47 protein-coding genes and 1 pseudogene (2 of these 48 cut by a window edge) are annotated in these 57,671 nt (G+C 62.8%); 23 read left to right on the plus strand and 25 right to left on the minus strand.

What is annotated here, in order from left to right; genetic code table 11:
* The 6 genes in view from NCR34_RS19885 to NCR34_RS19910 are tightly spaced (at most 38 nt apart) and all read right to left on the minus strand, a layout consistent with a single transcriptional unit that may run on beyond the window.
* Positions 1-1,043, minus strand: the 5' portion of a protein-coding gene (locus NCR34_RS19885; protein ID WP_248324316.1) for an LLM class flavin-dependent oxidoreductase. The gene continues 316 nt to the left of window position 1, outside the view; 1,043 of the gene's 1,359 nt are visible here — the first part of the coding sequence; it begins with the start codon at positions 1,041-1,043; its stop codon lies beyond the left edge, outside the window.
* 38 nt (positions 1,044-1,081) lie between these two features.
* The gene (locus tag NCR34_RS19890; protein ID WP_248324317.1) at positions 1,082-2,305 is read right to left on the minus strand and encodes an acyl-CoA dehydrogenase family protein; all 1,224 of its coding nucleotides are present in this window, start codon (positions 2,303-2,305) and stop codon (positions 1,082-1,084) included.
* 33 nt (positions 2,306-2,338) lie between these two features.
* Positions 2,339-4,036 (minus strand): ABC transporter ATP-binding protein, encoded by a 1,698-nt coding sequence (locus NCR34_RS19895; RefSeq protein ID WP_248324318.1) that lies wholly within the window; start codon positions 4,034-4,036, stop codon positions 2,339-2,341.
* Positions 4,033-4,989: an ABC transporter permease gene (locus NCR34_RS19900; protein ID WP_250501010.1), complete on the minus strand. Its 957-nt coding sequence runs from the start codon at positions 4,987-4,989 to the stop codon at positions 4,033-4,035. The genes NCR34_RS19895 and NCR34_RS19900 overlap by 4 nt, the downstream gene beginning before the upstream one ends.
* A gap of 24 nt (positions 4,990-5,013) precedes the next feature.
* Positions 5,014-6,003, minus strand: coding sequence for an ABC transporter permease (locus tag NCR34_RS19905; RefSeq protein WP_248324320.1), 990 nt, complete (start codon positions 6,001-6,003; stop codon positions 5,014-5,016).
* 10 nt (positions 6,004-6,013) lie between these two features.
* Positions 6,014-7,621, minus strand: a complete 1,608-nt coding sequence (locus NCR34_RS19910) for an ABC transporter substrate-binding protein (protein ID WP_248324321.1) — start codon at positions 7,619-7,621, stop codon at positions 6,014-6,016.
* 325 nt (positions 7,622-7,946) lie between these two features.
* Here NCR34_RS19910 and NCR34_RS19915 point away from each other — a divergent pair, with 325 nt between their 5' ends.
* The 4 genes from NCR34_RS19915 to NCR34_RS19930 are packed head-to-tail and all read left to right on the plus strand — an operon-like array spanning position 7,947 to position 10,890.
* Positions 7,947-9,092 (plus strand): MGDG synthase family glycosyltransferase, encoded by a 1,146-nt coding sequence (locus NCR34_RS19915; protein ID WP_248324322.1) that lies wholly within the window; start codon positions 7,947-7,949, stop codon positions 9,090-9,092.
* Positions 9,089-9,598 (plus strand): hypothetical protein, encoded by a 510-nt coding sequence (locus tag NCR34_RS19920; RefSeq protein ID WP_248324323.1) that lies wholly within the window; start codon positions 9,089-9,091, stop codon positions 9,596-9,598. Before NCR34_RS19915 ends, NCR34_RS19920 begins: the two co-directional genes overlap by 4 nt.
* Positions 9,591-10,232 (plus strand): dual specificity protein phosphatase family protein, encoded by a 642-nt coding sequence (locus tag NCR34_RS19925; protein ID WP_248324324.1) that lies wholly within the window; start codon positions 9,591-9,593, stop codon positions 10,230-10,232. Before NCR34_RS19920 ends, NCR34_RS19925 begins: the two co-directional genes overlap by 8 nt.
* 1 nt (position 10,233) lies before the next feature.
* Complete coding sequence (locus tag NCR34_RS19930) at positions 10,234-10,890, plus strand: YdcF family protein (protein WP_250501011.1); 657 nt, start codon at positions 10,234-10,236, stop codon at positions 10,888-10,890.
* Between the two features lie 30 nt (positions 10,891-10,920).
* On the opposite strand, the gene prpR is transcribed toward NCR34_RS19930, so the two are convergent.
* Positions 10,921-12,867 carry a propionate catabolism operon regulatory protein PrpR gene (gene prpR, locus NCR34_RS19935; RefSeq protein ID WP_248324326.1) on the minus strand — a complete coding sequence of 649 codons (1,947 nt, stop codon included), beginning with the start codon at positions 12,865-12,867 and terminating at the stop codon, positions 10,921-10,923.
* Positions 12,868-13,072: 205 nt separating this feature from the next.
* Here prpR and prpB point away from each other — a divergent pair, with 205 nt between their 5' ends.
* From prpB to prpF, 4 genes are all read left to right on the plus strand, one after another.
* A complete protein-coding gene (gene prpB / locus NCR34_RS19940) occupies positions 13,073-13,951 on the plus strand; it encodes a methylisocitrate lyase (RefSeq protein WP_284506636.1) in 879 nt (292 codons plus the stop codon).
* Positions 13,952-13,975: 24 nt separating this feature from the next.
* Complete coding sequence (gene prpC / locus NCR34_RS19945; RefSeq protein ID WP_248324328.1) at positions 13,976-15,145, plus strand: bifunctional 2-methylcitrate synthase/citrate synthase; 1,170 nt, start codon at positions 13,976-13,978, stop codon at positions 15,143-15,145.
* 170 nt (positions 15,146-15,315) lie between these two features.
* Positions 15,316-17,913: a Fe/S-dependent 2-methylisocitrate dehydratase AcnD gene (gene acnD, locus NCR34_RS19950; protein WP_250501012.1), complete on the plus strand. Its 2,598-nt coding sequence runs from the start codon at positions 15,316-15,318 to the stop codon at positions 17,911-17,913.
* Positions 17,914-17,944: 31 nt separating this feature from the next.
* Entirely contained in the window at positions 17,945-19,147 is a 1,203-nt protein-coding gene (prpF, locus tag NCR34_RS19955) for a 2-methylaconitate cis-trans isomerase PrpF (RefSeq protein WP_248324330.1), read from the plus strand.
* An 84-nt stretch (positions 19,148-19,231) separates the two neighbouring features.
* On the opposite strand, the gene NCR34_RS19960 is transcribed toward prpF, so the two are convergent.
* Entirely contained in the window at positions 19,232-19,978 is a 747-nt protein-coding gene (locus NCR34_RS19960; RefSeq protein WP_248324331.1) for a glucose 1-dehydrogenase, read from the minus strand.
* A gap of 168 nt (positions 19,979-20,146) precedes the next feature.
* Positions 20,147-21,142, minus strand: coding sequence for a LysR family transcriptional regulator (locus tag NCR34_RS19965; protein WP_248324332.1), 996 nt, complete (start codon positions 21,140-21,142; stop codon positions 20,147-20,149).
* Between the two features lie 100 nt (positions 21,143-21,242).
* Here NCR34_RS19965 and NCR34_RS19970 point away from each other — a divergent pair, with 100 nt between their 5' ends.
* Both NCR34_RS19970 and NCR34_RS19975 read left to right on the plus strand, forming a co-directional pair.
* Positions 21,243-22,661, plus strand: a complete 1,419-nt coding sequence (locus tag NCR34_RS19970) for an MFS transporter (RefSeq protein WP_248324333.1) — start codon at positions 21,243-21,245, stop codon at positions 22,659-22,661.
* 33 nt (positions 22,662-22,694) lie between these two features.
* Positions 22,695-23,945, plus strand: a complete 1,251-nt coding sequence (locus NCR34_RS19975; protein WP_248324334.1) for a metal-dependent hydrolase family protein — start codon at positions 22,695-22,697, stop codon at positions 23,943-23,945.
* Positions 23,946-23,963: 18 nt separating this feature from the next.
* On the opposite strand, the gene NCR34_RS19980 is transcribed toward NCR34_RS19975, so the two are convergent.
* Together NCR34_RS19980 and NCR34_RS19985 are read right to left on the minus strand one after the other, a co-directional pair.
* The gene (locus NCR34_RS19980) at positions 23,964-24,515 is read right to left on the minus strand and encodes a hypothetical protein (protein ID WP_248324335.1); all 552 of its coding nucleotides are present in this window, start codon (positions 24,513-24,515) and stop codon (positions 23,964-23,966) included.
* Between the two features lie 134 nt (positions 24,516-24,649).
* The gene (locus NCR34_RS19985; protein ID WP_248324336.1) at positions 24,650-25,405 is read right to left on the minus strand and encodes a FadR/GntR family transcriptional regulator; all 756 of its coding nucleotides are present in this window, start codon (positions 25,403-25,405) and stop codon (positions 24,650-24,652) included.
* Between the two features lie 462 nt (positions 25,406-25,867).
* Here NCR34_RS19985 and NCR34_RS19990 point away from each other — a divergent pair, with 462 nt between their 5' ends.
* Positions 25,868-26,281: a hypothetical protein gene (locus tag NCR34_RS19990; RefSeq protein ID WP_248324337.1), complete on the plus strand. Its 414-nt coding sequence runs from the start codon at positions 25,868-25,870 to the stop codon at positions 26,279-26,281.
* A 22-nt stretch (positions 26,282-26,303) separates the two neighbouring features.
* Here NCR34_RS19990 and NCR34_RS28370 read toward each other — a convergent pair whose 3' ends face one another.
* Positions 26,304-26,846 (minus strand): hypothetical protein, encoded by a 543-nt coding sequence (locus NCR34_RS28370; protein ID WP_371747499.1) that lies wholly within the window; start codon positions 26,844-26,846, stop codon positions 26,304-26,306.
* Positions 26,847-27,082: 236 nt separating this feature from the next.
* Between NCR34_RS28370 and NCR34_RS20000 the strand changes: the two genes are divergently transcribed.
* From NCR34_RS20000 to NCR34_RS20020, 5 genes are read left to right on the plus strand one after another with little or no spacing between them, the layout of a single operon-like run.
* Positions 27,083-27,334: an acyl carrier protein gene (locus NCR34_RS20000; protein WP_206470911.1), complete on the plus strand. Its 252-nt coding sequence runs from the start codon at positions 27,083-27,085 to the stop codon at positions 27,332-27,334.
* A complete protein-coding gene (locus NCR34_RS20005) occupies positions 27,331-28,596 on the plus strand; it encodes an acyl-CoA dehydrogenase family protein (RefSeq protein WP_248324338.1) in 1,266 nt (421 codons plus the stop codon). Before NCR34_RS20000 ends, NCR34_RS20005 begins: the two co-directional genes overlap by 4 nt.
* A 2-nt stretch (positions 28,597-28,598) precedes the next feature.
* Complete coding sequence (locus tag NCR34_RS20010) at positions 28,599-29,672, plus strand: amino acid--[acyl-carrier-protein] ligase (protein ID WP_248324339.1); 1,074 nt, start codon at positions 28,599-28,601, stop codon at positions 29,670-29,672.
* Complete coding sequence (locus NCR34_RS20015; protein WP_248324340.1) at positions 29,669-30,661, plus strand: DUF1839 family protein; 993 nt, start codon at positions 29,669-29,671, stop codon at positions 30,659-30,661. Before NCR34_RS20010 ends, NCR34_RS20015 begins: the two co-directional genes overlap by 4 nt.
* 58 nt (positions 30,662-30,719) lie before the next feature.
* On the plus strand, positions 30,720-33,197 hold the full coding sequence (locus NCR34_RS20020) for a glycosyl hydrolase 2 galactose-binding domain-containing protein (RefSeq protein WP_248324341.1): 2,478 nt from the start codon (positions 30,720-30,722) through the stop codon (positions 33,195-33,197).
* Positions 33,198-33,204: 7 nt separating this feature from the next.
* Here the strand turns inward: NCR34_RS20020 and NCR34_RS20025 are convergent, their stop codons facing one another.
* Together NCR34_RS20025 and NCR34_RS20030 are read right to left on the minus strand one after the other, a co-directional pair.
* Complete coding sequence (locus NCR34_RS20025; protein WP_248324342.1) at positions 33,205-33,504, minus strand: hypothetical protein; 300 nt, start codon at positions 33,502-33,504, stop codon at positions 33,205-33,207.
* A gap of 85 nt (positions 33,505-33,589) precedes the next feature.
* Entirely contained in the window at positions 33,590-35,920 is a 2,331-nt protein-coding gene (locus NCR34_RS20030; protein ID WP_248324343.1) for a TonB-dependent receptor, read from the minus strand.
* A 249-nt stretch (positions 35,921-36,169) separates the two neighbouring features.
* Here NCR34_RS20030 and NCR34_RS20035 point away from each other — a divergent pair, with 249 nt between their 5' ends.
* Entirely contained in the window at positions 36,170-36,844 is a 675-nt protein-coding gene (locus NCR34_RS20035; protein WP_248324344.1) for a DUF2278 family protein, read from the plus strand.
* On the opposite strand, the gene NCR34_RS20040 is transcribed toward NCR34_RS20035, so the two are convergent.
* The 4 genes from NCR34_RS20040 to NCR34_RS20055 are packed head-to-tail and all read right to left on the minus strand — an operon-like array spanning position 36,841 to position 40,967.
* Positions 36,841-38,007 (minus strand): ABC transporter permease, encoded by a 1,167-nt coding sequence (locus NCR34_RS20040; protein WP_248324345.1) that lies wholly within the window; start codon positions 38,005-38,007, stop codon positions 36,841-36,843. The genes NCR34_RS20035 and NCR34_RS20040 overlap by 4 nt on opposite strands.
* Before the next feature lie 12 nt (positions 38,008-38,019).
* Positions 38,020-39,174 (minus strand): ABC transporter permease, encoded by a 1,155-nt coding sequence (locus tag NCR34_RS20045; RefSeq protein WP_248324346.1) that lies wholly within the window; start codon positions 39,172-39,174, stop codon positions 38,020-38,022.
* Positions 39,175-39,178: 4 nt separating this feature from the next.
* Positions 39,179-39,871 (minus strand): ABC transporter ATP-binding protein, encoded by a 693-nt coding sequence (locus NCR34_RS20050; RefSeq protein WP_248324347.1) that lies wholly within the window; start codon positions 39,869-39,871, stop codon positions 39,179-39,181.
* Between the two features lies 1 nt (position 39,872).
* Positions 39,873-40,967 carry an efflux RND transporter periplasmic adaptor subunit gene (locus tag NCR34_RS20055; protein ID WP_248324798.1) on the minus strand — a complete coding sequence of 365 codons (1,095 nt, stop codon included), beginning with the start codon at positions 40,965-40,967 and terminating at the stop codon, positions 39,873-39,875.
* A gap of 973 nt (positions 40,968-41,940) precedes the next feature.
* On the opposite strand from NCR34_RS20055, the gene NCR34_RS20060 reads away from it, so the two are divergent.
* The 4 genes from NCR34_RS20060 to NCR34_RS20075 all read left to right on the plus strand — a co-directional run bounded on the left by NCR34_RS20060 (position 41,941) and on the right by NCR34_RS20075 (position 46,420).
* Complete coding sequence (locus NCR34_RS20060; RefSeq protein ID WP_248324348.1) at positions 41,941-42,819, plus strand: hypothetical protein; 879 nt, start codon at positions 41,941-41,943, stop codon at positions 42,817-42,819.
* Between the two features lie 240 nt (positions 42,820-43,059).
* Positions 43,060-44,640, plus strand: a complete 1,581-nt coding sequence (locus NCR34_RS20065; protein WP_248324349.1) for a GGDEF domain-containing protein — start codon at positions 43,060-43,062, stop codon at positions 44,638-44,640.
* A gap of 59 nt (positions 44,641-44,699) precedes the next feature.
* A complete protein-coding gene (locus NCR34_RS20070; RefSeq protein WP_248324350.1) occupies positions 44,700-45,338 on the plus strand; it encodes a LysE family translocator in 639 nt (212 codons plus the stop codon).
* Between the two features lie 53 nt (positions 45,339-45,391).
* Positions 45,392-46,420 carry an FUSC family protein gene (locus NCR34_RS20075; RefSeq protein ID WP_248324351.1) on the plus strand — a complete coding sequence of 343 codons (1,029 nt, stop codon included), beginning with the start codon at positions 45,392-45,394 and terminating at the stop codon, positions 46,418-46,420.
* Here NCR34_RS20075 and NCR34_RS20080 read toward each other — a convergent pair.
* From NCR34_RS20080 to NCR34_RS20110, 7 genes and pseudogenes are all read right to left on the minus strand, one after another.
* A pseudogene (locus NCR34_RS20080) lies at positions 46,417-47,565 on the minus strand (DSD1 family PLP-dependent enzyme). The gene NCR34_RS20075 and the pseudogene NCR34_RS20080 sit on opposite strands and share 4 nt — an antisense overlap.
* A gap of 135 nt (positions 47,566-47,700) precedes the next feature.
* Positions 47,701-48,888 (minus strand): CaiB/BaiF CoA transferase family protein, encoded by a 1,188-nt coding sequence (locus NCR34_RS20085; protein ID WP_248324353.1) that lies wholly within the window; start codon positions 48,886-48,888, stop codon positions 47,701-47,703.
* A 79-nt stretch (positions 48,889-48,967) separates the two neighbouring features.
* Entirely contained in the window at positions 48,968-49,750 is a 783-nt protein-coding gene (locus NCR34_RS20090) for an enoyl-CoA hydratase/isomerase family protein (protein WP_248324800.1), read from the minus strand.
* 71 nt (positions 49,751-49,821) lie between these two features.
* Entirely contained in the window at positions 49,822-51,111 is a 1,290-nt protein-coding gene (locus NCR34_RS20095; protein ID WP_248324354.1) for an MFS transporter, read from the minus strand.
* Positions 51,112-51,363: 252 nt separating this feature from the next.
* Complete coding sequence (locus NCR34_RS20100) at positions 51,364-54,405, minus strand: FAD-binding and (Fe-S)-binding domain-containing protein (RefSeq protein WP_250501013.1); 3,042 nt, start codon at positions 54,403-54,405, stop codon at positions 51,364-51,366.
* Between the two features lie 73 nt (positions 54,406-54,478).
* Positions 54,479-55,228 (minus strand): 2-keto-4-pentenoate hydratase, encoded by a 750-nt coding sequence (locus tag NCR34_RS20105; protein WP_248324356.1) that lies wholly within the window; start codon positions 55,226-55,228, stop codon positions 54,479-54,481.
* Between the two features lie 38 nt (positions 55,229-55,266).
* Complete coding sequence (locus tag NCR34_RS20110) at positions 55,267-56,487, minus strand: pyridoxal-phosphate-dependent aminotransferase family protein (protein ID WP_248324357.1); 1,221 nt, start codon at positions 56,485-56,487, stop codon at positions 55,267-55,269.
* Positions 56,488-56,651: 164 nt separating this feature from the next.
* Between NCR34_RS20110 and NCR34_RS20115 the strand changes: the two genes are divergently transcribed.
* Both NCR34_RS20115 and NCR34_RS20120 read left to right on the plus strand, forming a co-directional pair.
* Positions 56,652-57,395, plus strand: coding sequence for a GntR family transcriptional regulator (locus NCR34_RS20115; protein ID WP_248324358.1), 744 nt, complete (start codon positions 56,652-56,654; stop codon positions 57,393-57,395).
* 267 nt (positions 57,396-57,662) lie between these two features.
* Positions 57,663-57,671, plus strand: partial view of a DNA-3-methyladenine glycosylase family protein gene (locus tag NCR34_RS20120; RefSeq protein ID WP_248324359.1) — the 5' portion only. Its footprint extends 915 nt past the window's final position; 9 of the gene's 924 nt are visible here — the first part of the coding sequence; its start codon is at positions 57,663-57,665; the stop codon falls past the right edge of the window.

Genomic DNA, 57,671 nt, shown 5'->3' on the forward strand with positions numbered 1-57,671 from the left:
TGCGTGCGCGCCTGCGCGAGCGTCGCGTTGAAGAACGTGTGATTGCCGTTGCCGTCGTTGGGCAGCGGCAGATCGGCGGGCAGGCGAGCATCGAGTTGCAGCGATTCGACGGGCACGCCGAGCGTTCCGGCAAGGCGGTTGAGGCTGTAGCGCCAAGGGATCAGATCGACGAGTTCATCGCGACGGCGCAGTGCCTCGCTTTCCGTCGCGCCGATGATTGTGGTCAGCCCGGCGAGCACCTTCACGGCGTTCGGGCCGCGTCCGTGGCGCGCCGCCCGCTCGTTGAGATCGGCTCGGTAAGCGCGCGATTCGTCGAAAGACTGCGAAGCCGAGAACACGGCCTCCGCGTGACGCGCGGCCAGTTCGCGTCCATCGCCCGATGCGCCCGCCTGCACCAGCACCGGATGCCCTTGCGCCGAACGCGGCAGGTTGAGCGCGCCCTGCACGCCGAAGAAGCGCCCGCGATGCTGCGCCGGATGCAGCTTGTCCAGATCGACGAAACGCCCGCTGGCCTTGTCCGCCACCAGCGCATCGTCTTCCCAGCTATTCCAGAGCGATTTCACGAGCGTCGCGAACTCATCGGCGCGGGCATAGCGTTCCGCGTGCTGCGGCACCGCGTCGAGACCGAAGTTGCGCGCGGACGGCAGATCGGCCGTCGTCACGATGTTCCAGCCGGCGCGCCCGCCGCTGATCAGATCGAGCGTCGCGAACCGGCGCGCGATGTTGTACGGCTCGTTATAGCTCGTCGACGCGGTCGCGATCAGTCCGATATGCGTGGTCGCGGCGGCCACGCTCGTGAGCAGCATCGTCGGTTCGAGCGCGGTGATCGGACGCATGTCGAGCTGATCGGAGATCGCCGCGTTGTCTGCCAGAAAGATCGCGTCGAGGCAGGCGCGCTCGGCGGTCTGCGCGAGCCGCACGTAATGATTCACGTCGATGAACGCGCGCGGATCGGCCTGTGCCACGCGCCACGCCGACGGCACGAAGCCCGAATGCAGCGCGTTGATGTTGAGATGCAACTGGCGCGGAAGAGATGCGCTCATGACTGGTCACTCCGTTTCGATGATGATGGCCGCGGCGCTCAGAACACGCGCCCTTCGGTCAGGTGCGTGGTCACGCCGTTCAGTTCGTAATCGCCGATCACCCGCGATTTATGCAGCAGCGGGTTGTGGCTGAAGATGGTGCGCAGATTGCGCCAGTGGCGGTCGAAGTTGTGCGCGCGCGACGTCGCCGACGCCCCGCCCGCTTCGAACATGCGCTCCGCCGCATGCAACGCGAGCTTGCTCACGACGAGCTGCGTGCGCGCGGTGACGAGCGCGCCTTCGAGCACGAGCGCATCGGCACGCGCGTCGCCGTCGCGCACCGCGCGCGACGAGCGGTCGAGCGCGCGGGCGTTCTCGCGCACGAGAGCATCGATTGCATGACTGTGCGACGACAGATCGCCCACGACCTGTTGAATGAACGCATCCTCGCGCGCGGTCGGCGCGGGACTATGCAGCGCGGGGCGTCCGTGTTGCACCACGTAGCGTTTGGCATCGGCGAGCACGTTGCGCACGATGCCCGCCGCGACCGCCACCAGATGCAGCTGCCGCAGCGCGCCCGTGTGGCGGCCGGCAAGCGTCGTCAGATTGCGCGGCGCGACTTCGTCGGCCTGCACGCGCAAGGAATCGAACACGAGACTGCCGCTTGCCGTCATGCGCTGACCCATGCCGTCCCAGTCGTCGAGCACGTGCAGACCTTCGCGCCGCACCGGCACGATCGCGACGACCGGTTCGCCGCGATCATCCTGCACATTGAGCCGCGCGTAGTCCGCGAAGGCCGTGCCCGTCGCGTAGTACTTGCGCCCGCTCAGGCGGTAGTGGTCGCCGTCGCGCGTGAGTTGCGTCGTGATCTCTCCCGGACGCGACGTGCCCGCTTCGGTCGAAGCGCCGCCGAAGATCGCGCCATCGACGATGCGCTCGATCTGCAACGCGTTGAACGGCGTGCGCGGCGAAAGCAGCAACGCCTCGGTCTGGTCGAAGTGGATGCGCAGCGCATGAGCCACGTTGCTTTCATGCGCGGCGAGCGTCGAGATGACATGGAACACGTCTTCGAGCGAGCCGCCGAGACCGCCCCACTCCACCGGCAGACGCAGCTTGCCTAAGCCGGAGGCCCGAAAGCGCGCGAACGCTTCGAATGGCAACTCGCGGCGCGCCTCGCGGGCGGCGGCTTCTTCGCCGATTTCCCGGGCGAGCGCCGGCAGCGCATCGAGCGCGTCCTGCAATGCGTGATCCGGCTCTGTGCGGATGCGTGCGAGTGTCGACATCTTTCTTCCTTGTTGGTGAATCTTGCAGAGAGGTCAGGCCGCGCGCGCGTTCGGGCGCCCTGCGGGAATCGCATCGAGCAGCGCGCGCGTGTAGGCGTGCCGCGGCGCGCGCCAGATGTCGCGATGGTCGCCGCTCTCGACGATCCTGCCGCCGTGCATCACATGCACGCGGTCGGCGATATAGCGCACCACGGAGAGATCGTGCGAGATGAAGAGATACGCGAGCCCCAGGTCGCGCTTCAGCTCGACGAGCAGATTGAGGATCTGCGCCTGAATGGACACGTCGAGCGCGGACACCGGTTCGTCGCAGATCAGGAGCGCCGGTTCGAGCACCAGCGCGCGGGCGATGCCGATGCGCTGCCGCTGTCCGCCGGAAAACTCGTGCGGATAGCGAGCGAGCGCGGCGGCGGGCAGGCCGACGCGATCGAGCATGGCCAAAGCGCGGGCGCGCCGCGTGCGCCGATCGCCGCCGATGCCATTCACCGCCATCACCGTATCGAGAATCTCGCCGACGGTGCGGCGCGGATTGAGCGACGCATACGGGTCCTGAAACACCATCTGCACGCGTCGCCGATGCGGGCGCAGCGCACGTTCGGTAAGCGGCACGAGGTCGGTGCCTTGGAGACGGATCGAGCCACCGGTGATGGGCGCGAGCCGCAGAATCGCGCGAGAAAGCGTCGACTTGCCGCAACCGGATTCGCCGACGAGGCCGACGGTCTCCCCGGCCGCGATGTCGAACGACACGCCGTCCACCGCGCGCAGCGTGCCCTTGCCGTGCCGATGCGCATAGTCCACCGTGAGCCGGTCCACCGACAGGAGCGGCGCATCGGCGGGAGGCGTCGCTGCCTCGAATGTGCGCGGCGCGAGCGGCGTCACGTTGAACGCGGCGTCGCCGTCCTCGCGGCTGCCGTGGCGAATCTCGGGCAGCGTCCAGTCCCGATAGTGAATCTCTCCCGACAGATTCAGCGACGCGCCCAAGAGACCGCGCGTGTAGGCATGAGCCGGCGCAGCGAAAAGCGTCTCCACGCGCGCCTCTTCCACCTTCTCGCCGCCCAGCATCACGGCGACGCGATCCGCGTGTTGCGCGACCACGCCCAGATCGTGCGTGATGAGCAGAAGCGACATCGACAATTCGCGCTTGAGTTCGTCGAGCAGTTCCAGAATGCGCGCCTGAATCGTCACGTCGAGCGCGGTGGTCGGCTCGTCGGCGATCAAAAGGTGCGGTCGGCACGCCACCGCCATCGCGATCATCACGCGCTGACGCTGGCCGCCCGACAGTTCATGCGGATAATCCGACACGCGCCGCTGCGGTTCGGGCACATGCACGAGGTCGAGCAGTTCGACGGCACGGCGCAGCGCCGCCTGCTTTGACAGCGCTTCGTGCTGGCGCAACGTCTCGGCAATCTGCGCGCCGATGGACAGCACCGGATTCAGCGAGGTCATCGGCTCCTGAAAGATCATCGAGATCTGCGCGCCGCGAATCCCGCGCATCTCGCGCGGCGCGAGCGTCAGCAACTCGCGGCCGGCGAAGCGCACGCTGCCCGTGACGATGCCCGGCGCCGGCACGAGCCGCATCAGCGAGAGCGCCGTCGCGGACTTGCCGCAGCCCGATTCGCCGACGAGCGCGAGCGTCTCGCCTTGCGCGATGTCGAAATCGACGCCGCGCACCGCCTGATGCGCGCCGAAGTTCACGCGCAAGTCGCGCACTTGCAGCAGCTTGGCGTCGCTCATGCGCGCTCCCGCAAACGAGGGTTGAGCGCGTCGTTCAGGCCGTCGCCGAGAAGATTCAGCGCGAGCACCGCGGTCACGATGGCCGCGCCCGGCAGCGCCGTCAGATACCAGGCGGTGCGCAGCGAATCGCGCCCCGCGCCGATCATGCCGCCCCAGCTGACGACGTTCGGATCGCCCATGCCGAGGAACGACAGCGACGATTCGATGAGAATCGCGCTTGCGACCATCACGGAGGCCGTGACGATCACCGGCGGCAGCGCGTTCGGCAGGATTTCGCCGAAGATGATGCGCGCATCGGAGAAGCCCTGACTGCGCGCCGCGAGCACGAAATCGGCCTGACGAAGCGTGCGGAACTCGGCGCGTACGATGCGCGCGACCGTCGGCCACGACGCGATGCCGATGGCGAGCGCGATGACCGTCACGCTCGGCTTGCCGATGGCGACGATGACGATCACCAGCAGAAACGACGGCACCGTCTGGAAGACCTCGGTGACGCGCGCGAGCAGATCGTCGATGACGCCTCCGAAGAAGCCGCCGAGCGCGCCGACGAGCGTGCCGATGACGAGCCCGATGCCGGCCGCCGACGCGCCGATCACAAGCGACACGCGCGTGCCGTGCGCGATGCCCGCCGCCACGTCGCGCCCGAGCGAGTCGGTGCCGAGCGTGTAGAGCGGATCGGCGCCGGGCCACTCGAACGGCGGCGCGACCATGTCGAACGGATCGCCGGGGAACAGATGCGGCGCGGCGAGCGCGAGCGCCAGCAGCGCGACGAGCAGCACGATGCCCGCGAGCGCCGACGGATTGCGCAGCAACGCGCGCCACACGCCGCGCGTGGCGCGTGGCGTGGCGGCCTGCGCGCGGCGCGCGCCGAACACCGCGCCTGCGAGTTGACGCCGCCAGGCGGACCCGGCGGATGTTTGCGCCGTGACGAGTTCGGAAGAGTCGGTTGCCATGCTTGAGCCGAAGGAAAAAGAGGATTAGGCGATGCGCGGATCGAGCCACGCCTGCAGCAGATCGATCACGAGATTGGCGGCCATCACGAGCAGCGACGACAGCAGCAGTACGCCCAGCAGCACGCTGAAATCGCGTGCCATGACGGCATCGAGCGCGAGGCGGCCGAGGCCCGGCCAGCTGAAGACCGTCTCTGTGACGGCCGCGCCGCCGAGCAGCGTGCCGAAGTGGATGCCGACCATCGTCGTGAGCGGCATCAGCGCGTTGCGCAGCACATGACGCACGCTCACCCGCAAAGGATGCAGCCCCTTCGCATGCGCGGTGCGCACGAAATCCTGACGCTGCACTTCCAGCATCGCGGCGCGCGTGAGACGGGCGTAGATCGCCACGAAGAACGTGCCGAGCGTCGCGGCCGGCAGCAGCGCGTGTTTCGCCACATCGGCCACATACGCGAGGCCGTGCAGATTCGCGCCCACGGTGACGTCGCCGCCGCTCGGCAGCCAGCCGAGTCGCACCGAGAACAAGATGATCGCGAGCAGGCCGATCCAGAAGCCCGGCGTCGAATAGAGCAGCAACGCGAGCACCGACAGCACGCGGTCGGGCCATTTGCCCGCCCAGTGCGCCATGATCGCGCCGAGCACGACGCCCGCGACGATCGCGAACGCGAGCGCGCTGCCCATCAGGATCAGCGTGTTCGGCAAGCGGGAGAGAATCAGCTGCATCACCGGCGCGTCGTATCGCGGCGAGTAGCCGAGACTGAAATGCGCGAGATGCGACAGGTACGCGCCGAGTTGATGCAGAAGCGGCTGGTCCAGCCCGAACTTCGCTCGCAGCGCGGCGAGCGTTTCCGCCGTCGCGGAGCCGGATTCGCCCGCGAGCACGTCGGCGGCGTCGCCCGGCATCAGCTTCAGCAGAAAGAAGTTCAGGATCACGATGGCCAGCACCGTCGGCACCGCCTGCCATGCGGTGCGTCGGGCGATCGCGGCGAGGCGCGCGCGTCGGTTCCCTCGGTTCATGCGCTTGCCCTCACGCGCTCAGATACACGTCGGCGAAATTGCCTTCGAGACCCTGCGCCGATACCGTGTGATTGCGCACGCGCCGGTTCGCGAGCGTCACCATGCGCGGCGCGACGAGATTCAGGATCGGCAGGTCGCGATAGACGATCTGCTGAAACTGCTGAAAGAGCGCGACGCGTTTGCTGTCGTCCGCCTCGGTCGATGCCGATTCGAGCAGCCGGTCCACGTCGGGATTGCTGTAATGCGGCGCATTGGAAAACGGCACGCCGGGCCGGATGTTCTTCGACCAGTAGAGCCGCTGCACGCCCACGCTCGGATCGAACAGCGTATTGACGCCGATGCTCGTGAAGTCGAACTGGCGGTCCGCATACACGCGCTTAAGGAACGACGGCAAGTCCTGCGAGCGCACCGTCACGTCGATGCCCACGCGCGCGAGCGCCGATTTCACATAGTCCGCCTGACGCCGGTACATGTCGCCGTAGGGCAGGAAGTCGTGCGTGAGCTGGAAGCGCGGGCCGCCGTTTTTGCGCGGATAACCCGCCGCGTCGAGCAGCTTTTCGGCGGCGGCGGTATCGAACGCATACGGCGCGAGCTTCGCATCGTGATACGGCGAGCCCGGCGTGATCGGCGTGGGCGAGAGGTCGGCGTATCCGTACGCGATCGTCTTCTGCACGATCTGCGGGTTGATCGCATGCGCGATTGCCTGCCGCACGCGCAGGTCCTTCAGAATCGGGTGATCGAGATTGAAGTCGATTTCCGACAGCGGTTCGAGAAAGCGATAGCCGCGCGTCTCCGTCACGAGTTGTGGCAGTTGCGTGAGACGCGGCAAGTCGGTGAGCGGCACCGGATTTTCTCCGCCCAGATCGAGCGCGCCGGTTTCGAACGCGGCCGAGCGCGCGGCCGCATCGGGAATCACTTTTAGAACGAGCGAATCGATGTAGGGCTTGCCCGCGTCCCAGTAATCCGGGTTGCGCTCGTAGACGATGTTCGCCCCGCGCGTCCACGACTTGAAGCGAAACGGCCCCGTGCCGATGGGCGCGTTGTTGTGCGGATTCGAGAGCGGATCGCCGGATGCGTACAGGTGCTTCGGCACGATAGGCGACTCGCCCGCCGACAGCGCCTTCAGCAGGTACGGCGCGGGCTTCGCCAGTTCGATGACGGCCGTGCGCGCATCGGGCGTCGAGACTCGCGTGACGTTCGCAAACGTGCTGCGGCCACGCGGATGCACCGACTTCAGCAGGTCGATCGAGAACGCGACGTCCGCCGACGTGAACGGCTGGCCGTCGTGCCACTTGACGTTCTCGCGCAGCGTGAACGTGTACTTGAGGCCGTCGTCGGCCACGTTCCATGCGGTCGCAAGCTGCGGCTTGGGCTTCAGATCGAAGTCATAGGCGAGCAGACCTTCGAGCACCTTGGAGCTCGCCACGAGCGCGGGGCCGGTTGTCTGAAAGATCGACACCAGCACCGGCGGCTCGGGATTGATCAGCATGTTGAGCGTGCCGCCGCGCCGCGGCGCCCCGGCGTCCTTGCTCTGTGCGAAAGACAGCGAGGAGAGGCTTGCCGACGCCAGCGTGGCGCCCGTGGAAAGAAGGAAGTGTCGTCGGTTGATGCCTGTCATGCGATGCCGTTCTCGTGCGTTGCGTTCGTCGGTTGGAGGGGATCGCGACGAACCGCCGCCTGCGGTGCGAATGCTGCGCCGCCGCGTGATCCGCGCAAGCCGACACCATAGAACGGCAGCCGCCGAACGCAAACCAAGCGTTCGGCATATGCAAAGCAGGCGGCGGGAGATTTGCGAAGAAGCATGCTGCCGGAGGTGGAAGTCCAGGCCGGCACCGACCAATTGTGAAAATCGATGCGCCACGGTATGCGACGCCTCATTACCGCTATGATCCCCGGTCGAAATTGCAACGTCATCCTGACGAAATCCATCTGAGTTGTTTCCCATGCCGAAGCTCCTTATTCTGAGCGTCAGCGCTGGCGCAGGACACGTGCGCGCCGCCGAGGCGCTGTGCGCGTATGCGGCGGTCCATCCGGCGGGCGTCGAAGCCGTGCATCTCGATGTCATGGACTACGTGCCCGCGAGCTTCAAGGCGCTCTACGCCGATTTCTACATCAAGCTGGTGGCGCATCAGCCGGCGTTGTGGAGCTATCTCTACCAGAAGACCGATCATGCGTCGCCGCGATCGTTCGGCGAGCGGCTGCGACGCGCCGTCGAGCGCCTGAACTGCCGAGCGTTGCAAGCAGAGATCGAGCGGCATCAAGCCGATGCCATCGTCTGCACGCATTTTCTGCCTGCGGAATTGTTGTCGCGTGAGCGTCGGCGAGGGAATCTGCGCACGCCGGTGTGGGTGCAGGTCACGGACTTCGATCTTCATCGCCTGTGGGTGGTGCCGGGCATGCAGGGCTATTTCGCCGCTAACGACGAAGTGGCGTGGCGCATGGCCGCGCGCGGCGTGCCGGCGGCGTCGATTCATGTGGGCGGCATTCCCGTCATGCCTGCGTTCAGCGAGAAGCTGGACCGCGCGGCATGCGCTGCCGAAGTCGGTCTCGATCCCGAACGGCGCACGCTTCTGATGATGTCCGGCGGCGCGGGCCTGGGCGCGCTCGATACGCTCGCCGCGCGCCTGCTGCGCATGGACGGCGACTTCCAGCTGATTGCCCTTGCCGGCCGGAACGAGGCGATGCTGCGGGCGTTGCAGGAACTGAGCGGCAGCTATCCGGGACGGCTCCACGCGTCCGGCTTCACGCCCAGCGTCGAACGCCTGATGGCCTGCTCGGACCTCGTCATCACGAAGCCCGGCGGACTGACGACCTCCGAGTGTCTTGCGATGCATCTGCCGATGATCCTAAATGCGCCGATTCCCGGCCAGGAAGAACGCAACGCCGACTTCCTGCTCGAACAGGGCGTCGCGCTCAAGGCCGTCGATGCAGTCGGGCTCGAATATCGCGTTCGTGGTCTTTTGCGCGATCCTTCGCAACTCGACGACATGCGCCGCCGGATCGCGCCGCTCGCGCGGCCGCACGCCGGACGGTTCGTGCTGGACACGGTGCTGCATGCGTTGTCGTCTGCGGCTTCGGAGGCGGCATGAAGGCGTGTCGCTGGTTGCCGGGCGTACGCACGCTCGCGCTCGTCGCATGGGTCGCGCTGTTGGGCTTCTTCTTCGCCAACGTCGAGATTCAGATCGAAGGCAGCGCGGGCTGGGCCGCGAATCTGCCGACGTGGCGCATCGAACATCACTGGCTGCTCGATATCTTTTGGGGCGGCCGCCCGATGACCGGCTATCACGCCTGGGTCTTTCCGTTCATGGCGCTGTGCTTTCACATGCCCGCGATCTTCTTCGCCCGATGGTCATGGCGCATCGAGGCGCGCATCGTCGCCTGCATCATGGCCTTCTGGCTCATCGAAGACTTCCTGTGGTTCGTGCTCAATCCGGCATATGGACTAACGCGTTTCGATCCGCTTCATGTGCCCTGGCACAAGCATTGGGTCGCGTTCGCGCCGACGGATTACTGGACGATGAGCGCGGCGGCGTGCGTGCTGTTCTTCGTATCGCGACGAGCGGATACGACTACCGAAGCGACGCGCGATGCGTAGGGTCTTCAACGCGCTGTTCTATGCGGCAGGCGTGACGGTCGTGTCGAGTGTCGTCGCATCGATGGCGACCGGCGCCCTCGCACCGACGCCAGCGAAGTTGACGCCAGCGAAGTTGACCCCAGCCCCACGGCCGCTGAACTGGGCGGAGCCGATGCTGTTCACGCGCATCGAAAACCTGCATCGCATCACGCCTTCGCTGTATCGCAGCGCGCAGATTTCGGAGAGCGATTTGCCGCAATTGCGCGCGCTCGGCATCCGCAAGATCGTGAGCTTTCGCTCGTTTCATTCGGACGAGGACCTGCTCGCCGGAAGCGGCATCGCGTTGCAGCGCATCCCGATGAATACGTGGGATATCCGCGATGAAGACATGATCGCCGCGCTCAGGGCGCTGCGCGACGTGGATCGCGAGGGGCCGGTTTTGATTCATTGTCAGCACGGCGCGGATCGCACGGGACTCGTGTCCGCGCTGTATCGCGTGGTCTATCAGGGATGGAGCAAAGAGGCCGCGGAAGACGAATTGCTCAATGGCGGCTACGGCTTTCATCCCGTCTGGGGCAATATCAAGCGATACCTCGAACAGGTCGATGTCGACTGGCTGAGGCGGCAAGTAGGCGCAACGCCGCGGCGGGGCTGAGGTGACGTTATCGGGGCTCGTTCGATGGGCTGGGCGCATCGGCATCGCGGTACTGGGCTGCTGGATGCTGGCGGCCGTGTGCATTTGCGTGAGCGGCCTCGCCATGCCGCAGGAAAGTGCGGATGTGGCGGTCGTGTTCGGCAATGCTCTGAACCGGAACGGGACGCCCGCCTCGATTCTGCGGCCGCACCTCGAAGCGGCATTGCAATGTCATCGCGCGGGGCAGTGTCCGGTGCTCTTCGTGAGCGGCAGTATCGACGGGCCCGGTCTCGACGAAGCTCAGGCGATGCGCGCGTGGCTGCGCGAGCGTGGCGTCGCGGACGGCGCGATCGTGCTCGACAATCGAGGCGACAACACGCTCGCATCGGCTCGAAACGCGACGGCCTTCATGCGTGAGCGCGGCATGCATCGCGTCATGCTCATCACGCAGTACTACCACCTGCCGCGAGCGCGGCTTGCGTTCGAAAAGGCGGGCGCTCACATCGTGCTCGGCGCCTATCCGCGTCGCTTTCGAGCGATGGATGTGTATTCGAGTTGGCGCGAAGTGCCTGCGTTCGCGGTCTATTTCGTTCGCCTCGCGCTCGATCCGGACGCGCAGCCGGTATCGATTCGGCCGGTGTGGTTCATCCGCGGATTGCTTCGGGATCGCGGTCACTGAGGAGCCCGAAGTGCGACGTGCTCCCGCGCTTCACCGCTTCGCATTGAGCCTGCGCCACAACGTCGTCTTGCTGATGCCGAGCGCCTTGCAGACCGCGTCGCGATCGCCATTGAACGCAGCGAGCGTTGCGCGGATCTGATCCGCTTCGACGGAGCGGCTCATGTCGCGAAGCGACGGATTCGCCGCAGCCTCGGCTTGCGCGGGGAACAGCTCGGGCGCGATCACTTGCAGATCGTCGGGCGTCAACGCGACGGGGCGATCCCCGTCGAGCGGCATGTCGGATATCTCGACGGCAATCCGTTCCACGATGTTCTGCAACTCGCGTACATTGCCGGGCCACGCGTGACGCGTCAACGCCTGTTCGAGCGGCGCGACAACACGCGCCGCCGCTTCGCGGCTGCGCACGCGCAGCGCCAGCGCCTTGTCGCGCCCCGCCGCCTGCATCAACAGCTCGATGGCCAACGGCACGATGTCCGACGCGCGCGCGCGCAACGGCGGCAACGCCAGGCTCAGAATATTGATGCGATAGAAAAGGTCGGCGCGAAACGAGCCGTCCGCGACGCCTTCGACGAGCGTGCGATGCGTCGCCGCGATCACGCGGATGTCGACGCGCGTCGGCTCCGTCGATCCGAGACGCATGACCTCTCTCTCTTGCAGCACCCGCAGCAAGCGGCTTTGCAGCGAAGGCGGCATCTCGCCGATTTCGTCGAGAAAGAGCGTTCCGCGATGCGCCGCCTCGATGAGGCCCGCCTTGCCGCCCTTGCGCGCGCCCGTGAACGCGCCTTCCTCGTAGCCGAACAGTTCGCTTTCGAGCAGCGCCTCGGGAAACGCGCCGCAGTTCATCGCGACGAACGGGAAGTCTTTGCGACGGCTCAGGCGATGCATGCTTTGCGCGACCATTTCCTTGCCCGTGCCGCTCTCGCCGAGAATCAACACGGTTGCATCGGACTTCGCGTAGCGGCGCACGAGCGCCCTGACCCGCTCGATGCCTTCCGACTCGCCGACGACGTCCTCCAGCCGATAGCGCGCGACGAACTCCTGCGCGCCTCGCCGCGATCGGAGGCTTCTGTCGAGCCTCTCGACCGCTCGCGATTCCTGGAACGTGAAGATGGTGCCGTCCGATGCGCCGCCGCTCGCGAGCGGTCCGCGATGAATCGCGTAGCTCACGCCGCGCACCGCGCCGAACACGTCGCCGTCGGCAGCCGGCAACACGCCTTGCAGTTCGGGCGCGACATCCAAGAGCGCCCGGCCGACCACCCGCGATGCATCTAAAATGCCAAGCGCGGCGGCGAGTTGACGATTCATCGCTTCGATGCGCCCTTCTGCATCGACCGCGACGACGCCATCGCGAAGATGCTGCAACAGATTGTCCAGGCGATTACGGCGGGCGGCCTCGCCACGCATCGCCTGCGCGACTTCGAGCGCGGTCTCGAACGCCGCGACGACGGACGTGCGCGAATAGAGAAACACGGAACTCATGCCCGCTTCGGCCGCGAGGTCCGCGACGAGCCCCGGGCCGACTACCACGTCGACGCCGCGGTCGCGCAGGTCCAGCACGAGGCTCTCCGCGTCCTGCGCCGACCGGTACGACTCGCAGATCACCTCGATGCCGTAGGCGGCCAGGAAGCGGCGAATCTCATCGGGCGTGTCGCCGTGCGTGACGAGCGCGACGCTCGCGCCCTCGCGTCGCGCCTTCGTCAGCGCGTGCATCACATCGAAGCCGGTCGGGCTGATGACGACCACCGGCACCGACACCCGGCTCTTGAGATAAGCACCGTTGGAGCCGCCCGCCACGACGACATCCGGCCGCCCATCGCGCGCGGATTCGATGCTGCGCGCGGCATCTTCATAGGCGAGCGGCACGACTTCGAGCTCGGCCCGATTTTCGTACGCGCCCGCGAGATCGATGAACAAGGCCCTTAGCCGGCTGATCCCCACCGCCCAGATGCGAGGACGAGACGTGGTTTCGGTTTGCATGGTGTTTTGAATGCCGGGTGGGAGCATGCAGTATGCACCACGATTTCACTTTTGGAATCGTCAATTCACAGCCGAAACCATTGCGCAAGAGTCATCCGGGCTGGCCGTGAAAAATCAAGGAGTTACGGGCTTGTAACGGCCTGGCAAGATAGTTGCTTTAAGGACGCACCTTCAGCAGGAGACGAATGTGAGTTCTGAATACCAAATGCCAAAAAGCGCAGGGGCGCGGTTCCGCCGAGCCGTCGAGGAAGAATCGCCATTGCAGGTCGTCGGCGCGATCACCGCCTACGCCGCGAAGATGGCAGAAGCGGTCGGCTTCAAAGCCCTCTATTTGTCGGGCGGCGGCGTGGCCGCCAACTCGCTCGGCATGCCCGACCTCGGCATCAGCACGATGGAAGACGTGCTGATCGATGCGCGCCGCATCACCGACGCGTCGTCGCTGCCGCTCTTGGTCGACATCGATACGGGTTGGGGCGGCGCCTTCAACATTGCGCGCACGATCCGCTCGTTCATCAAGGCGGGCGTGGCGGCGGTGCATATCGAAGATCAGGTCGGGCAAAAGCGCTGCGGTCATCGGCCGGGCAAGGAAGTCGTGCCGACCGGCGAAATGGTGGATCGCGTGAAGGCCGCGGTCGATGCACGCACCGACGACGCGTTCGTCATCATGGCGCGCACCGACGCGGCGGCCGCCGAAGGCATCGATGCGGCGATCGAACGCGCGGTGGCGTATGTCGAAGCGGGCGCGGATATGATCTTCCCCGAAGCGATGAAGACGCTCGACGACTATCGCCGCTTCAAGGCGGCCGTGCGCGTGCCCATTCTCGCCAATCTCACCGAATTCGGCTCGACGCCGTTCTTCACCGTCGACGAACTGAAGGAAGCGAATGTCGATATCGCGCTGTACTGTTGCGGCGCATATCGCGCGATGAACGCCGCCGCGCTCAACTTCTATGAGACCGTGAAGCGCGATGGCACGCAAAAGGCCGCAGTCGAAACCATGCAGACGCGTGCCGACCTGTATAAATACCTGGGCTATCACGCCTACGAAGATAAACTCGACCAGCTCTTTGCTGCGAAGAAATAACCCTTTGGGAAGGAGACGAACACGATGAGCGAAGCCGATAACAGCACTGCAACCGCAGGCGCATTCAAGCCGAAGAAATCCGTCGCGCTGTCGGGCGTGACAGCGGGCAATACCGCGCTGTGCACCGTCGGCAAGACCGGCAACGACCTGCACTATCGCGGCTACGACATTCTGGATGTGGCGACCACGTCCGAGTTCGAAGAGATCGCGTATCTGCTCGTGCATGGCAAGCTGCCGAACGTCGCGGAACTCAAGGCGTACAAGACGAAGCTGAAGGCGCTGCGCGGCTTGCCCGCGAACCTGAAGGCCGCGCTCGAATGGATTCCCGCCTCCGCGCATCCAATGGACGTCATGCGCACCGGCGTCTCCGTGCTCGGCACGATTTTGCCGGAGAAAGAAGATCACAACATCGCGGGCGCGAGAGATATCGCCGACAAGCTGATGGCCTCGCTCGGCTCGATGCTGCTTTACTGGTACCACTACTCGCACAATGGCAAGCGCATCGAAGTCGAAACCGATGACGACTCTATCGGCGGCCACTTTCTGCACCTGCTGCATGGCGTGGAGCCGTCGCAGTCGTGGGTGCAGGCGATGCATGTCTCGCTCAACCTGTATGCCGAACACGAGTTCAACGCCTCGACGTTCACGGGTCGCGTGATCGCGGGCACGGGCTCGGATATGTATTCGGCGATCACCGGCGCAATCGGCGCGCTGCGCGGTCCGAAGCACGGCGGCGCGAACGAAGTCGCATTCGAGATTCAATCGCGCTACGAGACACCCGACGAAGCGGAAGCCGACATCAAGCGTCGCGTCGAGAACAAGGAAGTCGTGATCGGCTTCGGGCATCCGGTTTATACGATCTCCGATCCGCGCAACAAGGTCATCAAGGAAGTGGCGAAGTCGCTGTCGAAAGAAGCGGGCAACACCAAGCTCTTCGATATCGCGGAACGCCTGGAAACCGTCATGTGGGACGCGAAGAAGATGTTCCCGAATCTCGACTGGTTCAGCGCGGTGTCGTATCACATGATGGGCGTGCCGACCGCCATGTTCACGCCGCTCTTCGTCATCTCGCGTACGTCGGGCTGGAGCGCGCACATCATCGAGCAGCGCATCGACAACAAGATCATCCGGCCGAGCGCCAATTACACGGGACCGGAGAACCTCGAATTCGTCCCACTGGCAAAGCGTTCGTGATGCTTCGCTGAACGCCCCGTCTCAGCCCGGCGCTCGATTCGGTGATGCCTTCACCGAGTCGGGCGCTGGCGGCGCCTACAATAGCCTGAATGTTCGAATGAAGGGTCGCCCTTTTGCATGACCCTTCGAGCGTGGCATGCTAAAGACCATGCAATGACCGAGACACCGCAATGAATAGCGCAAACCGCAAACCCCTCCCCGGCTTCTCGCTCGACTACTTCGATGCGCGCGCAGCCGTCGAAGCCCTCGCGCCGGGAGCGTATGACACGCTGCCCTACACATCGCGCGTGCTCGCCGAAAATCTGGTTCGCCGCTGCGATCCGGCGATCCTCGATGCATCGCTGATGCAACTCATCGAAAGAAAGCGCGAACGCGATTTTCCGTGGTTTCCCGCGCGCGTCGTCTGTCACGACATTCTCGGGCAGACGGCGCTCGTTGATCTCGCGGGCTTGCGCGATGCCATCGCGGACCAGGGCGGCGATCCCGCGCAAGTGAATCCGGTCGTGCCCGTGCAGTTGATTGTCGATCATTCGCTCGCAGTGGAATGCGGCGGCTTCGATCCGGATGCGTTCGCGAAGAACCGCGCCATCGAAGACCGGCGCAACGAGGATCGCTTCGATTTCATCAACTGGACCAAGAAGGCATTCAAAAATGTTGAAGTGATTCCGCCGGGCAACGGCATCATGCACCAGATCAATCTGGAGCGGATGTCGCCTGTGATTCACGCGGTCGATGGGCTCGCGTATCCGGATACGCTCGTCGGCACCGACAGTCACACGCCTCACGTCGATGCGCTCGGCGTCATCGCTATTGGCGTGGGCGGCCTCGAAGCCGAGAACGTCATGCTCGGCCGCGCGTCGTGGATGCGGCTGCCGGATATCGTCGGGGTCGAGTTGAGCGGCATGCGCCAGCCGGGCATCACGGCCACCGATATCGTGCTCGCGCTGACCGAGTTCCTTCGCAAGGAGAAAGTGGTCGGCGCATACCTCGAGTTCTATGGCGAAGGCGCATCGAGCCTCACGCTCGGCGACCGCGCGACGATCTCGAACATGGCGCCCGAATACGGCGCGACCGCGGCGATGTTCTATATCGACGAGCGCACCATCGACTATCTGCGCCTGACCGGCCGCGACGAGAAGCAAGTGAGTCTCGTCGAGCAATACGCAAAAACCACTGGCCTCTGGGCCGATTCGCTCGCGCATGCGCAATATGAACGCGTGCTGCGCTTCGATCTCTCCACCGTCGTGCGCAACATGGCCGGTCCGTCGAATCCGCATCGACGCTTGCCGGTTTCCGAGCTCGCGGCCCGTGGCATCGCGCGTGAATGGGTGAACACGCCCGGCCAGATGCCGGATGGCGCGGTCATCATCGCGGCGATCACGAGCTGCACGAACACGAGCAATCCACGCAACGTGATTGCAGCCGCGCTGCTCGCGCGCAATGCGAATGCGCAAGGGCTCACGCGCAAGCCGTGGGTGAAGTCGTCGCTCGCGCCCGGTTCGAAAGTGGTCGAACTGTATCTGCACAGAGCCGGCCTGTTGCCGGAACTCGAACAACTCGGCTTCGGCATCGTCGCGTTCGCATGTACGACGTGCAACGGCATGTCCGGCGCGCTCGATCCCGTCATTCAGCAAGAGATCGTCGATCGCGATCTGTACGCCACCGCCGTGCTCTCCGGCAATCGCAATTTCGACGGACGTATTCATCCGTATGCGAAGCAGGCGTTTCTCGCGTCGCCGCCGCTCGTCGTCGCTTATGCCATTGCGGGGACCATACGCGTCGATATCGAACGCGATGCGCTCGGTATCGGCAAGGACGGCCAGCCTGTCTATCTCAAGGACATCTGGCCGAGCGATGAAGAGATCGACGATATCGTCAGACAGAGCGTGAAGCCCGAGCAGTTCCGCAAGATCTACGAGCCGATGTTCGCGCTGAACGCCGCGAGCAATGAGTCAATCAGCCCGCTCTATGACTGGCGCCCGCAAAGCACCTATATCCGCCGTCCGCCCTATTGGGAAGGCGCGCTCGCGGGCGAACGTACGCTCAAGGGCATGCGCCCGCTCGCGGTGCTCGGCGACAACATCACGACGGACCATCTCTCGCCGTCCAATGCCATCCTCGCAACCAGCGCGGCCGGTGAATACCTCGCAAAAATGGGCTTGCCCGAAGAGGACTTCAATTCATACGCGACGCATCGCGGCGATCATCTGACGGCGTTGCGCGCGACGTTTGCGAACCCCACGCTCGTCAACGAGATGGCAGTCGTGAATGGTGAAGTGAAGAAAGGCTCGCTTGCGCGCATCGAACCTGAAGGCAAGGTGACGCGCATGTGGGAAGCCATCGAAACGTATATGGAACGCAAGCAGCCGCTCATCATCATCGCAGGTGCGGATTACGGGCAAGGCTCGTCGCGCGACTGGGCCGCGAAGGGCGTGAGGCTCGCGGGCGTCGAGGCGATCGTCGCCGAAGGCTTCGAGCGCATCCATCGCACGAATCTGATCGGCATGGGCGTGTTGCCGCTCGAGTTCAAGCCGGGCATGAATCGGCAGACATTCGGCATAGACGGCACCGAGACCTATGACGTGATCGGCGAGCGCACGCCGCGCGCGGATCTCACGCTCGTCATCCATCGCAAGAATGGCGAGCGCGTGGAAGTGCCGGTCACGTGCCGCCTCGATACCGCGGAAGAGGTCTCGATCTACGAAGCCGGCGGCGTGTTGCAACGCTTCGCTCAGGACTTCCTCGAATCGGCGAAGGCAGCGGCCTGATCGCGCACGCTGCATCCAACAAAGGAATCACATGGCTTACGCACCTCAGATCAAGATCCCCGCGACCTACATGCGCGGCGGCACTAGCAAGGGCGTCTTCTTTCGCCTGAACGATCTGCCCGAAGCGGCGCGCGTGGCGGGACCCGCGCGCGATGCGCTGCTGTTGCGCGTCATCGGCAGCCCCGACCCGTACGGCAAGCAGATCGACGGCATGGGCGGCGCGACGTCGAGCACGAGCAAGACCGTCATCGTGTCGAAGAGCACGCGGCCCGATCACGATGTCGACTATCTCTTCGGGCAGGTCTCCATCGACAAGCCGTTCGTCGACTGGAGCGGCAACTGCGGCAATCTCTCGGCGGCGGTCGGACCGTTTGCCATCGCGAGCGGCCTTATCGATGCTGAGCGCGTGCCGGACAACGGCATCGCGATCGTGCGTATCTGGCAGGCGAACATCGGCAAGACGATCATCGCGCATGTGCCGATCACCAAGGGCGCCGTGCAGGAGACAGGCGACTTCGCACTGGACGGCGTAACGTTTCCGGCCGCGGAAATACAGCTCGAATTCGTCGATCCCGCAGCGGAGGAAGAAGGCGCGCAAGGCGCGATGTTCCCCACAGGCAATATCGTCGATGATCTCGAAGTGCCAGGCATCGGCACCTTCAAGGCGACGATGATCAACGCGGGCATTCCGACCATCTTCGTGAATGCGGAAGACATCGGCTATAAGGGCACCGAGCTTCAGGACGCGATCAACGGCGACAATGCGGCATTGACGCGCTTCGAAACCATTCGCGCATACGGCGCGCTGCGCATGGGGCTTATCAAGAGCCTCGATGAGATCGCTCAACACCAGCACACGCCCAAGATCGCGTTCGTCGCGCGTCCGGCGGACTATTTTGCGTCGAGCGGCAAGCGCATCGGCGCGGAAGATATCGATGTCCTCGTGCGTGCGTTGTCGATGGGCAAGCTACATCACGCGATGATGGGCACCGCTGCCGTCGCCATCGGCACGGCCGCCGCGATTCCCGGCACGCTCGTCAATCTCGCGGCGGGCGGCGGCGCGCGTCAGTCGGTGCGCTTCGGTCATCCGTCCGGGACGTTGCGCGTCGGCGCGGAAGCGGTCGAAGCGAACGGTGAATGGTCAGTGAAGAAAGCCATCATGAGCCGCAGCGCGCGGGTGCTTTTCGAAGGCTTCGTGCGCGTGCCCGACTCTCGGGATAGCGTGGCCGAGTAGCCACTTGAGGCGGCGCGCGATCCATCGCAAGGCTCGCTGCGCCGCCGATTCGCTGCTCCCTATGGAGAAGCGCGAGACGCGGTGTTAGCGCAGCCCGCCGCTCGCGATGATGCTCTCGCCCGTCAGCCAGCGCGCATCGTCCGATGCGAGGAACACCGCGACCGACGCGATATCGTCCGGATTCCCGAGCCGGCCGAGCGGCGTCTGAGCGACGATGCCCGTTTCCATCTCCGAGCCGATGATGCCCGCCGTATGCGTGCCTTCGGTCGCCACCATGCCGGGATTGATCGAGTTCACGCGGATCTTTCTCGGGCCGAGCTCGCGCGCCAGCACGCCCGTGATTGCATCGACGGCGCCTTTCGTGCCGCTATAAACCGCGCTCGCGGGCGGAGTGATACGGCTCACGACCGAACTCACGTTGATGATGCTCGCGCCTTCGCCCAGATGCTTCGAAGCGGCCTGCGTCACGAGTAGCACGCCGAGCACGTTCACATTGAACTGCTTATGGAAATGCTCTTCGGTGATTTCCTCGATCGGCGAGAACTCATAGATGCCCGAGTTATTCACGACGATATCGAGGCGGCCATACGTTTCCACCGCCGCATTCACGATGCCTTTGGCGTCCGCTGCATTCGACACGTCGCCGCCGACGGCGATGGCCTTGCCGTTAGCCGCGACGATATCGGCCACGACAGCGTCCGCGCCATTCCGGCTGCTTGCGTAGTTCACCACCACCGATGCGCCTTCCGCCGCGAGCGCCTTGGCGATGGCAGCGCCGATACCCTTCGATGCACCCGTGACGACGGCCACTTTGCCTGCGAGCTTGCTCATGATCATTTCCTTGGAATATTGAATACCGCGAAGATGGACTTGGCGTTCGGCTCACCGCGTCGAAGCGCCACGTCGCCAATGTAGACATCTCGCGCATGACGATAAAGCGGCCGGAAACGAATTGACTGGCTGGCAATAATGAACAATGCATGCAAAAGACCGAAGACATCAGACAACCGGGCGTGCGGAAGTCCGCCCGTTTCGTCTCGCCGATGTCTTGCGCCGTCCGCCGCTTGCGGGCGCCGCCAGTTGCGGCGCGGCAAACATATCGACCAGTTGCTCGCGCAGCCAACGGTGCGCCGGCAGTGTTTCGTTGCGCTGATGCCAGAAGAGGCTGATGACGCGATCCGGCGCCTCCAGCGGCGCGCGCACGCTGATTAGTTCGCCGCTTGCCGCCGCCCGTTCGCACAGATCGCTCGGCAGTACGCCGATCAGATCGCTCGCGCGGATCATGTCGCACGCCACGGTGTAATGGTTCACCGTCGCGACGAGGTTGCGCCGGAGTCCACGTGACGCGAGAAAGGTATCGAACGTAGGCTGCGTCTGCCCCGCGAGGCTGACATCGACGTGACGCGCGTTCAGGAAGCGTCGCGTCGTCAGTTTGCCCGCTTCGGCGAGCGGGTGATCACGCCGCATGATGCATCCATAATCCACGGTCCATAACGACCGCGAACGGATATGCGCCGGCGGCAGCGTTTCGTTCACATAGACGCCGATCAGATAATCCACGCGATTGCCCTCCAGCAGCGCGGGCGCATCGAGCAGGATGTTCGGCACCGTATGAAAGCGCACGCCGGGCGCAGTCTTGCCGAAGCGCGTGATGAGTTGCGGCATGACGATGCCCGCGACGTAGTCGGACATCGACAGGCTGAAGTTCACGTCGGCGAGCGATGGAAGGAAGGTCTGCTCGTCGAGCGCGCCGCGGATGCGGGCGAGCGACTCCCCAATCGGCCCCCACAAGGCCATCGCGCGCTGAGTCGGCGCGACGCCCGCGCCGTGGCGCACGAATAGCGGGTCGCCAAAGGCCTCGCGCAAGCGGCCGAGCGCGTTGCTGACGGCCGGCTGCGTGAGCGACAGCTTGGTGGCTGCGCGCGTGACCGCCCCTTCGGTCATCAACGCTTCGAATACTTTCAGCAAGTTCAGGTCAAGCGTACGGAAGCTCATGAACCATTCAGCTCGTCAATGGACAGGATCACGATTATAAATATGGTTGAAGATGCACGCGCCATAGAATGAGCGGATCGTCGCCTGCCTGGAGAACCCTGTGTCGAATGTATCCGCGCGCATCGAACGTCTTCCTTTCGGACGCTTTCATTGGCGCCTTCTGATGATGGGCGGCTTCGGCTATGCCTTCGATGCCATGGACGCCGCAGCGGTCGCGTTCGTCCTCCCGGTGCTGCGGCACGACTGGGCGCTGACCAGCGTGCAGACGGGCGTACTCGGCAGCGGCAACTTCATCGGCTACTTCTTCGGCGCGCTGTTCGCCGGCACGCTCGGCGATCTGATCGGCCGGCGCAAGGTGATGATGTATGCACTGCTGCTTTACAGCGTCGCGTCGGTCGTCAGCGCGATGACCGATTCGTGGCCCACGTTCCTCGCCTCGCGCATCGTCGCTGGCATGGGCACGGGCGCGGAAAGCGCGATCATCGCGCCGTATCTCGCGGAGTTCGTCGCGAAACGCTATCGCGGTGTCTTCACGGGCGCGCTCGCCGGCTTCTTTTCGTTCGGCTTCGTCGCGGCCGCGCTGCTAGGCTATTTCGTCGTTCCGGCGTTTCCCTCGGGCTGGCGCACCGTGCTCTTCATCACGGCGCTTCCCGTGGTCATGCTCTTGTGGTGGCGCCGCTCGCTGCCCGAGTCGCCGCGCTGGCTCGAAAGCCGCAAGCGTCACGACGACGCCGACCGCGTGCTCGCCGACATCGAAGCAGATTTCGCGCGGCAAGGCATCGCGCTGCCCGCCGCCGCAGCCGTCGGTCCGACCGGCGCGCCGCCCGCGCCCACCGGCGCGCTCGTCGCGAACTTCCGCGCGCTGTGGGCAGGACGGCAGGCGCGCATCACCGTCATGACCTGGCTGATGTGGCTCTCCATCACGTTCAGCTATTACGCGTTCTTCACATGGATTCCCGGCCTGCTGGTGCAGCACGGCATGAGCATCACGCGCAGCTTCGGTTATTCGCTCGCGATGTACGTCGCGCAAGTGCCGGGCTACTTCACGGCGGCATGGTTGAACGAACGCATCGGCCGGCAAGCGACGATCGCCTCGTACATGCTGTGCGGCGGCGCCTGCGCGCTCGGCATGGCGTTCGCGAGCACCAACGGCGAGATCATGCTGGCGGGCATCTGCCTGTCGTTCTTCATGAACGGCACGTATGCCGGCGTCTATGCATACACGGCCGAAGTCTTTCCGACCGCCGTGCGGACGACCGGCGCGGGCACGGCGTCGGCCATCGGCCGGATCGGCGCAATCGTCTCGCCGATTCTGGTCGGCTATCTGTATCCCATCTCCGGCTTTGCGGGCGTGTTCGGCGCGACGACCGTCGTGCTGCTGCTCGGCGCGCTGGCGGTCGTGGTGATGGGCGTGCCGACGCGAGGACGCTCGCTCGAAGACATCGCAGCGGGCGAGGCGGAAGACGTGCATCCGTCACGCACGCCGCCAAGTATTGAATACGTAGAGTTGAATACATAACGCCGAATGCAAGTTTTCCCCGGAGACTCACCCGTGCAAAGCATCCTTTTCCAGAACGCCGCCCTGCTCGATCCCGCGCGAGCCGAAGTGCTCGACGGGCATCATGTCCTCGTCGAGAACGGCGTCGTCAAGGAGATATCGGACAAGCCGCTGAAGAGCGCGTCGTCGCGCGTCATCGATCTCAAGGGCAAGACGCTCATGCCGGGGCTCATCGACCTGCACGTGCATGTCGTGGCCGTGCAATTAAATCTGTCGCAACAGGTGCATATGCCCAATGTGCTCGTCACGCTGCGCTCGGTGCCGATCATGCGCGGCATGTTGCGGCGCGGCTTTACCACCGTGCGCGATGCCGGCGGCGCGGGCCACCCGCACAAGCTCGCGGTCGAAAGCGGTCTGGCCGTGGGCCCGCGCTTGTTCGTCGCCGGACGCGCGCTCAGCCAGACCGGCGGCCACGGCGATATGCGCGCCCGGTCCGACTACATGGGCGACAGCGCGCCGTGCGGATGCTGCGTGCGCGTGGGCGCGCTCGCGCGCGTCGCGGACGGCGTGGACGAGGTGCGCCGCGCGGCGCGCGAGGAATTGCAGATGGGCGCCGATCATCTGAAGATCATGGCGTCGGGCGGCGTGGCATCGCCTACCGATCCTGTCGGCGCATACGGCTATGCGGAGGATGAAGTGCGCGCCATCGTCGAGGAAGCGCGCGCCCGCAATACGTATGTGATGGCGCACGCGTACACGGCGGATGCCATCGCGCGAGTCGTGCGCTGGGGCGTGCGCACGATCGAGCACGGCAACCTGATCGATGCGCCCACCGCGAAGCTGATGGCCGAACACGGCGCCTACGTGGTGCCGACGCTCGTGACCTACGAAGCGTTGGCGTCAGAGGGCGCGCAGTACGGACTCGGCGAGGAAAGCGTCGCGAAGATCGAGGATGTGCGCGAGGCGGGTCTGCGATCGCTCGAAATCTATCGCGAGGCAGGCGTGAAGATGGGGTTCGGCTCGGACTTGCTCGGACCTTCGCAGCGGCTGCAAAGCGATGAATTTCGCATTCGATCCGACGTGCTCGGCAATGCGGCGGCGCTCGCGGCCGCCACGACGACGGCCGCCGAAGTGCTCGGCCTGCCCGGGAAGCTCGGCTGCATCGCGCCCGGCGCGTGGGCAGACATGATCGTGATCGACGGCAACCCGCTCGAAGACATTTCCTGCATGCTGGGACAGGGCGAGCGCATACCGTTGGTCATGAAGGGTGGCGAGATCCAGTTCGACGAACTCGAAGCGCGCTGACGCCTCGCGCCCAGGCGCTTATTTCCCGGCGTCTTCGTCGACGAGATGAGCGATCTCGTCGACTTCGATGGTCCGGCCGAGCCGGTTCTTCACGCCATATCCCCACGCATGCACGTGGGCGCCCGGCGTCAGATAGTCCGACAGCGCCTCGGCCGCGTGCGGCGGCATGCGCAGCGACGTGCCATCGTCGAGCAGGGCGCCGCGCAGCTCGCCTTTCGGACCGTGGAGCGAGAGCAGCACTTCGCCCGACGCTTCCATCTGGCGCATTTCGACTTCGGGCGGATGATGCTTGCCGTCCGAGTCCGGGCCTTCGTCGAGGATAGTGCGGCCCGCCTTCGTCATGACGGCGACGGCCGCGATCATGTCCGCGCCACGCGGCTTGATGCCGCGCACGGTGACGGCATCGCCGATCTTCACGTTGCGCGCCAATTGCTTCGACAGATGCGGCGGGAAATGAACTTGCCGCGAGTCGTCCAGAACGAATCCGTCCAGCTCGCCGTGGGGATTGAGCAGAAATCGCGTGACCGTGCCGCGTGTTTGCGGCAAACAGTCAGGGTCGATCCAGTGCATCCGTGCTTCTCCTTTCGATAGGGTTCGGTCGATGCTTTGCGTTTTGCATGCAGACGCATGCATGCGGCACGCAGCATGCAAAACGCGCACAGCAAGAGCCTCGCCTTACAGACAGGAAAGCCGGAGTATCGGTGTCAGCCTGCGTCTGAAGTCTTCGCCGACGCCTCTTGCGCGCGCCGCAGCCGCTCGCGGCTGTTCGAGAGGTGCATGCGCATCGCGGCGCGCGCCGCCTCCGGATCGCGACGCTCGATGGCATCGTAGATATCCTCGTGCTCCCGATTCACGCGGTCGAGGTAACTGCCCGGATCATTGTGCGCGAGCGCGGCCGAATTCACTCGCGTGCGCGGAATGATCGTATTGCCGAGCTGGCTCAGGATGCTGTGGAAGTAGCGGTTGCCGGTTGCCTTCGCCAGTTCGAGATGGAATGCGACGTCCGCTGCAACCGCGTTTTCCGTGCGGGAAGCGATGTGCCGTTCGAACTCATCCAGCGCGCGACGCATCTGCGCGAGGTTCTCGTCGGTGCGGCGCATCGCCGCCAACCCCGCGGCCTCCGCTTCGAGACTGATGCGCAGTTCGAGGATCGCCATCACGTCGCGGATCGTCAGGTCGCCGGCGGCTTCGATCTGGAATCGGTCGTGGTCGCCCGCCTCCAGCACGAAGGTACCGATGCCATGCCGCGTCTGCACGAGCCGCGCCGCCTGCAGCCGCGAAATCGATTCGCGCACGACGGTACGGCTCACGCCGAGCTGCGCCATGATCTCGGATTCAGTGGGCAGCTTGTCGCCGGGCTGAAGCGTCCCGCTGCGAATCCGCTCGGACAGTTCGGCGACGACCTCCTCGGTCAGATTGCGGGAACGGCGAAGCGCGCCAGGCGCGAGTGCAGGAGACATGAGTGAACCGGTCGTAGAAAGGCCAATGGCCCATTATAGGGCGCAGACCCGCTTGTACGATGACTATTGCACACCAGCCATGCGCCGTCCGACGCGCCGCTTGTATGCAAAGTGCAATCGTTACGACGGTAATGGATGTTTGAAACTACGCATTGAAATGCCGAAAGTTGGGGCGTAGAGTTCACGTACTGCATGAAGTGAACGCCATGTGCTCCCGACCCTACCGCACATCTTTTGTTTGCTTCCTCTCGGGGCTCGTGAATCCCATGTCCGCATCCGTTGGATTCGCCATCTTCCGCGCACGCGCGAGCTATCGAAGGATGCGGATTTCGGCCGCCGCGGCGTATTGCATTCAACATTCAGGCGCGAACTAGCGCGATCGCGGGTGGCCGGAAGTCCGCATCCCCTCGTACGAACTGGCGGGCGATGCATCAGCAATACGGGACGGCAAGGAGACGAGCAATGATGCGTGAAGTAACCGGGGCGTTCTGCGGCCCGCGCAAGCTGGACGAAGCATTGGAAGACCTGCGCGCTGAAGGCATTGCGGGCGACCGTATCCGCGTGGCCTGCGTGGAGCCCCTCGCGGAAATCCAGATGTCGATCGCGCTCAGCGCCAGTTCGCCCACGCAGTGGATCACCGCCGAACATGCCGGTTATGCGCCGTATTTCGAATACGACGCGATCGGCGCTGAATCGCCATCCGCCGATATTCTTCCGGACTTTCGTGATCGCGATGCGGCCGGCCACGCTGAAAGCCTCGGCACGGTGACGCGAGTCATCGTCAGCATTCGTGACGAAGCGGAGATGCGTGCCGTGTGCGACATCTTCTCGCGTCTCGGCACCGACGATATCGACGCCGAAAGCGCGGCGGTCTGACCCGCCGCGCTCGATGCGGCGGCTACTGCGGCGTCGTATCCGCAGGTTTCGCCTTCTTCTTGTGCTTGAAATGGAAGCCGCCCTTGTGCGTGCTTCCCGGTGCGGACGTATTGTCTCCGCCCACCGTCGGCCCGGCGGTCGCCGCCCCGTGCGCGTTGCCGCCGCCCGAGCCGCCGTTGCCATTGCCGCCCGCCTGCGCCATCGCGCTGCCCGAGGCCAGCGCTATGCTGGCCGCCAACGCGATCAGCCCTGCCAGTCTGCTCGTTCTCATCGTTTGCTCCGTTTGTCGAGGTTGATTGTCACGCGCCTGCTCTGTCGATTCTTTGCATTCTTTATGCGGCACGCAGCACACAGTATGCAATTCGCGATAGAAGACTGAGCCGGTGGCGAGCTCGAATTCGCTCGCCGACGAGCCGCCGTCCGAACCGCCGAGAGACTTACAGCAGGTTTCGTGCTCGTTCCCCTCGTCCGTATGCAAAGCATGCTGCCGATTAACGCCCTTTGGACCGCTGACTTTCTGTTTGATTACAGACAGCGCTTTCGCAAGGACGAAGACATCGCTCATCGAAGGCACCGTGCGCCATCGCACGGACGTACACCCCGCGGAATCCGTTAAATACGATCAAACAACCTCGATGGCGAGTGCGAGGGTTCAGTGGATCGAATGTCGTTCACTGAGCGAATACACCGCCGCCCGTACGCCCCGGTTTGAATAACGTAAATGGCGTTCGTTGAGGGGAATGCCCTTGAGCGCCTAACTGGCCGGTCGCACCGTTGGCCAGGTACAAGGGACCAGACATAATGAAAACTGAATTGCGCCGCATCCTTTCCGAATCCGCACGCCTCGACGTGCCCATCGATACTCTTTCCGACAGCGACGATCTTTATGCCGCCGGTCTTTCTTCGCTTGCCACGGTTCACGTGATGCTTGCGATCGAAGATGAGTTCGGCGTCGAAATCCCGGACCACATGCTTACGCGCCGGCTCTTTTCCAGCGTGGATTCGCTCGCGGCCGCCGTGGAGGAACTTCGTCGTCAGCAGGCGGCAGCATGAACGCCGCCGCGCAGGAAGCCGAAGCGTCGCAATTGGCCGAACTCGATCGCAGCGCAGGCGCCCGTAGCGAGACTGAGTTGCTCGAAGCCGCGCGTCGCGTCGCCGCGATTGCGGCGACACACGCGAGCGCCGTCGACAAAGAAGCGCGCTTTCCCGCAGAGGCCGTCGCCGCGATGCGTGACGAACGGCTTTTCTCCGCCATGGTGCCCGTGATTCATGGTGGCGACGGCCTCTCGCTTTCAGGCGTCGCTCGCCTGTGCGAAACGATCGCGCAAGGCTGCGCGTCCGCCGCCATGATCTATGCGATGCATCAGAGCCAGGTGATCTGTATCGTCGATCACGGCGCGAATGTGCAATGGCAGCGCGATTTCCTCACGCGCATGGTGAGCGAGCAATTGCTGCTCGCCTCCGCGACCTCCGAGGAGACGATCGGCGGCAACATGCGAACGAGCGCGTGCGCGGTCGATCTCGTCGATGGCGCGTTCACGATCGAGAAGCTCGCGCCGACGATCTCATATGGCAAGTACGCCGACTGCATTCTCGTTACCGCACGCCGTCATCCCGATGCCCCGCCCTCTGATCAGGTATTGATTGTCGCGCCGCGCGAGACGTGTACGCTCGAACAGCGCGGCACATGGGACACGCTCGGCATGCGCGGCACATGCAGCGAAGGCCATCGCCTCGTCGCAAGCGGGACTGCAGAGCAGATTCTCCCAGTACCGTTTTCGAAGATCGCCGACGAAAGCATGCTGCCCGTATCGCATACGCTGTGGTCGTCAGTATGGATCGGCATTGCAGCGGATGCAGTGAATCGCGCGCATCAATTCTTTCGCAATCAGGCGCGTGGCAAGCCGGGCGCCTTGCCGCCGTCGGCGTCGCGGCTCGCACAGGCCGTCACGCTCATTCGCATGATGCAGGCGCGCCTGCGTGAATCGCTCGCGGCGGTCGAAGCGTCGCAGCGTCAACGCGTGATACGTCAGGCAAGCCATGCAGACGACATCGATGCGCCGCTCACCGCATCCATCGGTCTTGCATCGGACCTCAACATGCTCAAGCTCTCGATTTCACAATCGGCTGTGCATGTAGTGCAAGAGACGCTGATGATCTGTGGAATGGCCGGCTATAAAAACGACACGCCTTTCAGCGTGGGGCGGCATTTGCGCGACCTGCATTCCGCGCCGCTCATGATCAGCAACGACCGCATTGAATTGAACACGGCGAATCTGCTGCTCGCGCAGCGCGCCGCAACCGGGGACCTGTAACCATGAACATGCCGACGGAACAAGCCGCGCTGGTGCCGGCTGAAGCAACCGCGCAAACACAATCGAACGCGACGCAAACACACTACGACAAGTCGGACGTCACGTTGCGGGACCGCCTGATCGAAGCGGGCATTCTTATCGATACTGGCGAAGACGGACTCTATGGCCGCAGTGCGATTTTTGAAGATATCGTCGAACGCCTGAATCAGGCCATTACGTTGCTGGGCGCGGACCAGCACGCAGAAGTGCTGCGTTTTCCGCCCGCCATGCGCCGCCGCGACTTCGAAGACAGCGAGTATCTGAAGAGCTTTCCGAATCTCGCCGGTACGATTCATTCGTTCCAGGGCAGTGATCGCGGGCATCATCGCCTGCTGGAAGCGCTCGAAAAGATCGTTCATATCGGCGAAGAGGAAGAACGCTCCGACGAATGGATGGACCAGCAAAAACCCACTCGCCTCGTACTTACTCCGGCCGCCTGCTATCCGATCTATCCGCTCGTTGCCAAACGCGGAAACCTCGCAGAGGACGGCGCAACGTTCGACGCATTCTCCTACTGCTTCCGTCATGAGCCGTCCATCGATCCGGGCCGCATGCAGATGTTCCGCATGCGTGAATATATTCGCGTCGGCAGTCCCGAACAGGTGATGGCGTTCCGCCAGAAGTGGATCGAACGCGGCTCGCTGCTCGTGAATCTCTTGCAGTTGCCCTTTGAAATCGATCTCGCCAACGATCCTTTCTTCGGGCGCGGCGGCAAGATCGTCGCGGATAGCCAGCGCGCGCAGCAATTGAAGTTCGAACTGCTCGTTCCGGTCGCGACGCCCGATCGTCCAACCGCATGCCTGTCGTTCAACTATCACATGGAACACTTCGGCGAGCTCTGGAACATTCGCCAGGCAGACGACGCCGTCGCGCATACGGCATGCGTCGGCTTCGGCATGGAGCGCACGACGCTGGCCCTGTTCCGCCATCACGGTCTCGATGTCAAGGCGTGGCCTGCGCCCGTGCGTGAGTTGCTTTGGGGCGATGCAGCGCCGATCATCTCCAATGGCCTTGCCAACATGGGTCAAGACGCATGAACGCGCGCTCGCCTGCAGAAGCGTTGACTGGCGCGGACGACGAAGCAAGCCGCCATGCATTGCATCGCGGCGAGCGCGTCTGGCTCGAAACCAATTGCTATGTCGATTTGTGGATCGAGCTACTGCATCACTTCGGCTGTGATCCGCATGCTGCGCTCGGCTTCACGGTGACGCAAGCGTTCGAGGGAGACCAGTTCACGTTTCCCAAGTTCTCTCTCGACGATATCGGCAGGCTTTACGGCCTGCAAGCGCAAGAGCTCGCCATCTACGATACGCTCGAAGCACACGTCTGCGAGCAGACGAAACGCGGGCATGTAGTGGTCGCCGAAGTGGACGCGCATTATCTGCCCGATACGCGCGCCACCGCTTATCGTCAGACGCACTCGAAGACGACCATCGCAATCGACTCGATCGACGCTCAAGCAAAACGCCTCACGTATTTCCATAACGCAGGCTATTTCGCGCTATCGGGCGAGGACTATGACGGCGTCTTTCGATTGATGCCAAATCTCGCGAGCGATGTGCTTGCGTTATTTCCATACGTCGAATTCGTCAAGCGCGCCAGGGCGCCGCTCCAGGGTCGAGCATTGGTGCAACGTTCGCTTGAACTACTCAAGCTGCGTCTCGTAGATCGGCCGGGCGTGAATCCCATCACGCAATGGCGCACTGAATTCCCCCAGCATTTGCAGAGACTCCTCGAACGCGACGTCGCCTATTACCATCTGTACACGTTCAACGTCATGCGTCAGCTAGGTTCGAATTTCGAATTGCTATCGAAATATCTGACCTGGCTGAGTGCGAACGGCGTCACTGTGCCAGAGGACATTCGGAGCAACGCACAGGCGATTGCCAGCGAAGCGATGGTCATGCAGTTCCGGCTTGCGCGGGCACGTATGCGTTCGCGTCCGGACTCATGCAACGACTGCCTCGACTCACTCGAAGCGGCGTACGAAAAGGTCATCGAGCCGCTCGCCTTGCTTCTTCTTTAGAACCTGTGCCGCGCCTCGACGCGGCACAGGATTCTCATTCATCCCCGAAGGTTGTGATATGAATGGCTCCCCGCTCGCGCCTCGCCGCCTGGACGCAGGGTGGCAATGCGCCAGCACGCCTGCCGGCGCATATGCGACTCCCATGGCGCTCGACGCCTGCATCAAGTGGCTCGATGCGCAAGTGCCCGGCACGGTTGCTTCCGCGCATCGCGCAGCAGGCGTGGACGACGAAGCACTCGCTCAACCATTCGCGCTCTCGGACCATTGGTATCGTCTGACGCTGCACGCCGAAGGAAAACGACGCGTGCGCTTCAATGGACTCGCCACGATAGCCGAAGTCTGGATAGACGACTGCAAGCTATTGGAGTCGGACTCGATGTTCATCACGCATGAAATCGACTACGAATTCACGGGAACGACCACGCTTCACCTTTGCTTCAGGTCTATTACGCCTGCACTTGCGGCGAAACGCGGGCGAGCTCGGTGGCGTCCGAGGCTCGCGCAACCCGCGACGCTGCGCAACATACGTACGACCCTGCTCGGCCATATGCCGGGATGGTGTCCGCCAGTGCAACCTGCCGGACCCTGGCGCCCCATAGAGTTGATCGGCGAGTCGCCTGAATCGATTGATCGCGTCGATCTAGCGTCGCGTGTAGAACACGGCGATGGCGTCCTCGATGTAACGGTGCGCTTCTTTCACGCGCAAGCACCGGATGATATGCGCCTGCAATGTGGCGAGGCGTCGACTACGCTGGTGTGGAAGGATGCGCACACGTTGACGGGCCACGTACGCGTGCCACAAGCGCGCTTATGGTGGCCCCATACTCACGGACAACCTGCACGCTATGCCGTGCAGCTCATCGGCGCATCGGCAGGCGTCGTCTCTTTGGGCGAGATCGGCTTTCGCACGATCGAAGTGGACCGGGGTGCGGATAAAGCCGGCTTCCAACTGGTCGTGAATGGTGTGCCGGTCTTCGCGCGCGGGGCGTGCTGGACATCTGCCGATATCGTTGCTCTGGAGGCATCGCGAGAGAAGCTTGCATCGATCTTCGACGCATGTCGTCGCGCGGGTCTGAATATCATTCGCGTGAGCGGCACCACGCTTTATGAATCGGACACGTTTTACGAGCTTGCCGACGAATACGGCATTCTGGTCTGGCAAGACTTTGCCTTCGCCAATTTCGATTACCCGACTGACGAGCGCTTTCAGCGCGCCGTGCAGCAGGAAGCCGAGCAGTTCCTCGCGCGCACGCGGCGCTTTGCGTCGCTTGCCGTACTATGCGGCGGAAGCGAAGTGCATCAGCAAGCCGCCATGCTCGGGCTTCCGTTCGACGCCTATCAGCAACCGCTCTTCACTGAGCAATTGCCCTCGATCGTCGCAGCAATGCGTCCCGACGTGCCATACGTTGTGAACTCTCCGAGCGCCGCGCCCGGCGATACGTCGTCGATGCCGTTCGGCACGCGCGGCGGCATCACGCACTACTACGGCGTCGGCGCATATCAGCGCTCGTTCGACGATGCGCGCCGTGCTGAAGTGCGCTTCGCAAGCGAATGCCTCGCCTTTGCCAATGTTCCGGATAACGCCGCGCTGCGGCTCGCGTCGAACGCCTCGCGGCCGCATGAGCCACGTTGGAAAGCCGGCGTGCCGCGCGATCCGGGCGCTGCCTGGGACTTCGACGACGTGCGTGAGCACTACTTGCGCACCGTCTACGGCGTCGACGTGGCGCGTTTGCGGTATGAAGATCCTGAGCGGTATCTAACGTTGTCGCGCGCCGTCGTCGCCGACGTAATGGGCGCAGTCTTTTCCGAATGGCGACGCAAAGGCTCGTCCTGTGCCGGTGGCATCGTGTGGAATCTTCTGGACGTGCGGCCCGGTGCGGGATGGGGAATCATCGATGTCCACGGCGTTCCGAAAAGTCCTCTGCATGGACTCGCTCGCGTGCTTCAGCCGGTGCAAGTTCTGGTCACCGACGAAGGCCTCGACGGGCTCGATCTTCATCTCGTGAACGAAACGGCGCACGACATTCGCGCCCGTGTGATGCTGAGTTGCCTGCGCGATGGCGCGATCAAAGTGGCGGGCGGTTCGTGCGAGATCACGTTGCCCGCTCGCGGCGTCGAGCGAATCAACTCGAATGCTCTCTTGGGTGCGTTCTTCGATACGACCTATGCCTATCGCTTCGGCCCACGCGCACACGATGCGACTCATGTCGTTCTAAGCGACGTCGCCACAGGTGAAGTATTGTCAGAGGCTTTTCATTTTCCCGATCTCGGCGTTGCAGACCGCCGCGATCCTGGCCTCGGCGTGACCGTTGAGAAGCATGCGGCGGGATGGTGCCTCGACATCAGCAGCACGAGACTCGCACGCTGGGTCCATGTCGACGATCCAAACTACTATGCGGAAGTCGACTGGTTTCATCTCGCGCCCGGAAGCACGCGACGCGTTCCGCTTGTCGCGCGTCGCCCGGACGTTTCTTCGAAGCCGGAAGGCGAAGTCATCGCATTGAACGGGACTGCGGGTGCGTCGTATAGAGCGTGAGGCGTTGCTATTCTGCTGCTTTACGGGGCTTCTCCTGGTCGACACGTTGAGGAACGCCATATAATGCATCTAATGAGTCTGTGAATTCCTCCGTGCACCCCATGCGCAGAAGAAACTTGTCGATACGAATCATCTCGATCACGCCTTCCGCTGCAATGATTCGATAGAGCGCCCCTGATTCGTTCTTGATTCCGACTCGCATGCGCGCGCGCCGCCCCGGCAAGCAGGTCGCGTGTTTCGACACGAAGTCCAGGATCTGCGCATCGAGCGCCGATCTGGCTGCGCCATTGATCAGATGGCTGCGCATGCGGGTTGATTACGTTTGGACCTCCTCACAATAGCACGGCTCACTACGGCCGCCACTATTAGGCAGCGACCAAGCGCGTTACACCTTACTTCCATGCGTAGCGAAGCCCTACCCAGACGCCACGCGGCGCGCCCACGCCCAGGAATTGTTCATTCGTCGTATCCGTTCCACTGAATGTATGGTTAGGTCCATTAAAAGCGTTCTCTCCGAGAATGGCAAAGCTCGCATAGCGCTTGTTCAGAAGGTTCTTCACAGTTGCGTAGACCTGTAACTGCTTGGTCACGTTATAAGTCGTGTCGAGGTCTATCAAGAAGTAGCCTGCGACGCTGCCATTCACATCCTGATTGTTCTCGTCCCCGCGCGAAAAAATATTGCTACGGTAAGTCAGGTTGCTACCGACATTCCATTGCGAGACCGGAGAGTAGTCGACACGAAGCTTCACGGTATTAGACGGAATGCCGGGAATGCGGTCGCCCGAATGTACGGTAATGTTGCCGTTACCGTCGGCGCTCGAGTTGCTGGGACTATGCTCGACCCACGTCGAACGATAGGTCGCGTCGACATAGCTATAGCTCGCGCCGACGCCCAGTGGCCCCCATTGCGTTCGGCCTGCGAGCTCGAAGCCCTGGCGACGCGTCTTGCCCACGTTCTGGAAATACCCGAGCGTGCTCGTTGCGCCTTGACTGCTGACGAACTGAATATCATCGGACAGCGTCGTGCTGTATGCCGCAGCGCTCCAGCTCGTCGCGTTGCCGATGCGGCCGCGCGCACCGATTTCGAATGTACGCGAGATCACCGGCTTGAGGTCCGGGTCTGCAATGAAGTCATTCGGTAGAGAGCATGGTGCGTTCGGGTCCGCGCAAGCGAGTTCGATGGCAGTGGGCGAGCGCATGCCTTCGTTATAGGTGGCGTACGCAGTAAGCCACGGCGTCGGATTCCAATTGAAGCCAATAGCAGGGTTGAAACGCGAGAACGTGTGATTTCCGTCGAGCAGAGGTTGCACGCCGCTCTCATCGCCGATAGTCGCTTTGGACCAGTTGTATCGTCCCGCCAGCGTCATCGACCATTGCTCGGTGAAAGAGAAGGTGTTCTCGAAATAGATGCCCCAGTTCTCGTTGCGCGTCCTCGCGTTCGTGGCGGAAACGAACGGGCCTGTGCCAAGCGTCGCGCGAGTGTCCGTGAATTCCGCCGGCTGCGTCGCCTGCGTGAAGTGCGTGTTGGCGAAGTCGCCTGCCGCCCCGAGCACGAGTTGGTTGTCGTTGCCGAATAGCTTGTTCAGCAGCGTAAGTTGGAGGCTCGCGCCATAACTGTCGGTCAGTACGACGGATTGCTGGTTGGTGGCCTGTACGAGGTCGATATCGTTATCGCCGCCGGCCGTCACCGGGTTATAGGCGTCGTTGACATTGCTGCTCGTGTTCTTGTTGCGATAGTGCCGGTAATAGACGTTTCCACTCAGTTGCACATTGGGCGAGAGATAGTGCTCGGCATTGATCGTGATATAGCCGAGTTGGTTCTCGTTCGTGTCGGGATATGTGTACGCCTGGCGAAAGTTGTCGAGAAACGATCTGGGGATGGTTTGCGATCCGTTGAGTGTATTGTCGGCGCCGCCTATCGACATCGAAACGGTGGTATCCCCATCGGTGTAACGGAGTTTCCCGAATGCCTGACGCAAGCGGCTCGAATTGTGCTCGGCCCAGCCGTTGTCATTCGTGATGTTGGCCGTGAAGTAATAGTCGAGGTGATGGCCAATGACACCGCCCTGTTCGATCTGCGCCGCTTTTCTTCCCCAAGATCCGCCGCTTACATCAATGTTTCCCCCAGGATTACTACGGCCGTTCTTCGTCGTGACGGCCACCGCACCACCGAGCGTATTGAGTCCGAACGTCGGGTTCGAGCCCGGGATGATCTGCATCGTCTGAATGGCCGCTTGCGGAATCAGGTCCCAGTTGACCACATCGCCGAACGGTTCATTCACTCGCACGCCGTCGAGAAATACCGACAGGCCTTGCGGCGTGCCCAGCAAAGGCGAAGCAGTGAATCCGCGATAGAGAATGTCGGTTTGCGAAGCGTTGCCTTGTGCGTCGTTGGTGTCCACGCTCGTCACGTTTCTCTGCATGTAGTCCGTTATGGTCGAGGTGGTGGACGAATGTTGCGCTTGCAATTCACTGCCCTTGATGGTCTGGACATTAGCAGGCACCTTTTCCAGCGGAGTGCCGACGCCCACCAGCGGCGTAGTTCCGACGACCACGATGGTCGGCAATTCCGTGTTCGCAGTGGATGCCGCGTCGGGCGCGCTCGCCGCTTGCGCCCATGCCCCCGCAGTCATGCTCGCCAGCGCGCCGCCGATTGCCACCTTATATCTCGCGCGGCGCGTAGGCGAACGCGCCTGCCTAAGGGTGCAGGAATTGCTCCTCATCGTCGTCTCCCGTCATATTATTTTGTCAAGATACACGTGAGCTGTTCTGACTTCGAAAGAGTCGCATGACGAAGGGTGCGCGCGCCCGGACTTTTTCCCGATCGCGCCGGGAATCTCTCCCGAAGGCGGCAGCGCGGCTTCGTGCGCATGTCTACGGATGCAGCATGCGAACATGAATCGTCGTACGCCGGTTTGGTGAGCTGCGATGACTTGAGTAGAGCTGTCTCAGCCGACAATGCAAGGACCGCAATGATCGAACGCTTCCGCCCCGCAACATCAAAGTATGTGTACGGCGCCCTCGTCGGACGCATTACCGATGGGAAAGAGAACCCTAACGGCAATTCACCGCATTACGAGATTCTTGTCGACGCGGCGGAGACTCCGTATCGCGTTGCGGTCAATATCCGTTCCGTCGAAGGCAGCGAAGTGCTCGCCTACAGCAGTAACCAATACACGAACGAGACGAAGCTCGGCATATCCGAACGGATGTCGGGACCGCACGGTTTCACCCCGCTCGCGACAGGCAAGCAAGGTGAGGGACTCGACTATCTACGCGATCATCTCTTCCCGCTGGATCAAATGAGGCCCATCGCCGCCGATGGTAACGGCAGCACGATGTCCGCCCTTCTCGACGGACAGATACAGCGCGCGAAGAACGATAAGCAAGCGGTGGTGCTCGCCGTCGGTGACAAGTTCGACGACTACGCGACACGCGAGCCGCTCGCCTTCTCGCTTGGCCGCGGCGTGCACGACATTCATATGATGCAGGGCAACTCAGGCAAATTCGCGGACGACAACCGCATCAACGGTGACGGAGCGCTGTTTATCCGTTTCGCAGGCGGTGAGACGTTTGCCCTTTTCGTACGGTTCGCGACGCAGGCGACTGAGACCGACGAGAACGGTAATCCCTCTAAGCCCGTTTAATGCGCTCTCAACGCATCGACGATATCCATTCGCGATGCCCTGAGCGCCGGCAGAAAGCCGCCCACGATGCCCATGACGAGCGAGAAGACGACAGTCTGCAATACCACCGAAGGCGTGAGCATGAAACGGAACGAGAGGTCGGAGAACGTCTGAAAGTTCGTTGTGGAGAAGGAGGCGAACTGCATCAAAGAAGCGCAGCATAGGCCCGCCATGCCGCCTACGAGGCCGAGCAACAGCGCCTCCAGCAAGAACGCGAGCAGCACGTCGAATCGCTTGAAGCCGAGCGCACGCAGGGTTCCAATCTCGGCCACGCGGTTGGCGACCGACGCATACATCGTGATCATTGCCCCAATCATCGCTGCAATTGAAAAGATGATGGAGAGAGTGAAGCCGAGTATGTTGATGAACGTCGACAGAGCCTTCGACTGATCGCCATAAAAGACTTGCTCGCGCTTGGCTTCGTCCGCGAGGCGCGGGTCCGTGTCGATATCGGTCCTGAAGCGTTCGAGCGCGTCGCTGCGAACGAGGCGCACGACCATCGACGAGTAGCTCGTTCGGCGAAAGGACTGCATGAGTTGGTCCACATCGCCCCAAATCTCCGAGTCGAAGCCGCTGCCGCCTGCATCGAAATGACCGACCACCGTCCAGTCCCGTTGCGCAAAGCGCAAGTGATCGCCGATGCGTGTACCAGCGAAGCCCTTCGTGATATTGCTGCCGACTATGATCTCCGACGATCCACGCCTGAACATGCGGCCTGCCGACAGCTTCACCTGCGGGCGCAATTCGAGACCCATTGGCGAAACGCCGCGTATCACCACGTTGGCAGGCGTATTCGCCCCGAGCTTGATGAGAGAGATCAGCACGACAGTCTCTTTCGATGCCAGAGGCTGACCATCGCCATTCATTGCGACCGACGGATGCATTGCCATCACGTTCGCTTGCGCGCGATCGACGGAACTCTGTATCTCCGTCTCCGCGCCCTTGCGGATCACCACCACGTTATCGCGCTCTCCTGTCGAGACGAGCGTTTTCTTCAGGCCCGCATCGAGCATGAGCACGGTGGCAAAAACGAACACGACGAGCGCGAGGCCGCTAGCGGTCAGAAGCGTCGTAAGACGACGCGCCCATAAGTTGCGTGCGACATACGTGACAGGAATAGCCATCGCCGTATGTCCTCAACCAATCGCCCGCAGGCCTTCGACGATACGCACGCGGCTGGCCTGCACCGCCGGCACGATCGCCGCAGAAAGCGCAATCACGAATGCGCATGCGGCCTGCAACAAGATGGTTTCATGCGACACCTTGAAGACAGGAAACACGCCGCCGGTTGCATGCTGGAAGACCACCGCAGCGGGCGGAGTGGCGAGAATGCCGATGCCGCCGCCGATGGCACAGATCGCGAGCGATTCACCGAACACCAGTGCCGACAGAAACGCGGGTCCGAACCCGAGCGCCTTGAGCGTCGCATACTCGACTGTACGTTCGCGCGCACTCATCGCCATGGCGTTCGCCATCACGGCCATGATAATAAGGATAACTACATAGGACACTACGCGTATCGCCGCGATAATCTGATTCGACATCGCGACGAAACCAAGCTGGAAAGCCTGCTCCGTTTCGGTCAATGTCTCCGCGAGCGAGTTTTTGAAAACCGCATCGATGTTACGCGAAACCGTCGCGCCCTTATCCGGATCGTCGATGCCGACGACGTAGACGCCCACCTGATCGACGTTGCGCTTCGTGGTCTTTCGAATCGTTTCGTTGAGATATTCCCAGTGAAAAACGAGTTGCCGCGTAATGGTGGATTCGTCGCGCCCTTCCATGATGCCGCGCACAACGAAGTCCCACGTGCCCGGATAGATGGTGCCCTTAAGGGGAATGACATCGCCCACTTTGAAGCCGTATTGCGTCGCAAGCTGACGTCCGATGAGACAGCCTTTGCGATCGCGACGGTAGTCGGCGCGCGCTTGTGGCGTTATGACGAACTCTGGGTAAAGGTCGAGGTAGTTGTCGGATACGGCGAACTGCGCAAAGAAATTCTTCGGGTCCCGGTAGATGCCGCCGAACCAGTTCGAACGCGCAACCATCGTGACGCCCTCGACGCCGCGAATGCGGTTCTCATAGGCGAGCGGCAGCGGGAATACGAGAGATATTGCATTGCGCGTGACGAGCCTCGCGTTGGAAGCAGCCGCCGCACCGGCATACCATGCATCGACGACCGTATAGAGCAAACCATACGCGAGCACGGCAATGGTCAAGCCGAGGACAGTCAACGCGGTACGCAATCGATGGCGCGTCGCATTGCGAAGAATCAGCTTGAGCGCATACATTGTGTCAGCGCGCCTCGGCATCGATGAGTTCACCCTTCTCCAGATGCACGAGCTTTCTCGCTGCGTTCGCCGCATGCGCGTCGTGCGTCACCATGATGATCGTCTTGCCGAGGCGATCGTTCAGACGCTGCAACATGGTCAGCACTTCGGACGCGGACGTGCGGTCGAGGTCACCGGTCGGTTCGTCAGCGACGATCAGCTTCGGATCGGTCACGACCGCACGCGCGATCGCGACGCGTTGCTGCTGCCCGCCCGATAGCTCCGACGGATAATGGCTCATGCGCTCGCTCATGTTCACCATGTCGAGCACCATCGCGACACGCTCGCGCCGCTCTGCACGCGAAAGGCGCGTGAGCATCAGCGGAAGCTCGACGTTCTCGAAGGCGGAGAGCACCGGCATCAGGTTATAGAACTGGAAGATGAAGCCGACATTCGATGCGCGCCACTCCGCGAGCGCCGCCTCGGGCAAGCGGGTAATGTCGAGCCCGCCGACGCGCAACTCGCCGCTATCCGGCCGGTCGATGCCGGCAATGAGATTGAGCAACGTGCTCTTGCCCGAACCTGACGGCCCCATCAGCGCGACAAAGTCACCCTCGGTGATGGACAAGGTGATGTCGGTCAGCACGGGTACCGTTTGCACGCCGCGCCGGTACGACTTCGCGACGTGGCTGATCTGAATCAGGGGCGCCGTGCTCACGCTATTTCTTCGCCACGGTGACGCTCGCGCCGTTCTTGATCTTGTCGCCGGGCGCGAGCACGAGCGTATCGCCAGGCTTGACGCCTGACACGGCCAACAGGTCGCCGATGCGCTCGCCTGTTGCCACTGGCACTTCGCGCACCTTATCGTTGTCGACCACATACACCACGTTTCTGCCCTCGCGTGTGACGACAGCGGCCGGCTGCACGGCCACGACGGCTTTCTTCTGCGCCGCAGGGACTGGCTTCGAGAGAAAGGCGACTTTCGCGCTCATGTCGGGAAGGACGCGCTCATCGCGCTCAACGAAACGCACCTTCACGAGCACGGTGGCTTTCCATCGATCGACGGTCGGCACGATGCGCGATACGCGGCCCGCAAAACGCGTATCCGGCAGCGCGTCGAGTTGAATCTCGCAAGGCTGATCGACGGCGATATGCCCGATGTTCGACTCCGCCACATCGGCTTCGACTTCCAGCGTCTTCATGTCTGCGATCGTAACGACCGCGCCTTTGCTGTCCGATGCTGACGAGAACGGCGTGATGTTGTCGCCGACGTTAGCGTGTTTCTCGATCACGACGCCATCGAACGGCGCGCGGATCACCGTCTGATCGACGGCGACCTGAGCCGCGCGCGCATTCGCCTGCGCAGACTGAATGGCCGCTTGTTCGCTGTTGATCGAAGCTTTCGCCTTATCGAAACGAGAGCGGTCGGCGTCGTATTGCGAAGCGGAGATTGCGCCGTGTGGAGCGAGTACGAGTGAACGCTTCAGATTAGCCGATGCGTTTTCGAGTTCGGCGCGCTGCAACTGCAGATTCGCCTGAGCGACTTTCACTTGCGCCTGCGCCTGAGCCAGCGCCGCGGCCACATCCGCGCTCTCGAGCCGCGCAATGACCTGCCCTTCCTTCACCGGCGTCCCCTCGAGTACGCCGAGCCATTCGACCCGCCCTTGCGCCTTGGATGCCACCGCCGCCTTCCGCTGCGGCACCACATAGCCGGTTGCATTCAAAATGGTATAGCTCTGCGATGGGTACACGGATGTAACGGTGGTCGTCTCGACAGTCTGCGGCCCAGCGAGCCGAAGACCGACGCCGATCATCGCGAGGACGAGGACCAGGACACCCGCGTAGCGCAGCCAATTGCGCCGCCTCCGCGGCGCCACGGCGCCCGGACCCGTCGTCCGATCGATTCTTAATTTTTCTAGGTCGTGTTCAGCCAATTTCTGACGTAAGCGCCGTTGAGTGCCAGCGAGATGGCTGCTCGAGGCAGCGGTCCGGCGCGTGTTGCGGTGAAGGGATGCTCAGTATAGCGCCGGAGCTTACAGGTGCTTACGCTTCGCGCTGGCGGCTTCTCATTGGCTTTGCGATCGGGGGACATCGCGTGGCATTCTGCATGCAACGCGCAAGCGATCGCATTCACCGTCGCATGGTGCGGCATCGTGAAGTTGGACGGCAGATGGGATATGCCAGCGCTCCATCTGTGCCCAAGCCTGAGCAACCTCGCCGCCGCGCTTGCGGCGGTCTGCCATTCACGGCTCGGCATCCGAATGCTCGGCACAATCCGGTCGCTTGTCTGCGTGAATAAGAAGCGGCACGGTGCGCGATGACTGCGATCGAAGCCGCGACGGCGGACAGATCGTTGTACGCCCGCGATCTCGGCGGTGACGCAATGACTGCGCAAGCGTCGGCCGCAGTGTGCGCGTTCATCGAGCGCGGTGGGGCTGGCGCCAGTGCAGCGGCGTGATGACTAGCTTCGTCTAGGCGAATGCAGCTGTTCGACGCCCGAGGCCAGACTGCAGTTAGTCACCGGCCTACAGCAAGATATCAGACGCCCGCAGACCGTCGAAGGCGCCGCACCGTTCCTTGTCCGCAATAAGATGCGCACCGCGGTCGCCCGCTTCACTCCCCGCGCAGCGGAGGCTTGCAACGCACCGTGGAGCACATAGACGCCCGTTTCGCCCCTGCTCCGTTGCATGCAAAACGCGAAATGCAACCGGCTCGGCCGATTCCCCTGCTTTTATTTTAAGATAGCCGCTTCTCCGTGACTCGGCGACGTTTGCCAGGGGTAAGTACGTGTTTTTCCCACTATCAGGCCGCAACACCGTGGCGTGCGCCGCTAGCACGGCGCTCTGCCTCTCGATCGCTTTGCATGCGCAGGCAGCGCTCAGCGCAGCGCAAGGAAACGTTGCAAGCGCGGGTCTTTCCGCGAGCGCCCCGAGCGCTACCGCCGCCGGCATTCTTTCGGCCGAATCGCTGCCGCCTCATTTCGCCGGCGACGATCCAGAGCATGTGCGAGATGCGTTGTCGGCGGCGACCTCGTCCGGACAGCAAGCGGCAACGTCGAACCCGTCCATTACCAGTCGTGTTCGCAGCTTTCTGTCCCGGCCCTTCGTGGCGGCAGGGCACCGGCCGGAGAGCCCGAGTGGCGCCCGGCCGTCGATCGACGACGCATCGCGTTCCGACAGAACTTTTGTATTCGTTATTCCTGCTGCCTACGGCGTGCGTTTTGAATCCAAGAAGAAGCTGCTGTCGGTCGATGTATCGCTTGCCGCACCTGATCAGCCGGACGCCATCCTCCTGAAACGGGAAGTCCACGGACAAAGCGGACGCAAACTGGTGATCGCGCCCGAAGCCAAGGCGAAGGGCTTCGTTCAAACCATCGACACGATCCAGCTCGAAACCGGTGCGCGCACCAAGACTACCGTGCGGGGGCGGGCCGTCGTACCGACGTTCGACGCATCGCGCGGCAGTGATGATTTCGCGATCGTGGTCGTCTGCTCACTGGAACCACCTTATCTCTCGGACCGAACGGAACACAGTGAGCCGACCGACGAAGAGCCCACGGACATCACGAGGAGGACATCGACATTGCACGGTCGCATCGATGCGCTGTGGCTGGTGGACCGGAACGACGGCACGGTCATAACAAGGCGTCTGCGTCTCGTCAAATAGGCGACCGCCCGCGGACAAAACTTCTGCAAGCGCCGGCGGCTGTTAGCTTCACTTCTCGAAGTGCATGCAAAACACCGAACCAAGGTCGAAACGCACCGGCACCCATCTACAATCGAGGAATACGAGCGCGTAGGTTCGCTCGTGACCGGCATACGTAGGAGTGCTGCGCCCGAACATCCCGAACGCAAGGAACGCACGTCGCGGATCGATCGGAAACACGCTCGCGTCACGGAGAGATGAATGCGCCGTAGAATCAGGGCCGTACGCCAGAGCGGCCGGGCCGTCCGGCGACGGCTCTTTCGCCGCAATACTCATGCATGGATGCGCATAGCCGATGTCTTCTCGCAGTTCCCGCTCCTCGCGGGCGCGATTGGCACGGCAGTGGCGCTTTCGATGGCCGTGCTCTCGTTCGCCGCTTTATGGCAAGGTCGTGCACAGGCGCTGGAGAACGCGCATCAGGCATCGTCGAACGTGGTCGCCACACTGAGCGCGGACATTGCACGCAATATCGAATCGAGCGACCTGTCGTTGCGCACGATCGTGAGTGGCATGCAAAATCCAGTCGTGTCCGGCCTGTCTCCGGAACTGCGCCGGCTGGTCCTCTTCGACGGCGCGACGGCCGTGAGCTACATCGGCGGCGCCTTCGTGATGGATGCCCAAGGGCGCATTGTCGACGAACGCGATCCTTCCAGACATGCCGATCTCCTCTTCAACGACCGCGACTACTTCAAGGTCCACGTCGAGCGACCGGACGTCGGGCTATACATCTCCGGGCCGTATCGCTCCCGGTTGCGCGGCGGTCAACGTTCTCTCGCGTTGAGCCGGCGTATCAACGCGCCCGACGGCTCGTTCGCAGGCGTCGCGGTCATTACGATGAACGTTAGTTACTTCGATTCCCTGCTGTCGCGCGTGAACGTTGGACGCTCCGGATCGGTATTCATTGTGCAACGCGACGGTCTCATGCTCGCCCGCAAGCCGCCGTTGCCTCGCGACGGAGCGAATAACGTATCGGCATCGCCGACGTTCGCCTCGATGAAGCAGGAAAGCTCCGGCTCGTACATTTCCACCTCTCCACTCGATGGCGTGCGCCGCCTGTACACCTTCGTACGCGTGCCGGGTACGAACCTGATCGCCGCGGTCGCACCCGCGGAGAACGACGTACTTGCGGGCTGGCGGGAACGCAGCACGGTCATCGGCGGCCTGACACTGACGTTCGGCGGCGGCTTTATCGCCATCTCCTGGCTGCTCGCGATTTCGCTGCGTTCGCGCGCCATCGCGCTCGAGAAGCTGCAGCGGCTCGCGGGCACGGATTCGCTGACGGGCCTGAGCAACCGTCGCGCGCTCGATCGACGTCTCGGCGACGAATGGCGTCGCGCGCGCCGCGCCGACTATCCGATCTCGGCGCTCTTCATCGACGTCGATCACTTCAAGTTCTATAACGACACCTACGGTCACGCGATGGGCGACGATGCACTGGTGGCTGTTGCCGATTGCATGCAGAATGCCGTCCAGCGGCCCGGCGATATCGTCGCGCGCTACGGTGGAGAGGAGTTCGTGATCGTCCTTCCCGGCACCTCCGCGCCCGCGGCCGTCGTCTTCGCAGAGCGCCTGCGCGCCAACGTAGAGGCCCTCGAAATTCCGAACAGCAGGTCGCTGAAGGGCGTACTCACCATCAGCATCGGATGTGCAACGGTTCATCCGCGACAAGGCGACGATGCGCTCAAGCTGCTCAACAGCGCCGATGCCGCGCTTTATCGCGCGAAAGGCGCCGGCCGCAATCGGGCGGTTCACGAAAACAGCATGGCGAGCGGCAACGCTTGAGCACATTTAACCTGGCTTACGCGAACACGGCGGCATTTTGCATACGAAGGAGCCACCCAATGACAACGTCAGCGGTCATATCCGCGATCCTGCTGGCGATTCTTCTCGGCGCGATGATTCCCGGACCGAGCTTCGTCATGGTCGCGCGCAACGCGATCAGTCTTTCGCGGGCCGACGGCCTCGCCACGGCGTTCGGCATGGGCCTGGGCGGTATCGCATTCGCCGGTATCGCGCTAGCGGGTCTCTACACGCTGCTGTTCGCCGTCGAATGGCTCTATGTCGCGTTGAAGATAGCCGGCGGACTCTATCTCGTGTACATCGCGCTGCGCATATGGCGCGGCGCCTCGCAGCCGCTATCGATGCAGACTCGCGGCGCACAAGTCACCGGCAGTCTGCGCCGCTCGTTCTTGCTCGGCCTGACTACCCAGCTAAGCAACCCGAAGACCGCAATCTGGTACGGCAGTATCTTCGCGGCACTCCTGCCGCAGCATCCGCCGCTCTGGTGTTACTTCGTGCTGCCGTCGTTTGTATTTTGCATTGAGTTCGGCTGGTACACGGTCGTCGCCCTCTGCTTCTCGAGCCGTCGGCCGCGTGATGTGTACCTGCGCGCGAAAGGGTGGATTGACCGCATCGCGGCAACGATGGTCGCAACGCTCGGCTTGCGACTCATCGTTGCTGCTGGAAAGGACGGCCTCTGAGCTAGATTGCATTCAGAATTCCGACACAACGATAACGAATTCGGAATACCAATATGCCCACCTGGCTGTCCTTCGGTGTACCGGAAGCGCGCCGTTTCGTGCGTACGCTCGTCGCGTGCACAATCAGCTATGCGGGCGCTCGCCTGGCCGCGCTTCCAGAAGGCTATTGGGCGCTGATTACGACTCTGGTCGTCGTCACTCAACCGAGTCTCACGCAAGCCCTCGGCACCGCACGCGATCAAGTCATCGGGGCCTGCATCGGCGGCGTGGCGGGTGTGATCGGCGTGATGGCGATTCAGCGGGGCGCTGCGCCGCTTGATGTGTTCGCGGTCGCGCTGATACCGCTCGCCGCTCTGACCGCGAAGCGTCCGGCCATGCGGCTCGCCTGTGTGACTCTCGTGATTGTCGTCTTGATACCGGCGGGCTCCGGACCGCCCTTTCAGCGGCCGTTGCATCGCGTACTCGAGATTCTTATTGGCGTGACGGCGGCATTCATCGTTTCGGCGATCTGGCCGAATCGCGCGCTCCTCACCGCTCATCGACGGGTCGCCGATACCCTGGAAAGCCTTCGTCAACTCATCGACCTACAACTCTCAGGACAAGCCGACGAAGACAGGGCCGCCCGTCTCGAAGCTCTCAGTGTGCAGGCGCAGCAGGCCCTCGACGATGCGCTTCACGAAGCCGAGCGCGAGCACATCATCGTGCCTTTGCGTAGTCATCGTTCGGATGCAATCGACAAGGCCGCGCCGTTTCTGCGTCGACTACATAGTGACGCGCTGTTTCTTGGGAAGGCGCTGTCGAATGGGCAGCCGGATGAATACAGAATGCATTTTCGGGAGATCCGCCGCGCGCTGCAGGCCCCGTTCGCAGCACTCGCGGACGCCCTCAACGACAGGAAGCAGGACCCGTCGAAGCTGGAGCGCGTGCGCGAGTGCATGCGCCAACTCAAAAAGGCGCTCGAGGACAATCGGGCGGATGACGCGGGGCGGGACGTCGCCTACTTCGTCGTCGGCCTCATCGTGACGGACCTCGACGCGCTAACCACGGCCATCTATCCAAGCGACCATCCAAGGACGCGTTAGCGCGACAGTCCCCGCGCATCTATCGGCCACACATCGACGACTCGTCCGTTGCGATGGCACACAAATTCATCGTAGAGGTTCACCGTCGGATCGCAATGGCCTGGCGGCAATAGAATGCGTTTGCCTAGCAGCACTTCCGTGTCGTCGTATCGCGCAAGCTGTACGTCCAGCATGCCGTGCTCGTCGTTCGCGGCAATGTAGGTGAAGATGCGCTCGTCGGACGCATCGAGCGCTTGCACGCTGCGCGGTAGTCCCGAGTCCACCGCCAGTCCTTTGAGTCCTACATCGCACACGGCGATGCCGGGCCGCGCGGCACTCATGATCGTCGACAATACGAAGAGACTTTGCCTCCAGCGCTGTGCGTCGCTCCATGTCAGCGCACCGTAGTCGCCGTCCATGAACAGGTAGGACCCGGGCTGCAATTCGGTATAGACGCCACTGGCTGCATCGAACTCGACAGTGCCGGTTCCGCCACCGGTGATGACGGTACATTGGATGCCACGTGCCTCCAACGTGCATGCAAAATGCGCGGCGCGCTCAGCGGCACGACCCGCTGCGGTCTTGCGGGCCTGCCAGTCGACAATATGCTGGGCGCCACCGTGGTAGGCCTGAATACCGGAGAAACAGAGCGCCTTTTGCGCGGCGATCGCATCGGCGAGCGACATCAGCGCATCGTCGGTGGTTACGCCGCATCGATGCTGGCCCGCATCGACTTCGACCAATACGTCGATGTGGACGCCCGCGCGTGCCGCCGCGTCTCCGAGCGCGGTGACTTACGCCAATGCGTCGACGCAGACCGACAGCCTTACGTGCGATGCCAGTTCGACGGCCATCGACACCTTGTCCGCCCCGACGAACTCGTTACTAATGTGGATGCTCGGGATGCCGGCCGCTGCGAACGGGTACGCCTCCGACAACTTCTGGCAGCAAACGCCGACCGCGCCAGCGTCCGTCTGACGTCGCGCAATGGCGCTGGACTTGTGCGCCTTTGCGTGCGGGCGCAACGCGACGCCGTGTCGTGCCGCCAACGAGTTCATCTGCGCGAGATTCGAGTCGAAAGCGTCTAGGTCCAGCACGAGAGAAGGCGTCGCGACCTCGGCGAGCGTGTCGCCGATGCGGGCTGCGGGCGGTGGAGCGAGCGTCATGGGTGCGGGCACGTGAGGTGAGGAAGAGTCATCTTATCGCGTGACACGCCGCTCGGACGGATGCGGCACGCAAAATGCCGCATGCAAAGTGCCGCAGACAAAGTGCCCCATGCGGAACGCGAAGCGGCCAAAGACTCACGCCGCGACTTCGGTCTCCAGAATGGCTCCTTCATCTTTCAGCGCCTGGATACGCTCGTCGTCGAAACCATACTCATGGAGCAGTTCGGACGTATGCTGACCAAGGAGCGGTGCGGGACGCGACGACTGAGTAGAAGAATCGGAGAAGTGGATCGGCAAGCCGATGCCTCGCATACGGCCCGCAAGCGGATGCTCCGTCTCGACAATCATGCCCCGCGCCAAGGCTTGCTCATGTGACGACGCCTCGGGAACGCTGAGCACCGGTCCGCTCGGCAAGCCGATTGCGTCGAATGCGGCGAGCCACTCGTCCGTGGTCCGCTCGACGAGGCGTGCAGTGAGAATTTCGACGAGTGCTTCCCGATGCTTGAGCCGTCCGGCGTTGGTCTGAAAACGCTCGTCTTGATCCAATCCGCCAATGTTCAGTACTCCGACCAATCGCTCGTAGTTGCTCTGGTTGGCCGCGCCGATGTTCACCCATCCGTCGCGTGTGCGGAAAGCCTGATAAGGCGCGCTCGTCGGGTTGGCCGAGCCTGCCTTCGGCAGCACCGTCCCGTCCGCGAAGTAGTTGGCGAAGGCCCAGTACATCTGCTGCAACCCGGCTTCGAAGAGCGACGTATCGACCATTTGCCCCAGGCCGGTGACCTGTTTTCGCGCATAGGCCGCGCTGATGCCGAGCGCGGCGAGAATGCCAGCGTTGATGTCAGTGACAGGGGATCCCGCCTTGATTGGCGCCTGCCCCGGCTCGCCGGTCATGCTCATCAGGCCACTCATGCCTTGCGCGATGAGATCGAAGCCTCCTTTGTCCGCCATCGGCCCACTGCGACCATAACCCGAGATCGCGCAGTAGATGAGACCCGGGTTGACGGCGCGTAGCGCTTCATAGCCCATGCCGAGTTTTTCCATCGTGCCGCGCCGATAGTTTTCAGTGACGACGTCGGCGGTCGCGAGCATCGTCTTGAGCACCTCCTTGCCGCCCTCGGTCTTCAGGTTGAGCGCGATGCCTCGCTTGTTCCGGTTCACGATCATGAACGATGCCGATTCGCCGCTCGCGAGAATCGGCGCGAACCGCCGACAATCGTCGCCGTTCGGGATCTTTTCCACCTTGATGACTTCCGCGCCCATGTCGGCGAGCATCATCCCGCAGATCGGGCCTGACATGATGTGCGCGAGCTCGATCACCCGCATGCCCGCTAACGGTCCCTTCCCCGTCCCTGCCGATTCCGTCGTCCGCTTAGACGCGTCGTTTGGTATTTCGTATGCCATCTCAACGCCCCTTGAATTCAGGTTTGGTTTTGCTCAAGAACGCCTCGTATCCCGTGCGGAAATCGTCGGTGCCGAAACAGGCGAACCCTTCGTCACGGTCGTCGTCGCTGAGCGGTGTCGGATCCATCACGCGACGGACGAATCGTTTATGCCAGCGCGCGACGAGCGGCGCGCCATCGGCAATGCGGCGCGCCGTTTCATACGTATGCGATGTCACGTCGCCATCCGGAACGATGCGTGTCACCAGTCTTTTCGCGAGAGCCTCGCTCGCGCCGAAAATTCGTCCTTCGAGCAAGATCTCCAGCGCGACCGCGGGCCCCGCCAACTGAACAAGCCCCTCCATTTCCGCATGAGCCATCACCAGGCCCAGGTTCTTGATGGGCACTCCGAAGCGGCTCGACTCGCCGCAGATGCGCAGATCGCACATCGCCGCGATCTCGAGACCGCCTCCGACGCATATGCCGTGAATCATCGCAATCAGCGGGTGACGACAGTTCCTCAACGCCCCGAGCGTTCGATGCATGATCGCGCCATAAGCCCGCGCCTGCTCCACGTTGGACCGGTCGGTGCGGAATTCAGCGATATCGTTGCCCGGTGAGAATGCCTTTTCACCCGCGCCGCGCAGGACAATGCAGCGCAGCGCATCGTCTCGGGACAGCGCCTCGATGGTTTCACCCAGCGATTGCCACAAGTGCTTGGTCATTGCGTTGAGCTTCTCGGGCCGGTCGATGATGACCGTCGCGATATCGCCGTCGCGCGTCGTCACGATGGATGCTTCCGCCACTTTGCCTCCTGATTGAATGTTGCATGCACTTTGGGCCGCCGACTCACCGTCGGAACGGCCCACCCGGCAAGTCACACGAACTTCCTCGCATGCGCTGTCTCGTTCTTTTCATCTTCTACTTCCAGCGTGCGGTCGGGGCGCATGGCGAACGAGAGAATGATGCCGGCCGCCATCAGGATCATCGAGACCGTGAACGGGAGGTTCCAGTTGCCGGTGCGATCGATGATCCATCCGCCGACGACCGGGCTGACGATGGCCGCCAGCGCCGATCCCGAATTCATAATGCCAGCGGCCGTGCCCGAATGCTTCGGCGCGATATCCATCGGCACTGACCACATCGGGCCGATCGTCATTTCGTTGAAGAAGAATCCCGCCGACAGGCACAGCGCTACGAGCGTTATGGAGAGATTCGACACCAGCATGATCGGAGCAAGCGATAGCAGCGTCAGCAGCATGCATACGCCGACCATCATGTTGCGTGCTAGTCTCACGTTCCCGCTCTTGCGCAGGATGCGATCCGTCAGAGAGCCGCCGAGCCAGTCACCCAGCACGCCCGCGAAGAACACGCCCGACGCGAATAGCGCGGACTTGCCGAGCTGCATGTGATAGTTGTGCAGGAAGTACTGAGGGATCCAGCCGAGGAACAGCCAGAGGACCCAGCCATAGCAGAAATAAACGGCGGTCACGGGCGCCATGCGACCGAGCAACGTGCGCCACGGCACGGCCTTGCGTTCCTTCACGCCTGAGTAAGTGGCAAGCGTCTGGCATTCGCTGTCGGTGATGCGGGGATGATCGCGCGGGTTGTCGCGGAAGTAGAACACCCATGCGAGCGCCCACAGAAAGCTGATGATGCCGGTGATGATGAACGCGCCGCGCCAGCTCGTCGCGAGCATCAGCCATACGATCAGCGGTGGCGCGACTGCATTCCCGATGCGGGATGCTGCATGCGTAATACCTTGTGCAAAACCGCGCTGATCGGCCGGCATCCAGTTGGACATCGCGCGCGTTGCGGTCGGAAAGGTAGCGCCTTCGCCCAGGCCGAGAAGAACGCGAGCGACGATCAGCGAAAGGAAGCCGCCAGCCATGCCTGTCAGCACCGTCGCCCCCGCCCAGATAATGGCGCAGACTGTGAGCGTTCGGCGCGGCCCGAAGCGGTCGCCCACCCATCCACCGATGATTTGAAACACCAGATAGGGATACGCGAAAGCGGAGAACACGAATCCGATCTGTGTATGCGAAAGACCAAGTTCCGCGCCGAACTGACTGGCAGCGGTACTGACGTTCACGCGGTCGATATAAGTGATGAAATACATCGCGCATAGCAGCAATAGAACGCGCGTGGTGGCTCGACGGAACATCATCGTCTCCTTGAGTGGTCGCGTGCGTGAGCCGGGCGCACGACGGCGCCTGTCACGACTTACGGAACAGCGTCTTGTTGCTTAGGACGAAAGACTGGCGCGTGCTTATGGCGCTCGTCGGCGTGAACGGCGACTGTGCGGTTTGTACGATGGTTTCATGGCTTCGTCTCCTGTTCGCGGATCGATGAAGTGTCCGCTGTCATGGTGTCGATGAATGAATCGCTTGTCTCTACGCTCTACTTCGCTCGCTATGATTCATGCGAGGGCACGCTCGAGAACACGGGCCACATGCCACGCTTCGGTCTGTGCGCCATCGCTGATCTGATGTCTGCAACTCGTACCGTCGGCCACGACGATGGCGTCTTGCGCGTCGCGTGCCTGCCGCACCGCCGGCAAGAGCGACAATTCCGCCATGGCTTGCGATGCTTCGTAGTGTTCCGCCTCGTAGCCGAAGCTACCGGCCATGCCACAGCATGACGACTCGATAGTCGTGACGTTCAGCTGCGGGATCCACGCAAGCACGGCTTCGACTGGGCGCACGGCGTCGAATGCCTTCTGATGGCAATGACCGTGCAGCAGCGCCCTGGGCTTGTCGAGCGCCTTCAGCGCAAGCTCGAAGCGTCCGGCGGCACGTTCCCGAACGAGGAACTCTTCGAACAGGAACGATGCTTCGGATACCTTACTAGCCGCATCGCCGTATCCGTAACCGAGAAACTCGTCGCGCAAGGACAATATGCAAGACGGCTCCAGCCCGACGATGGCCACGCCCCGTTCTACGTATGGCAGCAGCGTATCGAGCGTCCGGCGCGCTTCGGCTTTCGCCTCATCGACGAGTCCCGCGGCAAGGAAAGTCCGCCCGCAGCAAATCGGTCGCTCGCCTGCTTTCGTGTTCAGATGCACCGTATAGCCAGCCGCTTGCAGCACCCGCTGCGCGGCGCGAGCATTCTCCGGCTCCATGTAGTTGTTGAACGTATCGACGAAGAGCAGCACTTCCTTGGTCGCCGATGCGACCCGTTTGCTCGCCGCTGCGTCGAGAAATGGCTTCTTGATTCGGGGAAACGCGCGTTGTGGCGCGAGTCCTAGCTTGAGCTTCAGCCAGCGCGCAGTGCTTGGCATGTTCCTTTCGAGGGCGTTGCCGAGCCACGGCATGCGGCTCGCAAAAGGCGCGTAGCGCGGAAGGTAAGCAATGAGTCTTTCGCGCAGGCGCAGACCGTGACGCGCCGTCCATGCCGCACGCGCTTCGATCTTCATGCGCGCCATATCGACGCCTGTCGGACAGTCCCGCTTGCATCCCTTGCAGGAAACGCAGAGGTCGAGCGCCTCTTTGACTTCCTGACTCGCGAGCCCTTCTTCGGCCTCGCCGAGTTGACCGGAGAGCGCAAGACGAAGCGTATTGGCGCGACCTCGCGTGACATGCTGCTCGTCCTTCGTGATGCGGTAACTCGGGCACATCGTCCCCGCATCAAACTTGCGGCAATGGCCGTTGTTATTGCACATCTCGACGGCTTTCGCGAGGCCGCCCGTGAGGTCGCCACCCGAGCCGGCAATGCCTTCGATGCCCGTTGCCGGATCGCGCGTCACGTTCCATGCAGACCAGTCGAGCTGCGGCGTAGTCTCTCGCTCGCGATACGACGGCGGAAACCTGAATAGCGTGGCATCGTCCATCTTCGGCGGCGCGACGATGCGGTCCGGGCTCATGCGGTTATCCGGATCGAAAAGCCGCTTGATGTCGCGAAACGCTTCATTGATGCGCGGCCCGTATTGCCACGCGACCCATTCACCACGGCAGAGGCCATCGCCATGTTCGCCTGAATAAGCGCCCTTGTATTCGCGCACCATCGCTGCGGCCTCTTTCGCTATCGCGCGCATCTTCAGCGCGCCGTCGCGCCGCATATCGAGAATGGGCCGCACATGCAACGTACCGACGCTTGCATGTGCATACCATGTGCCCTCCGTGCCGTGCTTTCTGAACACCTCAGTCAGACGGCCGGTGTATTGCGCGAGATGTTCGAGCGGGACCGCGCAATCCTCGATAAAGGACACCGGCTTGCCATCGCCCTTCATGCTCATCATGATGTTGAGCCCCGCCTTGCGCACTTCCCATAGCGCCTTTTGCGGGCCGGCTTCAGGCATCTGCACGACCGATCCGGGCAAGCCCAGATCGCCCATTAACTCGACCAACTGCGCGAGCTTCATCAACTGCGTGTCGCGATCGGCGCCTGCAAATTCCACGAGTAGCACTGCCTCGGGATTGCCGACCAGCGCCTTCTCGACGACCGGACGGAACGACGGGTTGGACATCGCGAGATCGATCATCGTGCGATCGACGAGTTCGACTGCAACTGGCCCGAGCTTCACGATGTGCTGCGTCATGTCCATCGCATCGTAGAAGCTCGGGAAGTTGACGACGCCGAGCGTCTTATGCGCGGGAATCGGCGAAAGCTTGAGCGTCAATTGCCGACTGAATGCAAGCGTGCCCTCGGAACCGACCAGCAAGTTGGCGAGGTTCGGCTCACCGTCGCTGAAAGGCAGCGGGCTCTGGCAATCGAACAGATCGAGGTTGTAGCCGGCCACGCGTCTCAGTACCTTGGGAACGCGCTCGCGCAGTTCATCGCGTTCGCGCATAGCGATGCTGCGCACGCCATCCACTAGATCGCGCATGCGTGCATCGAATTGCATCGCGGATAGCCTGCCGAAACGCGCTTCATGTCCGTCAGCGAGGATCGCGTCGATCGCGTCGACGTTGTGCACCATGATGCCGTATTCCATCGAGCGCGAGCCGCATGAGTTGTTGCCGGCCATGCCGCCTATCGTGCATTGCGCGCTCGTCGATACGTCGACCGGAAACCACAGGCCATGCGGTTTGAGCCAGGCATTCAGATGATCGAGCACGACGCCCGGCTCCACCGTCACCGTGCGTGCGTCTTTGTCGAAATGGACGATATTGTTCAGCCACTTCGTCGTGTCGATGACGAGCGCCTCGCCGACGGTTTGTCCGCATTGGCTGGTACCCGCGCCGCGTGCGAGGACGCTCGCGCCCTGTGCACGCGCGATGTCGAGCGCTACGCGAAGATCTTCCTGATCTCGCGGAACCGCGACGCCGAGCGGCATGATCTGGTAGATCGATGCATCGGTCGCATAGCGCCCGCGCGAGGCGCGGTCGAACAGCACATCTCCCTTCAACTCGCGCTGCAAGCGGGCCTGCAAAGGCGTAGGCGCCGAGCCAACCCGCGCTCGCGCAGACGCGGGCACAAGATGTATCGGCTTGACTAGACGGTCGGTGGTTGAGTTGAGCATCGTCGCTATCGCTGAAGGGCCGTTGACTTTCGAATGCGGAATGCCTAATGCCTAATGCCTAATGCCTAATGCTTCATTCGAAATGCAGTTGAACCGGAGGAAGACCGTCGATTGCGCCGATCGCTGTGCCTGGTCCGTCGGGGAACGCCATGCCGCTATAAGAACCGGCCGTGATCGCTACGCCATTCTCGACCGCGAGGCCGCGGGACACCGCATGATTGATGGTCCAGGCCAGCAACCGCCGTGGGTCGCCTGCGGGATTCGCAGGGGTCGCGTCGAAGAGCGGCCGGCCGTCGTACGTAAAGGTCATCGTCGGCGATACGAAGGGGAACGACTCGTCATAGGGCACGCCTTCGCCGAGCACCAACGCGCCGTGGTTCTGCAAATCCGCGAGTTGCCAGAGCTTGTCGACATCGGGCCATGCGGCGAAGCGGCTCGCGACGACTTCGATTGCCGAATGAATGCAATCGATAGCCGCCAGCACTTGCGCGTCGTCATAGGGACCACTACCCGCTTCGAAGCGCCGCTTGAACGTGAACGCCACTTCGAGTTCCAGCGCGGCCTTGCCGAATGCCTGCATCGAAAGGCGCGCGCCCGAGCGATGCACGCCGTCGGCCGGCAGGAGCGCACCCTGAATGGGACCGTCTGCCGACTTCGCACCGACCTTCCAGCCGCCGATCACCCCCGCATGACCGGCATCCCCGGCGCTTGCTCCGAGCGCGCGCAACGTCGCCTCTTGCACAGCGTAGGCTTCGTCCGCGGTGGAAGGTCGCGCGCCTTCGGGCAAGGTGTCGAGCTTCGCGCGGTGTGCCTTCGCTTGCATGAAAAGCCGGGCAGCAGCTTCAGCGTCGAACCGGGCGCTCACGCGGCCACCTTCAGTTCGGGCTTTGCAATATGGCTCGTCAGATGGTTCATCGCTGCGGCCACGCCGCTGTCTTTCAGTGGCACGCCCGCGAGCTTCAGTCCCATTTCGCAGCCCGTGAGCGCGGCCATCAGCGTGAGATCGTTGCAGTCGCCCAGATGCCCGATGCGAAACATGCGACCCTTCAGCTTGCCGAGGCCCGTGCCCAGCGACATGTCGAAATGTTCATAGATGAGCTTGCGCACAGAGTCGGCATCGACGCCTTCCGGCATCATCACGCCCGTGAGCACCGGCGAGTAGACGGCGGGATCGGCACATTGAATTTCGAGTCCCCACGCCGTGACCGCCGAACGGCACGCCGCGGCAAGCCGCTGATGACGCGCGAACACATTGTCGAGTCCTTCCCCGAGAATCATGTCGAGCGCTTCCAGGAGGCCGTAAAGCAGGTTCGTGTTCGGCGTGTAGGGCCAATAGCCCTGCTTGTTCATCTCGATGATCTCTTTCCAGTCCCAGAACGCGCGCGGCAGCTTCGCCTCGTTCGATGCTTCCAGCGCCTTCTGCGAGACCGCGTTGAAGCTGATGCCCGGCGGAAGCATCAGGCCCTTCTGCGAGCCCGACACCGTAACGTCGACGCCCCACTCGTCATGGCGGTAATCGGCGGATGCAAGGCCCGAGATGGTGTCCACGAGTAGCAACGCGGGATGGCCGGCGGCATCCATCGCGCGGCGCACTGCGGCGATGTCGGAGGTCACGCCGGTCGACGTCTCGTTGTGGACGACGCAGACGGCCTTGATCGCATGCTGCATGTCTTCGCGCAGACGCTTCTCGATCATGTCGGGCTGCACGCCGCGACGCCAGCCTTCGATGCCCGGCAACCCAAGAAACTCAGGTTCGAGGCCGAGCTTCTCGGCCATCTTCTTCCATAGGCTTGCGAAGTGGCCGGTCTCGTACATAAGGACGGCATCGCCCGGACTCAGCGTATTGGAGAGCGCCGCTTCCCACGCGCCCGTTCCCGACGCCGGATAGATCACCACCGGTTGCGTCGTTTTGAAGATCCGCTTGATGCCGTCCAGCACCTTCAGGCCGAGCGCGCCGAACTCCGGACCGCGATGGTCGATGGTCGGGTAGCTCATTGCACGCAGAATGCGATCGGGTACGGGACTAGGCCCTGGAATCTGCAAAAAGTGACGGCCAGCGGGATGGAAGTCGAGCGTCAGCATCAGTGCGCATCCTCAAGAAATTGAATTTTGCATGCAAAATACTCTAACGCAGTGACTCGCGCCGGCAAAGGATTTATTAGGCCAAATGGCCTAGGGATAACCCGTTAGCGGTTTTTCGGGCAATTGGTGAGCTAGAATTGCCGAAACGAATTTCGAGGTATTGAATGCAAAACCTGGATCTACCGGAAGCCCGCTTGCCATCCGCTTTGCTGCCCAAGCTAGAACGGCTACGGCTCCACGACACCGTCGTGGACAACCTGCGCAGTTTCATCGTCGAGGGCTCGCTTGCGCCGGGCGTCAAGCTCAACGAGCGCAAGCTCTGCGAGACGCTGGGCATCTCGCGCACACCGCTGCGTGAAGCACTCAAGGTACTGGCGGCCGAAGGGCTGATCGAGATAGCGCCCAACCGAGGCGCCTCTGTAGCGCAGATGAGCGACCTCGAAATTCGAGAGATGTTCGAACTAATGAGCGGGCTCGAAGCGTTCTCCGGCGAACTGGCTTGCGAACGCATCACGCCTGCCGAGATTGCGGACATCAAGGCGCTGCATGAAGAGATGGTTCAATGTCGCGCGCAAAACGATCTCTCCGGCTATTACGCACGGAACCGGGCCATTCACGACAAGATCAACGAGGCCGCGCGAAACACTGCGCTGCGGCAAACCTACGTGTCGATCAATCGTCGTTTGCAGGCGCTGCGATTTCGCTCCAACTTTCAGACGCCGAAGTGGGACAGCGCCATTCGCGAGCACGAGGAGATGATTGCTGCGCTGGAAACGCGCGACGGCCCCCGCATGGCCGCGATTCTGCGTCGCCATCTGTTAGGCAAGCGCGATGCGGTGCTTGCTGAACGCACGCTCACGACAGTCAAGCCTGCTGTTCCGGCGAAGCGCCGCGAAAAAGACGCATGATGAATGCCAAGTGGAGATAGATGCTTCGCTGCGGCGTCGAGTCCAGATCCGCCGAAGACCGCCCGCAGGCCGAAGGTGCGTTTTCTCGACGAGGCGCAGCGCTAATCGAGCGCATTCAATGTCTCGTGCATGCCGCTCATGCGCATCCGTGCGAAGCGCACAGGGACGCTCCGATGGTGCTCGTTCGATTCCGCCGTACTCGGGACCCCTGTCCACCTCGACAACGCCCATAGCCCCATCTCCGGCATTCTTCATTCGGCATTCAGCATGCAATCG

It is taken from the genome of Caballeronia sp. GAWG1-5s-s, from assembly GCF_023631445.1.
In the GTDB taxonomy this organism is placed as follows: Bacteria; Pseudomonadota; Gammaproteobacteria; order Burkholderiales; family Burkholderiaceae; genus Caballeronia.

Coding starts and splice junctions, on each gene's coding strand:
- NCR34_RS20035 (WP_248324344.1), top strand. CDS start 36,170: ATGATCGAACGCTTCCGCCCCGCAACATCAAAGTATGTGTACGGCGCC.
- NCR34_RS19985 (WP_248324336.1), bottom strand. CDS start 25,405: ATGTCTCCTGCACTCGCGCCTGGCGCGCTTCGCCGTTCCCGCAATCTG.
- NCR34_RS20055 (WP_248324798.1), bottom strand. CDS start 40,967: ATGATCGGCGTCGGTCTTCGGCTCGCTGGGCCGCAGACTGTCGAGACG.
- NCR34_RS20025 (WP_248324342.1), bottom strand. CDS start 33,504: ATGCGCAGCCATCTGATCAATGGCGCAGCCAGATCGGCGCTCGATGCG.
- NCR34_RS20085 (WP_248324353.1), bottom strand. CDS start 48,888: ATGCGGGTGATCGAGCTCGCGCACATCATGTCAGGCCCGATCTGCGGG.
- NCR34_RS20095 (WP_248324354.1), bottom strand. CDS start 51,111: ATGATGTTCCGTCGAGCCACCACGCGCGTTCTATTGCTGCTATGCGCG.
- NCR34_RS20105 (WP_248324356.1), bottom strand. CDS start 55,228: ATGCAAGCGAAGGCACACCGCGCGAAGCTCGACACCTTGCCCGAAGGC.
- NCR34_RS20010 (WP_248324339.1), top strand. CDS start 28,599: ATGAACATGCCGACGGAACAAGCCGCGCTGGTGCCGGCTGAAGCAACC.
- NCR34_RS19910 (WP_248324321.1), bottom strand. CDS start 7,621: ATGACAGGCATCAACCGACGACACTTCCTTCTTTCCACGGGCGCCACG.
- NCR34_RS20070 (WP_248324350.1), top strand. CDS start 44,700: ATGACAACGTCAGCGGTCATATCCGCGATCCTGCTGGCGATTCTTCTC.
- NCR34_RS20030 (WP_248324343.1), bottom strand. CDS start 35,920: ATGAGGAGCAATTCCTGCACCCTTAGGCAGGCGCGTTCGCCTACGCGC.
- acnD (WP_250501012.1), top strand. CDS start 15,316: ATGAATAGCGCAAACCGCAAACCCCTCCCCGGCTTCTCGCTCGACTAC.
- NCR34_RS19980 (WP_248324335.1), bottom strand. CDS start 24,515: ATGCACTGGATCGACCCTGACTGTTTGCCGCAAACACGCGGCACGGTC.
- NCR34_RS20110 (WP_248324357.1), bottom strand. CDS start 56,487: ATGCTGACGCTCGACTTCCATCCCGCTGGCCGTCACTTTTTGCAGATT.
- NCR34_RS20075 (WP_248324351.1), top strand. CDS start 45,392: ATGCCCACCTGGCTGTCCTTCGGTGTACCGGAAGCGCGCCGTTTCGTG.
- NCR34_RS20045 (WP_248324346.1), bottom strand. CDS start 39,174: ATGTATGCGCTCAAGCTGATTCTTCGCAATGCGACGCGCCATCGATTG.
- NCR34_RS20040 (WP_248324345.1), bottom strand. CDS start 38,007: ATGGCTATTCCTGTCACGTATGTCGCACGCAACTTATGGGCGCGTCGT.
- NCR34_RS19965 (WP_248324332.1), bottom strand. CDS start 21,142: ATGAGCTTCCGTACGCTTGACCTGAACTTGCTGAAAGTATTCGAAGCG.
- NCR34_RS19960 (WP_248324331.1), bottom strand. CDS start 19,978: ATGAGCAAGCTCGCAGGCAAAGTGGCCGTCGTCACGGGTGCATCGAAG.
- NCR34_RS20015 (WP_248324340.1), top strand. CDS start 29,669: ATGAACGCGCGCTCGCCTGCAGAAGCGTTGACTGGCGCGGACGACGAA.
- NCR34_RS20100 (WP_250501013.1), bottom strand. CDS start 54,405: ATGCTCAACTCAACCACCGACCGTCTAGTCAAGCCGATACATCTTGTG.
- prpR (WP_248324326.1), bottom strand. CDS start 12,867: ATGCAAACCGAAACCACGTCTCGTCCTCGCATCTGGGCGGTGGGGATC.
- NCR34_RS19920 (WP_248324323.1), top strand. CDS start 9,089: ATGAAGGCGTGTCGCTGGTTGCCGGGCGTACGCACGCTCGCGCTCGTC.
- NCR34_RS28370 (WP_371747499.1), bottom strand. CDS start 26,846: ATGAGCGATGTCTTCGTCCTTGCGAAAGCGCTGTCTGTAATCAAACAG.
- NCR34_RS20115 (WP_248324358.1), top strand. CDS start 56,652: ATGCAAAACCTGGATCTACCGGAAGCCCGCTTGCCATCCGCTTTGCTG.
- NCR34_RS20020 (WP_248324341.1), top strand. CDS start 30,720: ATGAATGGCTCCCCGCTCGCGCCTCGCCGCCTGGACGCAGGGTGGCAA.
- prpB (WP_284506636.1), top strand. CDS start 13,073: ATGCCAAAAAGCGCAGGGGCGCGGTTCCGCCGAGCCGTCGAGGAAGAA.
- NCR34_RS19990 (WP_248324337.1), top strand. CDS start 25,868: ATGATGCGTGAAGTAACCGGGGCGTTCTGCGGCCCGCGCAAGCTGGAC.
- prpC (WP_248324328.1), top strand. CDS start 13,976: ATGAGCGAAGCCGATAACAGCACTGCAACCGCAGGCGCATTCAAGCCG.
- NCR34_RS20005 (WP_248324338.1), top strand. CDS start 27,331: ATGAACGCCGCCGCGCAGGAAGCCGAAGCGTCGCAATTGGCCGAACTC.
- NCR34_RS19890 (WP_248324317.1), bottom strand. CDS start 2,305: ATGTCGACACTCGCACGCATCCGCACAGAGCCGGATCACGCATTGCAG.
- NCR34_RS19895 (WP_248324318.1), bottom strand. CDS start 4,036: ATGAGCGACGCCAAGCTGCTGCAAGTGCGCGACTTGCGCGTGAACTTC.
- NCR34_RS19900 (WP_250501010.1), bottom strand. CDS start 4,989: ATGGCAACCGACTCTTCCGAACTCGTCACGGCGCAAACATCCGCCGGG.
- NCR34_RS20065 (WP_248324349.1), top strand. CDS start 43,060: ATGCGCCGTAGAATCAGGGCCGTACGCCAGAGCGGCCGGGCCGTCCGG.
- NCR34_RS19925 (WP_248324324.1), top strand. CDS start 9,591: ATGCGTAGGGTCTTCAACGCGCTGTTCTATGCGGCAGGCGTGACGGTC.
- prpF (WP_248324330.1), top strand. CDS start 17,945: ATGGCTTACGCACCTCAGATCAAGATCCCCGCGACCTACATGCGCGGC.
- NCR34_RS19915 (WP_248324322.1), top strand. CDS start 7,947: ATGCCGAAGCTCCTTATTCTGAGCGTCAGCGCTGGCGCAGGACACGTG.
- NCR34_RS19905 (WP_248324320.1), bottom strand. CDS start 6,003: ATGAACCGAGGGAACCGACGCGCGCGCCTCGCCGCGATCGCCCGACGC.
- NCR34_RS20000 (WP_206470911.1), top strand. CDS start 27,083: ATGAAAACTGAATTGCGCCGCATCCTTTCCGAATCCGCACGCCTCGAC.